This window comes from Magnetospirillum fulvum MGU-K5 (assembly GCF_000442515.1).
In the GTDB taxonomy this organism is placed as follows: Bacteria; Pseudomonadota; Alphaproteobacteria; order Rhodospirillales; family Magnetospirillaceae; genus Phaeospirillum; species Phaeospirillum fulvum_B.
In genome coordinates, this window is record NZ_AQPH01000023.1 from 1 (window position 1) to 45,682 (window position 45,682).

The 45,682-nt window shown below is 65.2% G+C and carries 45 protein-coding genes and 1 tRNA gene; 26 read left to right on the plus strand and 20 right to left on the minus strand.

Going from position 1 to position 45,682, the window contains the following annotated elements:
- Window positions 1-106: 106 nt before the first annotated feature.
- Window positions 107-1,237, minus strand: a complete 1,131-nt coding sequence (locus K678_RS07830; protein ID WP_021131922.1) for a patatin-like phospholipase family protein — start codon at window positions 1,235-1,237, stop codon at window positions 107-109.
- Window positions 1,238-1,504: 267 nt separating this feature from the next.
- Here K678_RS07830 and fabI point away from each other — a divergent pair, with 267 nt between their 5' ends.
- Window positions 1,505-2,323, plus strand: coding sequence for an enoyl-ACP reductase FabI (gene fabI, locus K678_RS07835; RefSeq protein ID WP_021131923.1), 819 nt, complete (start codon window positions 1,505-1,507; stop codon window positions 2,321-2,323).
- A gap of 5 nt (window positions 2,324-2,328) precedes the next feature.
- A complete protein-coding gene (gene aroC, locus K678_RS07840; RefSeq protein WP_021131924.1) occupies window positions 2,329-3,414 on the plus strand; it encodes a chorismate synthase in 1,086 nt (361 codons plus the stop codon).
- Between the two features lie 77 nt (window positions 3,415-3,491).
- Here the strand turns inward: aroC and K678_RS07845 are convergent, their stop codons facing one another.
- The 4 genes from K678_RS07845 to K678_RS07860 form a co-directional block, all read right to left on the minus strand.
- Window positions 3,492-5,135 carry an AMP-binding protein gene (locus tag K678_RS07845; protein WP_021131925.1) on the minus strand — a complete coding sequence of 548 codons (1,644 nt, stop codon included), beginning with the start codon at window positions 5,133-5,135 and terminating at the stop codon, window positions 3,492-3,494.
- A gap of 24 nt (window positions 5,136-5,159) precedes the next feature.
- The gene (locus tag K678_RS07850) at window positions 5,160-5,867 is read right to left on the minus strand and encodes a DUF3800 domain-containing protein (protein ID WP_021131926.1); all 708 of its coding nucleotides are present in this window, start codon (window positions 5,865-5,867) and stop codon (window positions 5,160-5,162) included.
- 134 nt (window positions 5,868-6,001) lie between these two features.
- Entirely contained in the window at window positions 6,002-7,231 is a 1,230-nt protein-coding gene (locus tag K678_RS07855; RefSeq protein WP_021131927.1) for a hypothetical protein, read from the minus strand.
- Complete coding sequence (locus tag K678_RS07860; protein WP_021131928.1) at window positions 7,228-8,337, minus strand: NAD(P)/FAD-dependent oxidoreductase; 1,110 nt, start codon at window positions 8,335-8,337, stop codon at window positions 7,228-7,230. The genes K678_RS07855 and K678_RS07860 overlap by 4 nt, the downstream gene beginning before the upstream one ends.
- Window positions 8,338-8,520: 183 nt before the next feature.
- Between K678_RS07860 and K678_RS07865 the strand changes: the two genes are divergently transcribed.
- The 12 genes from K678_RS07865 to K678_RS17670 all read left to right on the plus strand — a co-directional run bounded on the left by K678_RS07865 (window position 8,521) and on the right by K678_RS17670 (window position 21,118).
- Window positions 8,521-9,342, plus strand: a complete 822-nt coding sequence (locus tag K678_RS07865) for a division plane positioning ATPase MipZ (protein ID WP_021131929.1) — start codon at window positions 8,521-8,523, stop codon at window positions 9,340-9,342.
- 102 nt (window positions 9,343-9,444) lie between these two features.
- Window positions 9,445-9,849, plus strand: a complete 405-nt coding sequence (locus K678_RS07870) for a DUF6481 family protein (RefSeq protein WP_021131930.1) — start codon at window positions 9,445-9,447, stop codon at window positions 9,847-9,849.
- Between the two features lie 179 nt (window positions 9,850-10,028).
- A complete protein-coding gene (gene hyfB / locus K678_RS07875; protein WP_021131931.1) occupies window positions 10,029-12,044 on the plus strand; it encodes a hydrogenase 4 subunit B in 2,016 nt (671 codons plus the stop codon).
- Entirely contained in the window at window positions 12,041-13,012 is a 972-nt protein-coding gene (locus K678_RS07880) for a respiratory chain complex I subunit 1 family protein (protein ID WP_021131932.1), read from the plus strand. The genes hyfB and K678_RS07880 overlap by 4 nt, the downstream gene beginning before the upstream one ends.
- Complete coding sequence (locus K678_RS07885; protein ID WP_021131933.1) at window positions 12,987-13,655, plus strand: hydrogenase-4 component E; 669 nt, start codon at window positions 12,987-12,989, stop codon at window positions 13,653-13,655. The genes K678_RS07880 and K678_RS07885 overlap by 26 nt, the downstream gene beginning before the upstream one ends.
- Complete coding sequence (locus K678_RS07890; protein WP_021131934.1) at window positions 13,652-15,142, plus strand: hydrogenase 4 subunit F; 1,491 nt, start codon at window positions 13,652-13,654, stop codon at window positions 15,140-15,142. Before K678_RS07885 ends, K678_RS07890 begins: the two co-directional genes overlap by 4 nt.
- Window positions 15,139-16,659, plus strand: a complete 1,521-nt coding sequence (locus K678_RS07895) for a hydrogenase large subunit (RefSeq protein ID WP_021131935.1) — start codon at window positions 15,139-15,141, stop codon at window positions 16,657-16,659. The genes K678_RS07890 and K678_RS07895 overlap by 4 nt, the downstream gene beginning before the upstream one ends.
- Complete coding sequence (locus K678_RS07900; RefSeq protein WP_021131936.1) at window positions 16,656-17,192, plus strand: NADH-quinone oxidoreductase subunit B family protein; 537 nt, start codon at window positions 16,656-16,658, stop codon at window positions 17,190-17,192. The genes K678_RS07895 and K678_RS07900 overlap by 4 nt, the downstream gene beginning before the upstream one ends.
- A gap of 141 nt (window positions 17,193-17,333) precedes the next feature.
- Window positions 17,334-17,795, plus strand: coding sequence for a CreA family protein (locus tag K678_RS07905; protein ID WP_021131937.1), 462 nt, complete (start codon window positions 17,334-17,336; stop codon window positions 17,793-17,795).
- 1 nt (window position 17,796) lies between these two features.
- Window positions 17,797-19,410, plus strand: a complete 1,614-nt coding sequence (locus K678_RS07910) for a hypothetical protein (RefSeq protein ID WP_021131938.1) — start codon at window positions 17,797-17,799, stop codon at window positions 19,408-19,410.
- Window positions 19,410-20,360, plus strand: a complete 951-nt coding sequence (locus K678_RS07915) for a glycosyltransferase family 9 protein (protein WP_021131939.1) — start codon at window positions 19,410-19,412, stop codon at window positions 20,358-20,360. The genes K678_RS07910 and K678_RS07915 overlap by 1 nt, the downstream gene beginning before the upstream one ends.
- Window positions 20,357-21,118, plus strand: a complete 762-nt coding sequence (locus K678_RS17670; RefSeq protein ID WP_155804497.1) for an energy transducer TonB — start codon at window positions 20,357-20,359, stop codon at window positions 21,116-21,118. The genes K678_RS07915 and K678_RS17670 overlap by 4 nt, the downstream gene beginning before the upstream one ends.
- A 140-nt stretch (window positions 21,119-21,258) precedes the next feature.
- Here the strand turns inward: K678_RS17670 and K678_RS07925 are convergent, their stop codons facing one another.
- The 5 genes from K678_RS07925 to K678_RS07940 form a co-directional block, all read right to left on the minus strand.
- Window positions 21,259-21,894, minus strand: a complete 636-nt coding sequence (locus K678_RS07925; RefSeq protein WP_021131941.1) for a ChrR family anti-sigma-E factor — start codon at window positions 21,892-21,894, stop codon at window positions 21,259-21,261.
- Complete coding sequence (locus K678_RS07930; RefSeq protein WP_021131942.1) at window positions 21,891-22,475, minus strand: sigma-70 family RNA polymerase sigma factor; 585 nt, start codon at window positions 22,473-22,475, stop codon at window positions 21,891-21,893. Before K678_RS07930 ends, K678_RS07925 begins: the two co-directional genes overlap by 4 nt.
- Window positions 22,476-22,568: 93 nt before the next feature.
- Window positions 22,569-22,724, minus strand: coding sequence for a hypothetical protein (locus tag K678_RS18600; protein WP_155804498.1), 156 nt, complete (start codon window positions 22,722-22,724; stop codon window positions 22,569-22,571).
- 80 nt (window positions 22,725-22,804) lie between these two features.
- Window positions 22,805-23,233, minus strand: coding sequence for a hypothetical protein (locus tag K678_RS07935; RefSeq protein WP_021131943.1), 429 nt, complete (start codon window positions 23,231-23,233; stop codon window positions 22,805-22,807).
- Window positions 23,230-23,553 carry a hypothetical protein gene (locus K678_RS07940; protein WP_021131944.1) on the minus strand — a complete coding sequence of 108 codons (324 nt, stop codon included), beginning with the start codon at window positions 23,551-23,553 and terminating at the stop codon, window positions 23,230-23,232. The genes K678_RS07935 and K678_RS07940 overlap by 4 nt, the downstream gene beginning before the upstream one ends.
- Window positions 23,554-23,709: 156 nt before the next feature.
- On the opposite strand from K678_RS07940, the gene K678_RS07945 reads away from it, so the two are divergent.
- Window positions 23,710-24,231, plus strand: coding sequence for an SH3 domain-containing protein (locus tag K678_RS07945; protein ID WP_039852459.1), 522 nt, complete (start codon window positions 23,710-23,712; stop codon window positions 24,229-24,231).
- 23 nt (window positions 24,232-24,254) lie between these two features.
- Here the strand turns inward: K678_RS07945 and K678_RS07950 are convergent, their stop codons facing one another.
- On the minus strand, window positions 24,255-25,205 hold the full coding sequence (locus tag K678_RS07950) for a diacylglycerol/lipid kinase family protein (protein WP_021131946.1): 951 nt from the start codon (window positions 25,203-25,205) through the stop codon (window positions 24,255-24,257).
- A gap of 175 nt (window positions 25,206-25,380) precedes the next feature.
- Here K678_RS07950 and K678_RS07955 point away from each other — a divergent pair, with 175 nt between their 5' ends.
- Together K678_RS07955 and K678_RS07960 are read left to right on the plus strand one after the other, a co-directional pair.
- Window positions 25,381-26,214, plus strand: a complete 834-nt coding sequence (locus tag K678_RS07955; protein WP_021131947.1) for a UDP-2,3-diacylglucosamine diphosphatase — start codon at window positions 25,381-25,383, stop codon at window positions 26,212-26,214.
- 20 nt (window positions 26,215-26,234) lie between these two features.
- Window positions 26,235-27,281, plus strand: coding sequence for a glycosyltransferase family 4 protein (locus tag K678_RS07960; RefSeq protein WP_021131948.1), 1,047 nt, complete (start codon window positions 26,235-26,237; stop codon window positions 27,279-27,281).
- Between the two features lie 34 nt (window positions 27,282-27,315).
- Here the strand turns inward: K678_RS07960 and K678_RS07965 are convergent, their stop codons facing one another.
- The 3 genes from K678_RS07965 to K678_RS07975 form a co-directional block, all read right to left on the minus strand.
- On the minus strand, window positions 27,316-28,419 hold the full coding sequence (locus K678_RS07965; protein ID WP_021131949.1) for a hypothetical protein: 1,104 nt from the start codon (window positions 28,417-28,419) through the stop codon (window positions 27,316-27,318).
- Between the two features lie 143 nt (window positions 28,420-28,562).
- Window positions 28,563-29,108, minus strand: coding sequence for an inorganic diphosphatase (ppa, locus tag K678_RS07970; protein WP_002729697.1), 546 nt, complete (start codon window positions 29,106-29,108; stop codon window positions 28,563-28,565).
- Complete coding sequence (locus K678_RS07975; RefSeq protein WP_021131950.1) at window positions 29,080-30,627, minus strand: AmpG family muropeptide MFS transporter; 1,548 nt, start codon at window positions 30,625-30,627, stop codon at window positions 29,080-29,082. Before K678_RS07975 ends, ppa begins: the two co-directional genes overlap by 29 nt.
- A gap of 304 nt (window positions 30,628-30,931) precedes the next feature.
- Between K678_RS07975 and dnaK the strand changes: the two genes are divergently transcribed.
- The 3 genes from dnaK (at window position 30,932) to K678_RS07990 (ending at window position 34,989) form a co-directional block, all read left to right on the plus strand.
- Window positions 30,932-32,842, plus strand: a complete 1,911-nt coding sequence (gene dnaK, locus K678_RS07980; RefSeq protein ID WP_021131952.1) for a molecular chaperone DnaK — start codon at window positions 30,932-30,934, stop codon at window positions 32,840-32,842.
- Window positions 32,843-32,974: 132 nt separating this feature from the next.
- Complete coding sequence (gene dnaJ / locus K678_RS07985; protein WP_021131953.1) at window positions 32,975-34,117, plus strand: molecular chaperone DnaJ; 1,143 nt, start codon at window positions 32,975-32,977, stop codon at window positions 34,115-34,117.
- Window positions 34,118-34,128: 11 nt separating this feature from the next.
- Window positions 34,129-34,989: a response regulator transcription factor gene (locus K678_RS07990; RefSeq protein ID WP_021131954.1), complete on the plus strand. Its 861-nt coding sequence runs from the start codon at window positions 34,129-34,131 to the stop codon at window positions 34,987-34,989.
- On the opposite strand, the gene K678_RS07995 is transcribed toward K678_RS07990, so the two are convergent.
- On the minus strand, window positions 34,929-35,942 hold the full coding sequence (locus tag K678_RS07995) for an NAD(P)/FAD-dependent oxidoreductase (RefSeq protein WP_021131955.1): 1,014 nt from the start codon (window positions 35,940-35,942) through the stop codon (window positions 34,929-34,931). The two genes, K678_RS07990 and K678_RS07995, sit on opposite strands and share 61 nt — an antisense overlap.
- Window positions 35,943-36,082: 140 nt before the next feature.
- Here K678_RS07995 and K678_RS08000 point away from each other — a divergent pair.
- Window positions 36,083-36,159: transfer RNA gene (locus K678_RS08000), tRNA-Arg, on the plus strand.
- A 121-nt stretch (window positions 36,160-36,280) separates the two neighbouring features.
- Here the strand turns inward: K678_RS08000 and K678_RS08005 are convergent.
- Window positions 36,281-38,395: a bacteriohemerythrin gene (locus tag K678_RS08005; RefSeq protein WP_021131956.1), complete on the minus strand. Its 2,115-nt coding sequence runs from the start codon at window positions 38,393-38,395 to the stop codon at window positions 36,281-36,283.
- Between the two features lie 259 nt (window positions 38,396-38,654).
- Window positions 38,655-39,680 carry an SH3 domain-containing protein gene (locus tag K678_RS17675; RefSeq protein ID WP_021131957.1) on the minus strand — a complete coding sequence of 342 codons (1,026 nt, stop codon included), beginning with the start codon at window positions 39,678-39,680 and terminating at the stop codon, window positions 38,655-38,657.
- A 324-nt stretch (window positions 39,681-40,004) separates the two neighbouring features.
- On the opposite strand from K678_RS17675, the gene pufB reads away from it, so the two are divergent.
- A complete protein-coding gene (pufB, locus tag K678_RS08020; protein ID WP_021131958.1) occupies window positions 40,005-40,145 on the plus strand; it encodes a light-harvesting antenna LH1, beta subunit in 141 nt (46 codons plus the stop codon).
- 34 nt (window positions 40,146-40,179) lie between these two features.
- On the plus strand, window positions 40,180-40,353 hold the full coding sequence (gene pufA / locus K678_RS08025; protein WP_021131959.1) for a light-harvesting antenna LH1, alpha subunit: 174 nt from the start codon (window positions 40,180-40,182) through the stop codon (window positions 40,351-40,353).
- A 104-nt stretch (window positions 40,354-40,457) separates the two neighbouring features.
- On the opposite strand, the gene K678_RS08030 is transcribed toward pufA, so the two are convergent.
- Window positions 40,458-41,078 carry a metal-dependent hydrolase gene (locus tag K678_RS08030; protein ID WP_021131960.1) on the minus strand — a complete coding sequence of 207 codons (621 nt, stop codon included), beginning with the start codon at window positions 41,076-41,078 and terminating at the stop codon, window positions 40,458-40,460.
- 448 nt (window positions 41,079-41,526) lie between these two features.
- On the opposite strand from K678_RS08030, the gene K678_RS08035 reads away from it, so the two are divergent.
- Window positions 41,527-42,036: a phosphate-starvation-inducible PsiE family protein gene (locus tag K678_RS08035; protein ID WP_021131961.1), complete on the plus strand. Its 510-nt coding sequence runs from the start codon at window positions 41,527-41,529 to the stop codon at window positions 42,034-42,036.
- Window positions 42,037-42,099: 63 nt separating this feature from the next.
- On the opposite strand, the gene hemN is transcribed toward K678_RS08035, so the two are convergent.
- Window positions 42,100-43,452 carry an oxygen-independent coproporphyrinogen III oxidase gene (gene hemN / locus K678_RS08040; RefSeq protein ID WP_021131962.1) on the minus strand — a complete coding sequence of 451 codons (1,353 nt, stop codon included), beginning with the start codon at window positions 43,450-43,452 and terminating at the stop codon, window positions 42,100-42,102.
- Window positions 43,453-43,625: 173 nt separating this feature from the next.
- Here hemN and K678_RS08045 point away from each other — a divergent pair, with 173 nt between their 5' ends.
- Complete coding sequence (locus tag K678_RS08045; protein ID WP_021131963.1) at window positions 43,626-44,321, plus strand: Crp/Fnr family transcriptional regulator; 696 nt, start codon at window positions 43,626-43,628, stop codon at window positions 44,319-44,321.
- Window positions 44,322-44,393: 72 nt separating this feature from the next.
- Window positions 44,394-44,762: a NifB/NifX family molybdenum-iron cluster-binding protein gene (locus K678_RS08050; RefSeq protein WP_021131964.1), complete on the plus strand. Its 369-nt coding sequence runs from the start codon at window positions 44,394-44,396 to the stop codon at window positions 44,760-44,762.
- Window positions 44,763-44,831: 69 nt separating this feature from the next.
- Here K678_RS08050 and K678_RS08055 read toward each other — a convergent pair.
- The coding region (locus K678_RS08055; protein WP_021131965.1) for a class 1 fructose-bisphosphatase at window positions 44,832-45,682 on the minus strand (851 nt) is incomplete at its 5' end.

Genomic DNA, 45,682 nt, shown 5'->3' on the forward strand with positions numbered 1-45,682 from the left:
GCCACGGCGTTTTGCGCCGTGGCCTTTTTCGTTGGTGCTATCGCCGCTTGGCTCCGCGCCACGAGCCGCGCGGCCCCTTGGGCCTAACCAAACAGCCTGTTTGGTATTACGGCGGCAGGATCGCCTTGCGGGCGAGGATGTGATCGCAGACCGACGTGGTATCCCAGGTCGAGGCCTTGCCCAAGGCGGGGGCAATCGTCGGCCACGCCTGTTCAAACGCCCGGCGGCCCATGTCGCGCAGGTGAACCAGGAAATCCCAGGCCGGGGCTTCCTTGGAATAGACGCCAAGCGCGGCGATCTCGGCATCAGCCTCGATCCGGTGCAGGTTGATGTGGCGGAACGGATGCTGACCCGGTGGCGGGTCGGCGATCATCTTGGCATCGACCAGCCGGTTGACGGTTTCAATCGTGTTGATCTCGTGGATCAGCGCGGCGTTGAAGGTCAGTTCATTGAGGCGGTCGGCGACATGACGGGCGCTGCGCGGCGGCGGACCGTCGCGTCGCAGCGGGTTGATCGTGACCAGGACAAGGTCGTTGGCCTCGGTCTCGCGCAGCCGTTCGGCCAGACAGGTCAGCGGCGGATTACCGAGATAACCGCCGTCCCAATAAAGATGTCCGTCGATTTCGACCGCCGAGAACGGAGCGGGCTTGCAGTTCGAAGCGCGTAGCGCATCGGGCGAGACCGCGCCATCGACGAACAGCTTGCGACGCCCCTCGCCGATATCGGTGGCGGCGATCACCAGAGACGGGGTTCCCGGTTGAGGCAGGGCGAAGATCGCCGGGATTTCCGGCATCACCTCGCGCAGTACCGCTGATAGCGAGCCGCCCAGCCCGGTTTCCGCCACTGGCGACGTCGATCCGGCGACGTCGGCCCAGCGGGCGGCGGTGCTGTCGTCGATATTCCAGCCCGAGCCGAGAGTGACGGCAGCGACAAACGGGTTGCCGCTCCAAAAGGCGACGCGGGCGATCGTCTCCCACAATTCGCGGATTTTATCCCGTCCCGCTTCGGCGATGCGGCGGGTTCGGGCGGTGGCGGGTCCGGGCTGCCCCGCTCCTTGATGGCAGCCATAGGCGAAGGCGGTGGCGGTCAAAGCCCCCGACGATGCCCCGCTGATTCCGACGATTTCGACGTTTCCGGCGACGACCTGATCAAGCAGGCCGTCTAATACCCCCCAGGCAAAGGCACCGTGGGTCCCGCCGCCTTGCAAAGCCAAGGCGATTCTGTGTGGTTTTTCCATGTTTCGCGCCTCCCGCAACCTGTTCAGCCGCCGCGCACTTTTTTGTTTAGGGTACGCTGAACCGTGGGGCAGGGCAACCAATGGTGTTGAGACTGGTCAGGCCGGATCGTCGTGCGGTCGGGGGATTCTGGCACGCCATGCGTGGGGATCGGGGGAGGGGGCGTCAACCGCCTTTGCCGTCTGCGGTGTTTCGTGTATGTAGAAACCTCCGTCGCCGCCGCCTTTGCTCGCGTCCGGCTTCTCCCCCCTTCCTCGGAAAGGACCCGCATGACCGCTCCTGCACCCCTGATGGCCGGAAAGAGAGGCCTCGTCATGGGCGTCGCCAACGACCGCTCCATCGCCTGGGGCATTGCCCAGGCCGCGCGTGCCCAAGGGGCGGAGCTCGCCTTCACGTACCAGGGCGAAGCTCTGGAAAAGCGGGTTCGTCCGTTGGCGGAAACCGTCGGCTCGTCGTTGGTACTGCCCTGTGATGTCTCGGACGAGGCGTCGATCGATGCCGTGTTCGATACCCTTGCCAAGACCTGGGGCAAGATCGACTTCCTGGTCCACGCGATCGGGTTCTCGGACAAGGAAGAGCTGCGCGGCCGGTATGCCGACACCTCGCTCCAGAACTTCCAGAACACGATGCACATCTCGGTGTTCTCCTTCACCTCGGTCGCCCGTCGCGCCGCGGCGTTGATGCCCGATGGTGGATCGCTGCTGACCCTGACCTATTACGGGGCCGAGCGGGTGATGCCGCATTACAACGTGATGGGCGTGGCCAAGGCCGCTCTGGAAGCCAGCGTGCGCTATCTCGCCGTCGATCTCGGCCGCGACAATATCCGCGTCAACGCGCTGTCGGCCGGTCCGATGAAGACCCTGGCCGCCTCGGGGATCGGCGATTTCCGCTATATCCTGAAGTGGAACCAGTACAACAGCCCGCTGAAGCGCAACGTCACCCTCGAAGATATCGGCGGTGCCGGTCTGTACCTGCTGTCCGATTTGTCGAGCGGCGTTACCGGCGAAACCCATCATGTCGATTCCGGCTATCACGTCGTCGGCATGAAGGCGGTGGACGCTCCCGACATCAACGTCGCGAAGGACTAGAGTCCGTGTCGGGCAACGCCTTCGGCCATCTGTTCCGCTTCACCACCTTTGGCGAAAGTCACGGTCCGGCGATCGGATGTGTGGTCGATGGCGTTCCGGCGCGTATTCCGCTGGCCGAGTCGGACCTTCAGGTCTGGCTCGACCGCCGCCGTCCTGGACAGAACCGCTTCACCACCCAGCGGCGCGAGCCGGATACGGTGAAGATTCTCTCCGGAATCTATCAGGGCCAGACCACCGGCACCCCGATCGGCCTGCTGATCGAGAATACCGATCAGCGTTCGAAGGATTACGGCGAGATCGCCGATCGCTTCCGCCCCGGTCATGCCGATTGGGTCTATCAGCAGAAATATGGCATCCGCGACCCGCGCGGCGGCGGACGCTCCAGCGCCCGCGAGACCGCGATGCGGGTTGCCGCCGGGGGCATCGCCCGCAAGGTGCTTGACGCTTTGGTGCCGGGCGGCCTGTCCATTCGTGGCGCGATGGTCCAGATGGGGCCGCACGCGATCGATCCCGCCCGCTGGGATTGGGACGCGATCGAGGCCAATCCGTTTTGGTGCCCCGACGCTACCGCCGCTCAAGAGTGGGAAGGCTATCTCGACGGGATTCGCAAGTCCGGCTCGTCGATCGGCGGCATCGTCGAAGTGGTGGCCAAAGGCGCTCCGGTCGGCCTCGGTGCGCCGGTCTATGACAAGCTTGATGCCGACCTTGCCAAGGCGATGATGAGTATCAACGCGGTCAAGGGGGTCGAGATCGGGGCCGGGTTCGCCGCCGCCGCCTTGTCCGGCGAAGACAATGCCGACGAGATGCGGATCGGCCCCGACGGTCAGCCCTGCTTCCTCTCCAACCGCGCGGGCGGCATCCTCGGCGGCATTTCGACCGGGCAGGACATCGTTGTCCGTCTGGCCGTCAAGCCGACCAGTTCGATCCTGACGCCGCGCCGCAGCATCGATATCACTGGGGCCGAGGTCGATGTCTCGACCAAGGGCCGCCATGACCCCTGCGTCGCGATCCGCGCCGTGCCGGTGGCCGAGGCGATGATGGCCTGCACCCTGGCCGACCATCTGCTCCGCGCCCGCGCCGTCGCGCGCTGAGCTAAGAAAACAGGGGAGGTTTGGAGGCGGATGCCCCCAAGCGGGGATCGGGGCGGCAGCCCCGCATCGCTCCTAACTTATTTCCGCAACAGCCAGCGATCTTCGGCCGCGGGGGCGTCGATCCGTAACGGCAGCGCCCGCAATTCGTCGTAGAGGACGCTGCCATCGACGGCAAGCGGCAGCGCGTCGATCACCTCGATCCGACGCGGCACTTCGGCCTCGCCGCGCCGCAGCCGGACCCAGGCGCGTAACGCGTCCGGGTCGGGCGTGGCTCCGGGGCGGGCGACGACGAAGGCCCGCAGGCTGCCGTTCTCGAGATCGACCAGACCGGCGGCGGCGATGGTGGGGTGGTCGGCCAGCGTTGCCTCGATCTCGTCCAGCCGGACCCGGTGGCCGGCGACCAACGCCACGCCCTCCTCGCGGGCCAGCGGCTCGGGCCACAGGTAATTGTCGAGGTCGCGCATCCCCAGCCGTCCGGTCAGCAGCCAGCCCCGGACCCGTCGCGCCGGTCCACTGGTCTCGCCCCAATAGCCGAGGATGTTGCCCGGAGCGTCGGCCGACACCGCCAGGATGCCACGGTCTCCGGCGCGGACGGGGCGGCCGTGCTCGTCCACCGCTTCGACGGTCAGGCCCGGTGCGGCACGGCCGGGCGAGGGCGGGCGTAATTCCATCATTCCAGCCAGATTGGCGGTCACCGCGCCGGTCTCGGTCACCCCCCAGGCTTCGTTGACATGAACGCCGAAGGCCCGCAGCGCGGTTTCGTGCAAATCGAGCGACAGCGGGTCTGGGCCGCTGGCGATGGCGCGGGGACGGGCAAAGGGACGCGTCGCCGCCTCGACCAACGGGGCGACCTGTGCCGACGGTAGCCACAGCGCCCGCACCCCGTGACGGCCGATCAGGTCGAGGCTGCGGCCCGGATCGAACCGCCCCGGCGCGGCCAGCACCGCGACGCCGTGATGCCAGGCGGGCAGCACCAGCCGGAACAGGGCTTCGGCATTCATCCAGTCGGCCGGGGTCCAGGCGATGTCGCCGAACTGGGGGAACAGACCCATCGCCAGTTCGACTGCCGGAAGCCCGCCCGCCATCGCGCGATGGGCATGGACCAGCCCCGGCGGCCGCCCGGCTCCGTCGGTGGGATAGAACACGAAGGCGGGGGTGTCAGGCTGGGTCACCAGTGGAGCAAAGCTGTCCGAGGCGATCTCCAGCGCGGGCCACAGCGCCGGAGCGGCGGGACCATCGGCTTCGCCCGCGATCAGGACGGTCAGCAGATCGGGCAGCAGCGGCCGTGCGATCTCGATCACCGGCAGCAGCGCCGGGTCGGCGATCAGGGCGACCGCGCCGGAATTGCCCAGCCGCCAGACCAGCGGCTCGGCCCCCAACTCCAACGGCAGCGGCACCGCCAACGCTCCCATCCGGGGAATCGCCAGCAGGGCGATGGCCGCATCCAATCCGGGCGGCAGCGCCAGCGCGACCCGGTCGCCGGGGCGCACCCCCCGCGCGGTCAGGACGTTCGCCAGCCGGTTGGCGAGCAGACGCAGGATGTGAAAGGTATAGCGCTCGGTGGTGCCGTCTTGCTGTTCGACGATCAGCGCGGTGCGGTGCCCATCGGCTCCGCCCAGGGTCTGGCGGTCACAGACGTCGAAGGACAGGTTGTAAAGCTCGGGGATTCGCCAGCGGAAGGTGCGGCAAGCTTCCTCGTAAGAGCGGGGATTGTTCAGCACGGCGCGTCGGTCCGGGGGAGGGAATTAGGGCGTGGCTGGGCGGTCATAGACGTGTAGCCCATGGATGATTCCGCCGGAGGAATCGAAACGTGATGCGAAGATATCAAACAGGAAGCTTTGATCTCGCTCAAATTTTTGAAAAATGGCATAGGCGATCAGATCGGCAAGTTGGACCAGCCTGGAATTTCTTGAATCGAGAAAGACCGGAACCTCAGCCATGTTGCGAAGTTTTCCGAATGAGTGCCCATTGTTTTTGAAGTCGATGGCTAAATTCTGAATTGCCGCCTCGCGCGTCGATTTGTCGAGGATCATCAGCCCTCTTTGCGGATTTCCGCTTTTGAACAGGCGCATCAGATAATGGTCAAAGCGGCTGCTGATCTGTTCAAAGGCATAATCGACCGCGTCACGGGGCGAAATCGCCTCTTTTTGGACGGCGACGCCAAAGGCACGGTTGTCGCGGTGTGAAACGGCAAAGACGCCCAGGGCATCGCGGATCGCCTGGATACGGTCGGAGCGCGGCACGGAACGCCAGAACTTCGAGCCGGTCAGCATCGGCGAACCGTGCAGTTCGACACTGCTTGGATCGGCGGGATTGAACCGGGCCGCGATTGCATCGAGCTGTTCCGACAGCCAGTGCCCTTGTCGTTCGAACACGGAGAGCCCGGCGAGGACGAAATAGCGCTGGCTTGCGTCGTTGGAATTGCCCGAATCATCAAGGTAAAGCAGGTACACTGCCGGTCCCTCCCTGGGCACAAAAAAGGTGGACGGGGGAGAACCATGTCTCGACGGTCCGCATAGGGCGAACCTCCCGGCCACGCTGAATCTTCGCTCCCGCCCGACAGCGCTGTCAATAAATATTGTTTCCTTTAGCGGTCGATCGGCATCAGCTCTTCAAGCCACAGATAGGTCTCGACATCGTCGAACATTACCCCGTCGAAGCCAAGGTCCATCACGCCCGCGATATACTTGCCGAGCAGGGTTTTCCACTCGGCGCTGCCGACGTCGGCGATATAGGTTCCCGGCTGGTCGTCATGGGCGAACAGGAAAGCGGGGGCACCGACCTCCCAGCCTTTTTGCCAGTACCAGCGCCAGTCATAGGCCCGTCCGATCGGCATCACCGCGAGTACCTGACGGCGCGGCCCCAGCTTCTTGAACTTCATCTGGGCGACATCGGCCTTGACCAGGAAATCGACGCCGCGATGGGCGACGTCGATCACCACCATGTCGTAATTGCTGTTCGAGATCGCCTCGACAAAGCGGCCCTTGCTGCCGAACCCGTCCGAGCGCAGCAGCGGCAGCCAATTGTGAATGACGTTCAGCGAGAGGATTTCGCTCGCATTCTCGCCGGGCGGATGCAAGCGGGGCGGCTGGTCGAGCCGGGCCGTGCCGATCATGGGATAGGAGGTGACGTGGTCGCGGGCGGCGCCGCGTAACGCGGCTTCGGCCGCCGCCGGGGCGGGGCAGGCATCGACCGACAGCAACGCCCGCCCCTCGGCCCGGATCGCGTCGGCGGCATAGACGATGCGGCGGACCCGCTCGGCCTTGTCCAGCTTCTCCTTGATCTCGGCGGCGCGGCGCAGTTCGACCGCCGGATCGTTGCTGAACGGCCCCATCTCGACCGGAATCGGCGGGCGCTGGATGCCGATCTTTTTTTCGCTGTCGATGAGGGCATCGTCGGCCTTGCGTTCCTTGATCGCGTCGGCCAGCGGCTTGTCGAGGACGTTGGCCCCGCAATACAGCCCGTCGATGACCAGTCCGTCGAGCAGCTTGACCAGCGGCCGGAACACCGAGCGTTCGGGCAGACGGCGATAGAACCCGCTGCTGGAGGGATCGTGCAGCGCTTCCCACTGGACTTCCCAATCGCCCTTGACCAGCAATTCGACGCCGCCGCGCATCAGTACCTGGAAATTGGGATCGCGTTTCTTGGCATAACTGGCCAGTTCGATCAGCACCGCGCGGGTCTGTTCGCGGACGTTGGGGACCTGCTCGGGCGGCGGGGGCACGAAGTCGCGCGGCTTGTCGAGCGCCAGCGCGGGCGAGGCCAGCAAGGCGAGTGCCAGCGCCAGAGTCCGTCCCGTCCGTCCGCCCCTTCTCATGACAGCAAATCCCGGACGTGATCGGCGATGGCGAGGCTGGCGGTCAGGCCGGGGCTTTCGATCCCGTACAACGCCACCATTCCCGGCGCGCCGGTCTCGGCCGGGCCGTGGATCAGGAAATCGCGTCCCGGCTGGTCGGGGGCGTGAATCTTGGGGCGGATGCCGCAATAGGCCGGGGCCAGCGCGCCATCGGGCAGGCCTGGCCAATACCGGCGAATTGCTTCGTAGAACACGTCGCCCCGGTGGGGATCGACGGTATATTCCTCGCGCTCGATCCATTCAACGTCGGGACCGAAGCGCCCGGCGCCGCCGAGATCGAGGGTGAAATGAACCCCCAGCCCGGCCGCGACCGGGACCGGATAGACCAGCCGCGAAAACGGCGTCCGTCCGGTCAGGCTGAAATAATTGCCCCGGCACAGGTAAGCGGGCGGCACGTCGGCCAGTCCCAGCGCCGCCCCGATTCGCGGCGCGGACAGACCGGCGGCCAGCACCACCGAGCGGGCGCGTAACCGCATCGGTTCGGCTCCGCCGGTTTCGATCAGCATCGCATCGCCGTCGGCGTGGCCGCCGGTGACCGGAGCGTGAAAAGCGATCATCGCGCCCGCAGCCTCAGCCTCGCCTTGCAGCGACAGCATCAAAGCGTGGCTGTCGATGATGCCAGTGAAGGGCGACAGCAACGCGGCGGTGCAGACGAGATTGGGCTCCAGCGCGCGGGCCTCGGCGGCATTCAGCATCCGCAGCCCCTCGGCTCCGTTGGCCTGACCACGGGCGAAGATCGCGGCCAGGGCGGCTTCCTCGCTTTCATCGGTGGCGACGACCAGCTTGCCGGGCAGGGAATGGGGGATCCCGCAGCGGACGGCATGGGCGCGCATCAAGCGGCTGCCCGCGACGCACAGCCGCGCCTTCAACGAGCCGGGCGCGTAATACAGACCGGCGTGGATCACCTCGCTGTTGCGGGACGAAATCCCGGTGCCGATCGCGCCCTCGGCTTCCAGCACGATCACGTCGCGTCCAGCCTGGGCCAGCGCGCGGGCAGCGGCCAGCCCGACCACGCCTGCGCCGATCACGACGCAATCGACCGGCTCGGCATCCTGCTCCGTCAACACTTTGTCTTTCCCCCGGAAGTAATCCTCTACATCTCGCGAAGCATACCACCGGGGCCAGACCTGCGGAAGGCGCATGGTCATTGCGTGCCAACGCGGCTAACGGTAGAATCCGTCACCGATCATCACGCGGCCTCCCTGTCTCGACCCAACCGACGCACGCCCCCGCTTCTTTGCGAGGTTTTCATGACCAAGCGCGCTCATGTCATCGTCGTCGGCAATGAAAAGGGGGGGAACCGCAAATCGACCATCTCGATGCATCTGATCGTCAGCCTGCTCGAACGCGGCCTGTCGGTCGGCAGCATCGACCTTGACGCCCGTCAGGCAACGCTGACCCGCTATCTCAAGAACCGCGAGGCCCGCGCCGACCGCGCCCAACTGGGGCTGGCGATGCCCGATCATATCGCGGTGCCGCCGACCCACGATCCCAAGGAGGACGAGGCGCGGTTGCTCGACACCTTCAACCAGTTCGCCAACGCCCATGACGTCATCGTGATCGACACTCCGGGCAGCGACCATGCCCTGTCGCGGATGGGACATTCCTTCGCCGACACCCTGGTGACGCCGTTGAATGACAGTCTGGTCGATCTCGACGTGCTGGGGCGGGTCGATCCGGCGACGATGAAAATCCTTCGTCCCAGCCATTACGCCGAAATGGTGTGGGAGACCAAGAAGGCGCGGGCGATGCGCGGCGAACGGGCGGTGGTCGATTGGATCGTGCTGAGAAACCGGCTGTCCAATCTCGACGCCCGCAACAAGCGCGAGATGGAAAAGCTGCTGGCCGATCTGGCCCGCCGGGTCGGATTCCGCGTCATTCCCGGCCTGGGCGAGCGGGTGATCTATCGTTCGATGTTTCTCGAAGGGCTGACCCTGCTCGACCTGCGCCGCAAAATCGAAGGCTTCGATCTGTCGATGAGCCATGTCGCCGCCCGTCAGGAATTGCGCACTCTGGTCGACGCAATCGCCCTGCCGAAGCTGGGCGGAGCCGGGCCGGGGCAGGGGGGATGATACGCGGTTGGCGTTTTTCCGATTGCCTCTGCCCCCCGGTATAACCATATGCTGTGAGATGAAGTGCGCAGCTCGATCTGACGTGCTAATCTCGGAGAACATATGCAAAACATCGATAAACAGGCCAAGTCCAAGGCCAAAGCTGGCTTTGGCGAGCGTCTGAACACGGCCGCCGCCGCCAAGAAGGCGATGGTTGAGAAGTGGCGCGCCAACAAGATCGATACCACCGATCCGGTCTATCTGGAGAAGCAGGCGGCCCTTCAGGTCGCCGCTGCCGCCCGTGCCGAACGCGACGCCCAGCGCAAGGCGGAGAAAGAGGCGGCCAAACTTCAGGCCATCGCCGACCGCAAGGCGGAAAAGGACGCCGCCGCCGCTAAGATCATCGCCGATCAGGCCGCCGCCGAGGCCGCCCGGATCGAGGCGATCGCCGCTGAGGCCGCGCTGGAAGAGCAGCGCAAGGCCGCCCGCGACGCCCGTTATGCCGCCCGCAAGGCGCGCAGCAAGTAAAGTGCCGGGTCTCCGCTTCCGCCGGTCGGACGATCGGGGGAAGCGGGGTACTTGTCGGCCCCCCCGTTTGTCGTGATAAGCTCCTGAAAAGGACCGGGAACAGACCGGCCGTCCGGGAGCGCTTTCTTGACTTCTCATCCGTCGTTCTGCCGTCCTGGTCCATCCGGGCTGCTGTACCCATGCTGATCGCCGCCTCTTTGTCGGCGTTGGTGCTGCTGTCGCTGCTCGCCGTTGTCGCCGGTGGTCGTGAGATCACCCATCGGTTGGTCCATGCCGGGTGCGCCGCCGCCAGTCTGGGGCTGCTGATCGGCGGCCTGACCCATCTCGGCACCGGCCCGGGCGGGTCGCCCTCGATCGTCCTGCCGCTCGGTCTGCCGTGGATGGCGGCCCATTTCCGCCTCGATAATCTGTCCGCCTTGTTCATGGTGGTGGTCGATCTCGCCGCCGTCGCCGCCTCGGTCTATGGCATCGGCTATTGCCGCCATCTGCCCGAAGTGCGGCGGGTGACCCCGTTCTTCCCGCTGTTCCTGTTCGGAATGAACGCGGTGTTGCTGGCCGACGACGCCTTCATGTTCCTGGTGGCGTGGGAATTCATGTCGCTGGCGTCGTGGCTGATGGTGCTGGCCGACCATAAATCTGCGGAAAACCGCCATGCCGGGATGGTCTATCTGGTGATGGCGGCGTTTGGCACCTTTTGCCTGCTGACCAGTTTCGGTCTGATGGCCGGGGCGGGCGGGGCCTATACCTTCACCGCGATGCGTCAGGCCGAACTGGCGGCGGTTCCTGCCTTTCTGGTGGTGCTGACGGCGGTGCTGGGCGCTGGGTCGAAGGCCGGTCTGGTGCCGCTCCATGTCTGGCTGCCGCTGGCCCATCCCGCCGCCCCCAGCCATGTCTCGGCGCTGATGAGCGGGGTGATGACCAAGGTCGCGCTGTACGGCCTGATCCGCATCCTGTTCGACCTCCACGGCGAGGTGCCGTGGGAATGGGGCGCGGCGCTGATGGTGATCGGCGGGGTCAGCGCGGTGCTGGGCGTGCTCTATGCGCTGTTCCAGGACGATCTGAAGCGGCTTTTGGCCTATTCCACCGTCGAGAATGTCGGCGTCGCGGTGATCGGGCTGGGGCTCGGCATCGCCTTCAAGGATGCGGGCGAACCGGCGCTGGCGGCGCTGGCTTTGGTCGGCGGGCTCTATCACATCGTCAATCACTCAATCTTCAAGACCTTGCTGTTCTTTGCCGCCGGGGCGGTGATCAGCGCCACCGGCGAACGCCGTTTGAGCGGCCTGGGCGGGTTGCTGAACCGGATGCCGTGGACCGGCACCGCGGCCCTGGTCGGTGCCGGGGCGATTTCGGCGCTGCCGCCGCTGAACGGCTTCGTGTCGGAATGGCTGATCCTTCAGGCCCTGTTCAAGGGGCCGGGCCTGCCGCATTGGGCGATGAAGTTCGGCGTGCCGGTGGTCGGCGCGATGCTGGCCCTGGCCGGGGCGCTGGCCGCGACCTGTTTCGTCCGCGCCTATGGCATCGTCTTTCTGGGCCGTCCCCGTTCGTTGGCGGCGGCGCGGGCCGATCTGCATCCGACCCCGGCCAGTATGCGCTGGACGATGGCGGTGCTGGCGCTGCTGTGCATCCTGCTCGGCGCGATCCCGGTGACGGTGACGGATGCCTTGTCGGCGGTGGTCCAGCCGATGACCGGGCTGCATTTCGCGGTGTCGGCCGATCTGGGCTGGCCGTGGCTGTCGCCGGTCAGTTCGACCCGGGGCTCTTATTCCGGCACGATGCTGGTGATGGTCGGGGCCGTGCTGTTCGCCGTCGCGGTGGTGCTGGCCCATGGGCTGGGCACCCGAGGCGTTCGCCGCGCCGATGCCTGGGATTGCGGCCACCGCGAGGATATCCCCGAAACCCAATATACCGGCCAGAGCTTTTCCCAGCCGCTGCGCCGGGTGTTCGGCACCTCGATCTTCCTGGCGCGCGAAACGGTCGAGATGCCTGAACCGGGCGAGCGCAGTCCGGCCCGGCTTTCGGTGCGGATGATCGATCCGGTGTGGGTCTGGCTCTATGACCCGATCTCGCGGGCGATCAATTTCATCGCCGACCGGGTCAACCGGATGCAGTTCCTGACGGTGCGGGGCTATCTGCTGATGATGTTCTCCACCCTGGTCTTCATGCTGCTGGTGGTGGCGTGGAGGCAGCAGCCATGACCGAATTTCTGATTCAACTGGCGCAAATCTTCCTGGTGGTGGCGCTGGCCCCGTTGGTCACCGGCTGGGTCCGGCTGGTCAAGGCGCGGTTGCAGGGTCGGGTCGGAGCGTCGGCGTTGCAGCCCTATCGCGACCTTTACCGCCTGCTGCAACAAGAGGCGGTGGTGGCCCATTCCGCCTCGTGGCTGTTCCGTGTCGCGCCCTATGTCACCTTCAGCGCGGTGTGGCTGGCCGCCGTGCTGATCCCGACCTTCACCACCGATCTGATCCTGGCCCCGGCCGCCGATCTGATCGCCCTGGTGGCGCTGTTGGGGGTGGCGCGGTTCTGGACCGCCCTGGCCGGACTGGATGTCGGCACCGCGTTCGGCGGGCTGGGGGCATCGCGCGAGATGATGATCGCCTCGCTGGCCGAACCGGCGATGCTGATGGTGACCTTCTCGCTGTCACTGGTGTCGGGCAGCACCGCGCCGTCGCAGATCATCGCCTTCGTGCTGTCGGGCAGCGTCGGGATCGAGGTGTCGATGGGGCTGGCGCTGGCGGCGCTGGTGATCGTCGCGGTGGCGGAAAACGGACGGATTCCGATTGATAACCCCTCGACCCATCTGGAACTGACGATGGTGCACGAGGCGATGGTGCTGGAATATTCCGGCCGTCACCTCGCTTTGATGGAAGCGGCGGGGATGGTGCGGTTGACCCTGTTCCTCGCCCTGATCGGCGGTCTGTTCGCGCCGTGGGGCATCGCCCAGGCCGGAGCGGGCTGGGGGGAATGGCGGTGGGGCTGGGAGCATTCTTTGCCAAAAGCTTTGCCCTGGCCTCGGCCTTGGCGGTGTTCGAGACCGGGATCGCCAAGATGCGGGTGTTCCGCTATGCCGATTTCCTGGGCGGCGCGCTGCTGCTGGGGCTGCTGGCGACGATCTTCCTCTACGTGTCGGAGGCGGTGTGATGGGAGCCGGGCAGATCTCCTATGACGTCGCCCACCTGATCGGGGCCACCGTGCTGATGGCCGGGCTGCAATTGCTGTATCAGCGTCGTCTGTTCGCGGTGATCAACACCTTCGCCTTCCAGGCCCTGGCCTTGGCCGCCGCCGCCGGGTGGCAGGCCCATGTCCAGAATGCGCCGCATCTCTACGTCACCGCCGGGATCGCCCTGGTGTTCAAGGCAATGATCGTCCCCTTCGCCCTGCATTGGCTGATCGAAAAGCTGGGGATTCACCGCAGCGTCGAAACCGCGATGTCGATCGGCTGGACGATGATGGCCGGGGTGGCGCTGGTGGCGCTGTCGATTCTGCTGGTGCTGCCGGTCACCGCCAACGCGGCGGCGCTGACCCGCGAGAGTCTGGCCCTGGCGATGAGCGTGGTGCTGATCGGCCTCTTGATGATGATCACGAGGCGTAATGCGGTAACTCAGGTGGTCGGCTTCATGGCGCTGGAAAACGGGCTGATCCTGGCGGCGGTGTCGGCCAAGGGAATGCCGCTGGTGGTGGAAATTTCGGTGGCGTTTTCGGTTCTGGTGGCGATGACCCTGTTCGGCATCTTCTTTTTCCGCATCCGCGAGCGCTTTGACACCCTCGACATCAACGATGTCGAAACCTATCGCGGGGACCGGCAATGATCGACCGGCTGACGGGCTTGCCCGGGCTTGAAAACCCGCTGCTGTGGATTCTGGCGGTGCCGCTGGGGGCGGCTGGCTTCCTCGCGGTCTTGCGGGACTGGCGGGTGGCGTCGTGGGTCAATGTCGCGGCGTCGGCCTTGACCTTCATCGCCTCGCTGGTGCTGCTGCGAGTGCGTCCGGCCCCGACCAAGTTGTTCTTCATCGACGATTTCAACGTCTATCTGGTGGTGCTGACCGCCTTTGTCGGCCTGACCACCTCGGTGTTCTCGGCTGCCTATATCGCCCGCGAAAGCGAGGGTAACCGCCTGTCCGACCTGCATCTGCGCTTTTATCACGCGATGTATCAGGCCTTTCTGTTCACGATGCTGCTGGCGCTGTCGGCCAACAATACCGGGGTGATGTGGGTCGCGGTCGAGGCGGCGACCCTGACCACCGTGCTGATGGTCAGCCTGTACCGCACCCGCGAGGCGATCGAGGCGGCGTGGAAATATTTCATCCTCTGCTCGGTCGGCATCGGGCTGGCGTTGTTCGGGACGATCCTGGTCTATCTGGCGGCCCAGCCGGTGATGGGCGACGGAGCGGATTCGATGGCCTGGACCGAGATGATGCGCCGGGCGGCGGAGTTCCAACCCGATCTCTTGAACCTCGCCTTCGTCTTCGTGCTGGTCGGCTATGGCACCAAGGTCGGTCTGGCCCCGCTCCATGCCTGGTTGCCCGACGCCCATGCCGAGGGGCCGACCCCGATTTCGGCGGTGCTGTCGGGGCTGTTGCTGAACGTCGCGTTGTACGCCCTGCTGCGCTTTAAGATGCTGCTGTCGGCCAATGGCCAGACCCTGTCGCCCGGTCCGTTGCTGGTGGTGATGGGGCTGTCGTCATTGTTCCTGTCGGCCTTCATGCTGTACCGGCGCGGCGACATCAAACGGCTGTTCGCCTATTCCTCGATCGAGCATATGGGGCTGATCACCTTTGCCTTTGGGATGGGCGGGCCGCTGGCCAATTTCGCCGGTCTGCTCCACATGACGATGCATTCGTTGACCAAGTCGGCGATCTTTTTCGCGGTGGGCATCATCTCGCAGAACGAGGGAACCAAGCGGATCGCCGATATCCGGGGCCTGACAATGTCGCATCCGGTGCTGGGCTGGGGCTTTGTCCTGGCGGTGCTGGCGATTGCCGGTCTGCCGCCGATGGGTGTGTTCATGAGCGAGTTCCTGGTGCTGGGATCGACCTTCTCGCGCCAGCCGCTGTTGGCGCTGCCGCTGGCGATCGCGCTGTTGCTGGCGTTCGGCGCGCTGATCAGCCGGTTACAGATGATGGCGTTCGGCGAGCCGCCGCCGCGTTCGGCGGTTCAGAGCCATGCCGGGCGGGCGTCGAGTATCCTGGCGCTGACCCCGCTGTGGCTACACATGGCGCTGGTGCTGATGGCCGGGCTGTATCTGCCCGCGCCGTTGGTGGCGTGGTTCCACACGGTGGCGAGGATGCTGGGATGATCGGGCAGGAAACGCTGGCGGAGTTTCTGGCCGGAGCCGAGACGGTGGCGGGCAGCCATCCCTATCCCCGAACCCGGCTGGACCGGGTCGGCTGGCAGGCGCTGGTGGCGCGGCTGGCCGGATCGGATTGGGGCCTGATGGCCGAATGGGGCGAACCGGACGAGGTCTATGTCGCCCTGCGCGACGAAAGCGACGGCGAGATCCGCATCGTCTCGCACCGCTGTTTCGACCGCCGCTTTGCCGCGATCGGTGCGGTCAGACCGGCGGCGATCCGGCTGGAGCGGGCGATCCGCGATCTGTGGGGGCTGGAGCCCGAGGGGCTGGACGACCGCCGTCCCTGGCTTGATCATGGCCGCTGGCCGGTGCGCCAGCCGCTGGCGGCGCGGCCGCGCGATCCCTCGCCGACGCCGTTCGCTTATCCCTTCCTGACCGCCGAAGGCGAGGGGCTGCACCAGATTCCGGTCGGGCCGGTCCATGCCGGGGTGATCGAGCCGGGCCATTTCCGCTTTCACGCCCAGGGCGAGACGGTGGTGCGGCTGGAAGCGCGGCTGGGCTATACCCATAAGGGGATCGCCGGGCTGGCGACCGGCCGGACAATCAAAGAGGTGGCGCGACTGGCCGGGCGGGTCTCGGGGGATTCCACCGTCGCCTATGCCCTGGCCTATGCCCGTGCCGTCGAGGCCGCGACCGGGGCCGATGTGCCGCGCCGGGCCAACTGGCTGCGCGCCCTGATGGCCGAGCTGGAGCGGCTGGCCAATCACCTTGCCGATATCGGCGGTATCTGCAACGACGCCGCCTTTGCGGTGATGCTGGCCCATATGTCGGTGCTGCGCGAACGCATCCTGGGGGTCAATCGGGCGCTGTTCGGCCATCGCCTGCTGATGGATCAGGTGGTGCCGGGCGGTGTTGCCGCCGATCTGCCGCCCGAAGGGTCCGAGACGATCAAGCAATTGCTGTACGGGCTGCACAAGGAAATCGACCGCGCCCGCCAATTGTACGAAAACACTCCCTCGCTGTCCGACCGGACCCAGGGCACCGGCATCCTGCCCTCGGCCCTGGCCAATCGGTTCGGTGCGGGCGGATTCGTCGGCCGCGCCTCGGGGCGGGGGCATGACGCCCGCCGTGTGCCGGGCTATCCGCCCTACGAGATGCTGGATCTCTCGGTGCCGATGCTGCTCGAAGGCGACGTCAACGCCCGGGTGATGATCCGCTTTGCCGAGGCGGCGGAAAGCCTGCGCCTGATCAACCGCATCCTGCTCGAACTGCCCGACGGGCCGGTGCGGACCGACCTGCCGCTGCGGGCGGGCGAGGGGATGGCGGTGACCGAAAGCTTTCGCGGCGAGGTGCTGGTGTGGGTCCGGGTCGATGAGTCCGGGCGGGTGGTCCGCTTCCACGCCCACGACCCGTCCTGGTTCCAGTGGCCGTTGCTGGAAGCGACGATCAAAGGCAACATCGTTGCCGACTTCCCGCTGTGCAACAAATCGTTCAATTGTTCCTATTCGGGGCATGACCAATGATTCCCCCGATTTCGAAATTACTGTTCCGTGCCCTGACCCGGGGACCGCAGACAAGGCGCGGGCCGGTCGCGCCCGATCCCGACGGCGCGCTGGAACTGGCGGCGGCGCTGGGCGAGCGGGCGCGGGCCAAGCTGGGCCGTTCGCTGGCGATCCGCGAGGTCGATGCCGGATCGTGCAATGGCTGCGAGTTGGAGATTCACGCCGTCAACGGTCCCGTCTATGACCTGGAACGGTTCGGCATCCGCTTTGTCGCCAGCCCACGCCATGCCGACGTGCTGATGGTGACCGGCCCGGTCACCGCCAACATGGCCGAGGCGCTGCGGCGGACCTACGAGGCGGTGCCGTCGCCGAAATGGGTGGTGGCGCTGGGCGATTGCGCGCGTGATGGCGGCTGCTTCGCCGGGTCCTATGCGGTGGTGGGCGGAGCCGCCTCGGTGGTGCCGGTTGATCTCCACATTCCCGGCTGCCCGCCCGAACCGGCGCGGATTCTATCCGGTCTGCTCGAAGTGATGGAGCGGGCGGTGAAAGGGTGATCTTTTCGCGTCCGCGTTAAGAAGACCCGTGCACCCGCGGTCACCCTCGGCTAAGACAGTACCGGATAGACTAAATGGGGTTTGCCTCCGCCCGGACGGAGGATGGCCCCGGTCAAGGAAGGTATGAGGATGACACAGCGGATGAAGTCTCTGGTTCCTGCGCTGCTTCTCGCGGCGGCGATGGCGACCCCAGCGGCGGCCGAGGAAGTCGGCAGCGTCTCGACCGTGTTCAAGGCGCTTGGCCCCAACGACAAAATCGTGATCGAAGCGTTCGACGATCCCCAGGTTATCGGCGTCACCTGCTATCTGTCGCGGGCCAAGACCGGCGGGATCAAGGGCGGGATCGGCATTGCCGAGGATACCGCCGACGCCGCGATTGCCTGCCGTCAGGTCGGTCCGATCCAGTTCGTCGAGCAGATCAAGGACGGCGACACCGTGTTCAAGAAGGACACCTCGCTGCTGTTCAAGACGATGCAGGTGGTCCGATTCCTCGACCGCAAGCGCAACGTGCTGGTCTATCTGGTCTATAGCGACCGGATCATTGAAGGCTCGCCGAAGAATTCGGTGTCGGCGGTGCCGATCCAGAAGAACTGGATTCCGTAAGGTGACGACTGACCTGCCCGCCGATCAACGGCTGTTGCTCGACGGGTTGCTGGCTCGGCTGGACGGCATCCGCGATTCGGCGGCGCTGTCCCAATTTATGTCCGACGTGCTGCGCAGCCTGCTGCGCCGCCAGGGCGACGCCGAGTTCCGCGAGACGATCCAGGCCGCCTTTGCCGAGGGTCTGGTCGCCCATACCTGGGACGAGCAAAAGGTGCTGGCCGCCGAAGTGATCCGGGTCGTGATCGACAAACGGCCCGAGATCGCGCTCGCCTGGCAAATGGCCAATGCCGGGTCGTCCCCGGTCGGGACCCGCCGCGCCGCCGATGCGCCGCCGTCCCCGCCGCCAGTCGCGTCCGCGCCGCCGCCGACCTCGGAATATCTCTATGCCGAGGCCGAGGCTGGTCTTGGCCGCTATGTCGCCGATATCGCGGTGCGGCGGCTGGCCCAATTTCAGGTCCCGCCTGCGACGTTGCCTTCGGCCGCCTATCATTCCGGTCGGCCATTCTTTCTGTTCGATCCGGCGCTGGGCCAGGTGCTGGGCGATTTCGTCGCCGGGCCGCTGCTGCGCCATTGCCGCGACGGGATGGAACGGCGGGTCTATCGCCCCTGCGAGGGGGGCGTGCCAGTCGGCGACGAGGCCTGGGCCGCCTATATGGCCGACAAGCGCGACCATGTGTGGGCGATTTTGCTCGACCGGCTGACCCGGCTGGCCGTCGATCACCAATCGGCCGAAGCCAAGCAGAACGGGGTTCATGAGGGTGGCGATCCCGGCTACCGGATTGTCGAGGTTCCGGTTACCAAGCCGCGTCATTTCTCGATCCTGGGGGTCGAGTTCACCCTGGGCCACGTCACCACCACCCGCAGGGTCAGGGTCAAGACCCCGCCCGCCAACGCGCTGGAGTCCAACGAGCAAGAGGCGCTCGATCTGCTGGCCGAACTGCGCCTCTTGGCCGAGCGGGCGCGGATCGAGCTGCCCGACAGTGCCGACTTCCAGTTCCTGCGCACTTTGTTCGAGTTCAACGTTCGCCAGTTCGTCGCGCTCCGCGACGAATTGATGGCGCTGTTTGCCAATGCCGGGACCAGCGGGCCGTTCCTGCTGGAACGGCTCCACGCGATCGACGATGTGCTGAGCAGCATTCTGGCCGACATTCTGGGGCTGATGCTGTTCACCCGTCACGGGGACGGGCGGTTCGGCCTGTCCGATTTTTATTATTTCTGCCAGGGAGCCGCCCGCGATTTCAGCGCGGTCAGCGAGACAAGGCCGTTCAGCGTGATCGAGATCGCCTCGCGCCCGCGCGAACTGGTGCTGCAACTGCGCGAGGGGCTCCGGCGGCGGGTCCATCCCGACAAGCTGTTGTCGGCGGTCGAGAAGCTGCTGGAATGCTGGACGGTGATCGGCCGCACCCGCTTTGGCACCGAGCTTGATCAGGGGTTGGCGGTATTTGACTCGTTTGCGCCGTTGTTCGCCGACGATCCCGATTGCGAGGTGATCGCGGAAATCACCCGGATGGTTCGCGGCCAATTGGTGACCGGCGGGGCCAGCCGCGAGTCGCTGTTGCTGGCGCTGGGGCGGGCCTATGAACCGATTGGACGGCGGACGGCGGGACGATATTGATGCGTATTCTGTTTATCACCGCGAGCCGGATCGGCGATGCCGTCTTATCAACCGGGCTGTTGAATCATCTGGCCGAACGCTATCCCGACGCCCGCTTCACCGTTGCCTGCGGGGCTCCGGCTGCCCCGTTGTTCGCCGCCGCTCCGTTCGTTGACGAGGTGATCCCGATGATCAAGCGCCGCCGCGCCGGTCATTGGATCGATCTGTGGCGACGCACCGTGACACGGCGCTGGAATCTGGTAGTCGATCTGCGCGGCTCGGCGATCGGTTGGCTGCTGCCCGCGTGGCGGCGGCGGGTGCTGAAATCCTCGTGGGAGCCGCGTCACCGGCTGGCCCATCTCGCCACCGTGCTGCGGCTTGATCACGTTCCGCTGCCCCGCTTGTGGGCCGGGACGGCCGAGCGGGCGGCGGCGGAACGGCTGATCCCGTCCGGCGGGCCGGTTCTGGCGGTCGGTCCCACCGCCAATTGGGGGGGCAAGCAATGGCCCGCCGACCGCTTCGTCGCGGTGATCGCGCGTCTGACCGCGCCGGGTGGGGTTCTGGCCGAGGCCCGGGTCGCGGTGATCAGTTCGCCGACCGAGCGGGAGGCCGCCGCCCCGGTGCTGGCATCGGTGCCGCCCGAGCGCCGGATCGATCTGACCGACGGCGCGCACGATCTCGCCACAATCTATGCCTGCCTGGAACGCTGCGCTTTTTACCTGGGCAACGATTCCGGGCTGATGCACATGGCGGCGGCGGCGGGAGTGCCGACGCTGGGGCTGTTCGGGCCGTCGTCCGAGATCTTCTATGGTCCGGCGGGGCCACGGGCGGCCAGCGTGCGCGGGCCGCGCTCGTTCGAAGATATCTGCCATGCCCCCGATTTCGATCACCGCCGTCAGGACAGCCTGATGCATGATCTCGATCCCGAGACGGTGGTCGCGGCGGCTGAACGGCTGTGGGCCAGCCTGTGACCCGCAGGCGCCTGCGTCTGCGCCTTTCGACCGCCGTTTGGGCTTTGCTGATTTCGCTGGCGTTGCATCTGGTGGCGTTCGTCGGCGTGTGGCGGCTCCAGATCGATCTGCCGCCCGATCCGGTTGCCGAGCGGGTGACGATTGTCGATCTCGCGCCGCTGCCGCCGTCTCCTCCCCCGCCGCCCCCAGCCCCTCCGCCCCCTCCACCATCACCGCCTCCGCCGCCACCGTCACAGAAAGCGGACCCGAGGCCGAAGGAGCCGCCGCCGCCTCCGCCGCAATTGACCCGCGCCCCGATCGCCAAGCACTCCTCGGGGGTCAAGTCCGGTAATGAGTCCGTCCGCCCCGCCCCTTCGGCCGCAGCGGTGCTGAGCGTCGAGACCGCCGGAAGCCGCAAGCCTCAGGCTCCGGCACGCGGCGGACTCAGCCAAAGCGCCCAGGATTTCATCCTGGCCCAGATTCTGAAGATGTGGCGGTTCGATACCGCGCCGATGAAAGGGAAGGGGGTGGTGATCTCGGCGATGATCGAGATCAATGCCGACGGCACCCTGGCCGGGGCGATGAACCGCACGGTTCCATGGAATCCCGGCGCGGTGATCTCGGGCTATGACCGCCTGCCGCCCGACAGCCCGCTGCGCCGGGCGCTGGAAGCCTATCTGCTGGCGCTGCGGCTGGCCCAGCCGCTGACCCTGCCGCCCGACGACGGCAAGGGCTGGCCGCGCCGGATGACCCTCCGCTTCGCGATCGACGATCTGTAAGAAGAGCTTATACCAAGCTGCATCATGCAGCTTGTAGGCCCAAGGGGCCGCGCGCCCCATGGCGCGGAGCCAAGCGAACGGAGTGAGCGCCCGGCGAATGAGGGCCTGCGCGGATCGATTTCGATCAGCGCAGCTTGGTATTACCCCGCGAACGGAGCGAACAGACGGCTAAGCAATCCGCTTGGGCGGATCGGGTCGTCGCCGACGCACAGGCACAGACAGGCTTGATCGGTATCGGCGACCGGGCGATAGAAGCGGTTGGCGGCCTCGACCGCGAAATCGCCGGGGCGGTAATGCCCGACCGCATCGCGATAGGCTCCCTGCAACACCACGTTAACTTCGGCGGCGGCGTGGCGGTGACGGGGCGAGACCACGCCAGCCTGCATCCGGATCAAGCGGGCCTGGGCGCGGTCGGAGCTGACCAGGATTGCCTGATCGATTCCGGGCGAGACGGGGTGCCAGGACAGACGGGCCGAATCGCCGCCGCAATAGGCTCCGATCGGGCCGGGCAAGGCGGAGCCACGGGCGGGCAAGCGGGGCGCGGGCGGGGTCCGGTCGAGCCGGGCCAGGGTGCGGGCCAGCGCGTCGTCGGCCATCGCGCAAATGGGAAGGGATTCGAACGTCGCTCCGGCCAGGGCTTCAAGCCGGGTCACTTCGGCCCGACAGCGTGGGCAGAAGGCGAGGTGGGTGGCGACGGCCAGCGCCGTCGCTTCGTCCATCGCTCCGGCGGCATAGGCCGCCAGCAACGCGTCGGAGGGGTGGAAGGAGGCGCTCATCGGCTTTCTCCCAACAGGGCCTTGATCCGCCCCATCGCCAGTCTCATGCGGGATTTAACGGTTCCCAGCGGCACATCGAGCCGGGAGGCGATCTCGGCGTGGGGCATGTCCTCGAAGAAGGACAGGGCCACCACCCGCGCCTGATCCGGCGGTAAGTGGGTCAAAGCCGTGCGCACCCGCTGTTCGCGGCGCCCGGTCTCCAATGCCTCGTCGGCGGGCGGGGCCGGATCGACGACCAGATCGGGGTCGTCCGGGTCGATCTCGGGCCGCCGTTCGTGGCGCAGCCGGTCGATCCGCAGATTGCGGGCGATGGCAAAAATCCAGGTGCTCGCGCTGGCCCGTTCGGGATCGAACGCCGCCGCTTTGCTCCACACCGTCAGCATCGCGTCCTGCGCCAGTTCCTCGGCCACCGCATCCTCGGCCCCCAGGCGACGCAGATAGGATTTGATCCGGGGCGCGTAATACAGGAACAGCGCGGAAAAGGCGGCCTGATCGCGGGATTGGGCGACCGCCCGCAAGCGAGCGTTCATCGTCTGGGCGTGCGGGTCCGGGTCTGCCGGGGTGTCGTCGCGGGCGATCATGATCCTCCCGTCGTGTTATCGGCGGGCCGACCAGAGACAGCTCTGGCACGGCCTCGGACCGATCATCGTCGCGACGGGAGGAAAAAGCCAGCATCAGCCCGCCCCGGCCGCCATCCGCTCGTAGCTGATCGCCAGCGAGCGCAGCACCGGCCCGGCTCCGTCATGGCCATTGGCGATGTCGCGCAGAGCGCGGGCCAGGGCGATCAAGGTGGTCTTGTCAGCGGTGCGGGAAGTCGTCGAAGCCATCATCGGTCTCCTTGGAGAGCGTCGGTTATGATGGTTCTACGCAGCCCCGGCCGGGTTGGATCACCGGCCGCAGCAAAAAAAGATCAGGGGAAGCCGCCGCCGTCGGCATGGGACGTCCGGCCGTCGGTGAGGTGAAGATCAATCTCGGTCACTGGACAGGGGGCGATTCCGGTGCTGCGCCCGCCCAGCGGTCGGACCACCGTCTCGACCATGCATTGCTGCGAGCAGACTTCGGAGCAGACTTCGATGCGGTTTTCCCACATTTCGGTGGCGGCCTGGACGACATAGCCGTGCATCGCCCGCGCATCCTCGTCGGAATAACGGCCGCCCAGCGCCTTGGTATACTCGGCGATCATCCTGTCAGGCGAGATGTCGGAACAGCCGCAATTGGCGACCAGACCGAGAAAGCGGCCCATCCGGCCGTACCAGGCCGGTTGTTCTGGCGGCGGCAGACAGCCGGGGAGCAGGAGCGGCAGCCCCAGCGCCAGCACGAATGCCGCGCGGGCTGTCATGCCGCGATCCTGTCGAGATGGTCGGCCAGACGCCCCAGCGCGGCCGAGAGCAGGCGATGATCGTTGGCGTCGAGTACGGCGGCCATGATTGCGGCACCTTCGTCGCTCAACAGGTCAAGGGTCTGGAGCGCGGGAAGCACGCCATCTTCGGCCAAGAGGTCGAGCGCGGTGCGGAAGATGCGGTGTCGACCGCCGCGCGATTCCTCGCCCAATAATTCGGCCAATGCATCAGGACAGGGTTGCTTGCGGTGGACCCGAAAAGCAAGACCTCGCAGTAAGCGAGCTTTTTCAACTGGGTCGAGAGAATCGTTGCGGGCCATGATGGACGCTCCTGCTCCGGCGAGATCCGGGCTCGCAACTTTCGCTCTCTGGCTGGGGGTGCGTCAACCTTTTCACGATATTGATCGACCGGCTCTCGAAATTGGGTGCCTTGACCATAGGGTCGGCCTCCCGCCTATAATGCCCGGGGAGGATACATGCTGGCCTGCGGACCTAGAGCTTTGACGGGGATATTGCGGCTTTCGGCGGCGCTGGTGCTGCTGATGCTGCTGTCGGTCCCGGCCCCAGCATCCGAAGGCAGCGGACTGCCGTTGCCTCGCTTTGTCTCGTTGCGCTCGGACGAGGTCAATCTGCGCACCGGCCCCGGCGTCCGCTATCCCATCGACTGGATCTATGCCCGCAAGGATTTGCCGGTCGAAGTGGTGGCCGAGTTCGAATCCTGGCGCAAAATCCGCGACTGGCAAGGGTCCGAGGGCTGGGTCCATCAAAGCATGTTGTCCAGTCGGCGGATGATGGTGGTGATCGGGGCCCAGCGCCCGTTGCGGGCGTCGGATTCGGACTCCGCCGATCCGGTGGCGATGTTGGAACCGGGCGTGCTGGGCCGCCTGCTGCAATGTCCGCGCAACCGCGATTATTGCCGCGCCGAGATCGGCCGCAGCCAGGGTTGGCTGCGGCGCGACGAAATCTGGGGCGTCTATAAAGGCGAGTGGATCGAGTAAGGCGGACGGGGCGTGCCCCCGCTTTAATCGGCGGCGGGCGGCTCTTCCGGGCAGATCAGATCAACGGTTTCGTCGGCAATCGCGATTTCGGCGGGCAGGCGGGCGACGATGTCGCCGTCTCCCTGCACCGGAGCCCCGCGCGGCCCGGTGATGATGATCGACTTCGCCTTGATCACCTGAACCTCGGGCAGTTCGGTCAGCTTGCCCAGCGGCAAGGCAATCCCATAGCGCAGCATCCCGGTGACCCCGGCGGCGGGCAGGATGCAGATTTCCAGCATCGGGTCTTCCAGGTTGGCGTCGGGGGCGGCGACGAACGGCCCGCCATAGAAGCGGCCCTTGCACGCCACCACCATCCGCCCTTCATAGGTCACGCCGTCGGCGCGGATGGTCAGAATCGGGAAGTCATAGCCGACCGCCTGCTTCAATCCCTCGACGACATAGGCCAGCTTGCCCGCATGGCGTTTCAGGGTGACGTTGAGCCCGGCGACGACTTCGGCGTCAAGCCCGGCCCCGGCCATCAGCAAAAAGCGGCGGCGATTGGCGGTGCCGAGATGGACTCGCCGCGCCGGGCCAAAGGCGATGGCGCGGGCGACCTGTTCGCCGTCGCGGGGATCGAGCCCGATTTCGCAGGCGAGCACGTTGGCGGTGCCAAGGGGCAGCACCCCCAGCGCCAGCCCGCCCCCGGCCAAAGCCAATCCGTTCAGGACTTCATTGACGGTACCGTCGCCTCCGGCGGCGATCACCGCATCGAACAGGGCCGGATCGACGCTGGCGGCAAAATCCTCCGCATCGCCGCGTTTGGCGGTTTCGCGGACCGTGACGGCGCACCCAAGCTGTTCGAGCCGGTCGACGACACCGATCAGGCGGCGACGTTTGTGACGACCGGCGGTGGGGTTGTGAACGATCAGAACCCGGCGCGGCCGGGTCGGGATCGGCGAGGCTTCGATCGACGGGATCAGGCTATTTTCCAACATGACGCGTTCTATATCGCGGCTTGTTGACGAATCATCAGTGAAATAATTGTTACGAACATTATTCAGTTCGATGAATTTTGGCAAAACTAAGGCAATGAGTATGTACAAGCCGACCTATGCGCACTAGAACCGCGACACCTGAAGCGTCCGGAACTGAGATTGGATAGGTGGATGCATGAACGCCAGTACTGATATAAAGCGGCGTTACCGGACCATCTGGATTTCGGACATCCATCTCGGCACACGCGGCAGCAAGGCCGACGATCTGCTCGATTTTCTGAAAAGCACCGAATCCGATACGCTTTATCTGGTCGGCGACATCATCGACGGCTGGCGGCTGCGTAAATCCTGGTTCTGGCCGCAATCCCATAACGACGTCGTGCAAAAATTGCTGCGCAAGGCGCGCAAGGGAACCCGGGTGGTGTTCGTGCCGGGCAATCACGACGAGTTCGCCCGCGATTATCACGGCATTCTGTTCGGTGACATCCGCGTCGCCACCAGTGCGATTCACCAGACCGCCGACGGGCGGCGTCTGCTGATCGTCCATGGCGATGCATTCGACGGCGTGGTCAAGCACGCCAAGTGGCTGGCTCATCTCGGCGACGGGGCCTACACCCTGGCGCTGTCGCTCAATCACTGGCTGAACGTGGCGCGCCGCAGCCTGGGCTTTCCCTATTGGTCGCTGTCGGCCTACCTGAAGCTCAAGGTCAAAAACGCGGTTCAGTACATGGCCAATTTCGAAGAGGCGATGGCCGACGAAGCGCGCCGCTGTCAGGCCGATGGCGTTGTTTGCGGTCACATCCATCACGCCCAGATGCGCGATATGGACGGCATCCTCTACTGCAATGACGGCGATTGGGTCGAAAGCTGCACCGCCCTGGTCGAGAATTTCGACGGCAGCCTGGAAATCGTGCACTGGCTGCGGGCGCCGGGGATGTATCTCGCCTCGGCGGCGTCGGCCCACGACGACAAATCCGGGGAAGCCGCCCCGCAGCTCAGTCGGGTGTGACGCCGGTTTAAGGAGAAGGAATGCGTATTCTTGTCGTCTCGGATGCCTGGCTGCCCCAGGTCAATGGTGTCGTCCGCACCCTCGATACGCTGAGAAGCGAATTGGAGCGCACCGGCCACGAGGTGGTGATGCTCACCCCCGAGCGGTTCCGCACCATTCCCTGTCCGACATATCCAGAGATCCGGTTGGCGGTGCGCCCCGGTCCGCGGATCGCCCGGCTGATCGAGGCGGCGCAGCCCTGCGCGATCCATATCGCCACCGAAGGCCCGTTGGGCTGGGCGGCGCGGCGCTATTGTCTGCGGCGGCGTCTGCCCTTTACCACCGCCTATCACACCCGCTTCCCCGAATATATCAAGGCCCGGTTCCGGGTGCCGCTGCCGCTGTCCTATGCGGTGATGCGGCGGTTCCATGCCGCCTCGTCGCGGGTGATGGTGGCGACCCAGGGGATCGAGACCGAGCTGGAACAGCGCGGCTTTCACCGGATCGGCCGCTGGTCGCGCGGGGTCGATACCGACCTGTTCCGCCCCCGCCCCGAAGCCAGGGGCGATGACGGTCCCTTTGCCGGTCTGCCCCGGCCGATCTTTTTGTATGTCGGGCGGGTCGCGGTCGAAAAGAACATCGCCGCCTTCCTGGCCCTCGACTTGCCCGGGAGCAAGGTGGTGGTCGGCGACGGGCCGCAGCTTGACGATCTGCGCCGCCGTCATCCCGAAATCCACTTTGCCGGTGCCCAGTTCGGCGAGGCTCTCGCCCGCCATTATGCCGCCGGAGACGTGTTCGTTTTCCCCAGCCGGACCGACACCTTCGGCCTGGTCCTGCTCGAAGCGCTGGCGTCGGGCTTGCCGGTGGCGGCCTATCCGGTGCCGGGTCCGCTGGACGTGATCGGGGCTTCGCCGGTCGGGCGGCTCGATACCGATCTGGGCAAGGCGGCGTTGGGGGCGATTGGGATCGATCCGGCGCTGTGCCGCGCCCATGCCCTTGATTTCTCGTGGGCGGCATCGACCCGCCAGTTCGTCGAGAATCTGGCTCCGTTCGAAATCACCTGCTGGAAAGAACCGGCGCCGGTGTAACGGCAAGGCGCGCGTCTTGCGCCGTTGGTTCCGATCAGGGAGCGGCGGCCTCGGCGGCGCGCGCGTTCGAGCGCTGATACTTGTTGAGACCCTCGGCCATCGCCGCGGCGAACCAATCGTTCGCCGGGGAGGATGGCGCTGCGGCCGAGGCTGCCGTTGCGGCGGCATTGGAGGCAGGCGGCACGGACGTAGCCGCCGCCGTACCTTCGGCCTGGGCGGCGACGACCGGGGCGGCGTTGGCGGGGGCGATCAAGCCCGATTGCGGCCGTGCCCCGGTGACGGGCAGGGGGGATCGTCCGCTATTGCCGGAAACCGAGGTGGCCACCACCGGAGGAGTCCGGGTGGCGAGGTCCGTCGTCCGCGACGGCATGGTCAGCACCCGTCCGGGCTTGGTGTTCCATAACCGCGTCGGGGCCGCGTCGGCGGTGGCGGCGACGCTGACGGCGGCGGGGGCATTGTCGGCGCTGGCGGTTCGGGCCGTCTCGGCCGGGGGCACGCTGGCGCTGGTGCTGACCTGGGGACGCGGCGCGGCGGCCGGGGCGGCGGGCTCGTCGCCGATCAGGTCGGTCAACAGAATCGGCCGGGCGTCGGTCGGTTTCGTCTCGGTCTTGGGCTCGCTCGTGGCGCTGCTGGCGACGGCGGCGGCTTTCGGTTGGGTATTATCGCTCGCCGTTGCATCGCTGGGCGGAGGCTGGGCGGCTGGCGTGGCTTGGGCGAGGGCGGTGCCGCTGTCTCCCGGAGCCGGATCGTCGCGGAACAGGGCCAGCATGTGTCCCCCCGCCGTGGCGCCGGTGCTTTCCTCCAGCACGCCGTTGACCGCCGCGCCGATCAGTCCGATCACGCCACCGAACAGCGCGCCCCCGGTCAGGCGGGCGGCTATGCCGATCTTGTCGCCGGACACGTCGCGATAGATGTCGTTGACCAGCGGGATGTGTTGCAGCGGATTGATGACGTCGACCAGATCCCAGAACGAGGGTTCATCGTCGTCGGCGCCGAACATGCCGACATGGCTGTGCTTCGACCCGGCCTTGTCGGTCGATTGCGTCGCCGCGGTCTCGGCATTTTCCGACGGCAGAGTCGGAATCAGGGAATCGATCGGATTCGAAGGCCTGACGGAAGACGTGGCGGAGACCGACATTGCGTCACCTCGGGGACTGGGGCGACGAGGTTATCTGCAAGAGCAATGCCAGTTTGAAGAAGGGCGGAAAGGCTGTGTTTGTCGTCCGCCGCTTCACGCCCCCGACGGCCGGATGCCGCCGGGGGGAAGATTCTGCCCGGTCGTTATTTCTTCTTGGGCTTGTTGGCCAGGGCGCGCTCGATCCCCTGCTGGATGATCTCGCCGGCCTTTTCCGGGCCGCCCCAACCCTTCAACTGGACCCACTTGCCGACTTCCAGGTCCTTGTAATGGACGAAGAAGTGCTCGATCTGCTGAACCAGAATCTTGGGCAGGTCTTCATAGCTGTTCACGCCGTCATAGAACGGGTGCAGCTTGGAATGGGGCACGGCCAGGATCTTTTCGTCCATGCCGCCTTCGTCTTCCATCAGCAGCACGCCGATCGGGCGCGAGCGCATCACCGCGCCGACGGCAACCGGGGTGCGTCCGACCACCATGATATCGACGGGATCGCCGTCTTCGGACAGGGTGTGGGGAACGAAGCCGTAATTGACCGGATAGTACATCGCGGTGTTGAGGAAGCGGTCGACGTACATCGCACCGGATTCCTTGTCGATCTCGTATTTGACCGGATCGCCATTCAACGGGATCTCGACGATCACGTTGACGTCGCGCGGCGGGTTCTTACCGATCGGAATCTTCTTGAGGTCCATGGGATTGGTCAGTCCTGTCAGAGAAGTACGTGAGGCCGCCGCGCCAAAGCGGGGCCTCGGACAGTGCGCCGGTCCGGCCCGTGACGGCCTTGACCTGCGCAAAAGAAAAAACCTTGGCGGGCATTGCTTTGCTCCTGGTCAAAAGAGCGTCGCCAAGGATGAGCCTGCCGACAGCACGTTTCAACCATGCTGGGCCGGCTCGGTTCGGTAATGGCGGGCCAACCAGGGCAAAAGCAACAAAGCGGGCAGCGTCACCACCGTGGTCATCAAGAAAAAAATCGACCCAGCCGAACCGATCGGCCAGCCAGCCGCTGGTCGAGGCGAACAGGGTCCGCCCCACCGCCGTCAAAGACGAGAGTAGGGCGTATTGGGTGGCAGTATAGGCCACATTGCACAATCCGGACAGATAGGCCACCAACGCCGATCCGGCCATTCCGGCGGTCAGGTTCTCGGCGAAGACACACACCGCCAATGCGGCGACATTGTGCCCGGCCATCGCCTGGACGACATAAAACAGATTGCCGACCGATTGCAGCACGCCGAACAGCAGCAACGCCCGCATCACCCCCATCCGGGCGATCAGGGCGCCGCCGATCAGGGTTCCGGCGATGGTCGCGCCAAAGCCGAAAATCTTGCTGACCCAGGCGATCTCTTCCAGCGCGAAGCCGCTTTCGATGTACAGGGTGTTGGCCATCGCCCCGGCCATCGCCTCGCCGGTCTTGTAGCCGACGACGAACAGCAGCACCGCCCACCACACCGGGCGGGACATGAATTCGGCGAACGGGCAGACCACCGCGCCATACAGCCAACCGGCCAGCCGGGCGGTGCCGCCGTGCAGATCAGGGCGGCGGGCCAGGAAGGCGGCGGCGCGCTCCTCGCGCTCGCGGGTGGCGGGGGAAACGACGACCGCCGGTTCGGGGCCGAACAGGAACACGGCCAGCCCAACCGCCACCAGCGCCGCCATCGTGGCATAGGCGGCGAACCAGCCCCAGGCCGAGGCGACGAACAGCGCGCCCGCGCCCGAAGCCAGCATCGCGAGGCGATAGCCGGTCTGAACCGCGCCCGCGCCCGGTCCCTGCGAGGCGGGATCAAGGATTTCGACGCGGTAGGCATCGATCACGATGTCCTGGCTGGCCGATAAAAAAGCGACCCCCAGGGCAAGACATCCGGTCACCCACAGATTATGGGCGGGATCGGTGGCCCCCAGCGCCAGAATCGCGACGATCAGAAGGCACTGGATGGTGACGCCCCAACTGCGCCGCCGCCCCATGCGCCGGGTCAGAACCGGCAGGCTCAGGCGGTCGATCAATGGCGACCACAAAAATTTGAGCGCATAAGGAGTCCCGACCAGAGCGAAGGCTCCGATCGCGCTGCGGCTGATTCCCTCGCTTTTCAGCCAGGCCGACAGGGTGGAGAAGGTCAACAACAGCGGCAGGCCGCTGGAAAACCCCAGCAGAAGTACCAGCATCACCCGCCGGTCGAGATAGGCGGCGAAGGCGGCGGACCAGCTTCGTTTCATCGGGGGGAGGGGACCAGGCAGAGTGGGGGGAAAAGGCAAGTCCCTTGCTATGCCAAAGCGGTCGGGCGGCTGGCAAGACAATTCGCCAAACGGCTTTCACGCCGCTCTTTGCACGCCCGATCCGCTTCGCCATCTTTTTGCCATGGTTGCACGCTCTGGCCCCCTCCCTATATAAGGCGCGGGGGATAACCGAATTGATGGTCGATCCCCGGTCAATTTCAGCGATTCAACCCGGAAGGGGGTCGCGGGGCGGCTGCGCAGACAGCAGAGCCCCGGGGATCTGCCGAGCAGGAATGAGGATGACATGAGCAAAGTTATCGGCATCGACCTGGGCACCACGAATTCGTGCGTTGCCGTCATGGAAGGCAAGACTGCCAAGGTCATTGAAAACGCCGAGGGCATGCGCACGACCCCGTCGATGGTGGCTTTCGCCGAATCCGGGGAACGACTGGTGGGTCAGCCGGCGAAGCGCCAGGCGGTCACCAATCCCGCCAACACCCTGTTTGCGATCAAGCGTCTGATCGGTCGTCGCTATGAAGACCCGATCACCAAGAAAGACGCCAACCTCGTTCCCTACCACATCGTGTCGGGTGACAATGGCGACGCCTGGGTCGAAGCCCGCGACGCCAAGTACAGCCCCAGCCAGGTGTCGGCCTTCATCCTGCAGAAGATGAAGGAAACCGCCGAAGGCTATCTGGGCGAGACCGTCACCCAGGCGGTGATCACCGTTCCGGCCTACTTCAACGACGCCCAGCGTCAGGCGACCAAGGACGCCGGTCGTATCGCCGGTCTTGAAGTGCTGCGCATCATCAACGAGCCGACCGCCGCTGCTCTGGCCTATGGGCTGGAAAAGAAGGGCGCCGGTATCGTCGCGGTCTATGACCTTGGCGGCGGCACCTTCGACGTGTCGGTGCTGGAAATCGGCGACGGCGTGTTCGAGGTCAAATCGACCAACGGCGACACCTTCCTGGGCGGTGAAGATTTCGACGCCCGGATCATCGATTACCTCGCCGACGAGTTCAAGAAAGAGCAGGGCATCGACCTGCGCAAGGACCGGCTGGCGCTCCAGCGTCTGAAGGAAGCGGCGGAAAAGGCCAAGATCGAGCTGTCGTCCTCGATGCAGACCGAAGTCAACCTGCCCTTCATCACCGCCGACGCCTCGGGCCCGAAGCACCTCAACATCAAGTTGACCCGTGCCAAGCTCGAAGCCCTGGTCGAGGATCTGGTCGCCCGCACCATCGAGCCGTGCAAGGCCGCCCTGAAGGACGCTGGCGTCAAGGCCAGCGAGATCGACGAAGTGATCCTGGTCGGCGGCATGACCCGCATGCCCAAGATTCAGGAAGTGGTGAAGGAATTCTTTGGCCGCGAGCCGCACAAGGGCGTCAACCCGGATGAAGTCGTCGCTATCGGCGCCGCGATCCAGGGCGGCGTGCTGAAGGGCGAGGTCAAGGACGTCCTGCTGCTCGACGTCACCCCGCTGTCGCTCGGCATCGAAACCCTGGGCGGTGTGTTCACCCGTCTGATCGACCGCAACACCACCATCCCGACCCGCAAGAGCCAGGTGTTCTCGACCGCCGAGGACAACCAGACCGCCGTCACCATCCGCGTCTTCCAGGGCGAGCGCGAGATGGCTGCCGACAACAAGATGCTGGGTCAGTTCGATCTGGTCGGTATTCCCGCCGCGCCGCGCGGCGTGCCGCAGGTCGAGGTCACCTTCGACATCGACGCCAACGGCATCGTCAACGTCCAGGCCAAGGACAAGGCCACCGGCAAGGAACAGCAGATCCGCATCCAGGCTTCGGGCGGTCTGTCCGATTCCGACATCGAAAAGATGGTCAAGGATGCCGAGGCGCACGCTGCCGACGACAAGAAGCGCAAGGAACTGATCGAAGCCCGTAATCAGGCCGACTCGCTTGCTCACTCGACCGAGAAGAGCCTGAAGGAATTCGGCGACAAGGTTCCCGCCGATCTGAAGGCCGAGGTCGAGCGCGACATCGCCGCGGTTCGCTCCGAGATGGAGAGCGAGGATTCCGCCGCGATCAAGGCTCGCACCGAGACTCTGATGCAGAGCTCGATGAAGCTGGGCGAGATCATGTACAAGCAGGCTGGCGAGGCCGAAGCGGCCCAGGGCGGTGCTCAGGGTGCGGCTGGCCACGATGAGAAAGTCGTCGATGCCGATTTCGAGGAAGTCGACGGCGACAAAAAGGGCCACTGATCCGGCCCGATCGTCTTCACGGCCGACGGGCGATCCCGTCGGCCGTTCGTTCGCCCCGGCGCCGCCGTCTCCCGTCGCTTGAAACGGGGGGGCGCGGCCGTCTGGGCCAGTACCGGATAGCAAGCGAAGCGCATGAGCAAGCAGGATTACTACGACCTTCTCGGTGTCGGGCGTGGTGCCTCGGCCGACGAGATCAAAAAGGCCTATCGCAAGATGGCCATGCAATTTCATCCCGATCGTAATCCGGGCGATGCCGCGGCAGAGCAGAAATTCAAGGAAATCAACGAAGCCTATGACGTCCTGAAGGACGATCAGAAGCGTTCGGCCTATGACCGCTTTGGCCATGCCGCCTTTGAACAGGGCGGTGGACGTGGCGGCGGGGCGGGCGATTTCGGCTTCGGCGGCGGCTTCGCCGATATCTTCGACGAAATGTTCGGCGAGATGATGGGCGGCGGACGGCGCGGTCAGGCCTCGGGCCGGGGTGCCGATCTGCGCTACGACATGGAAATCTCGCTCGAAGATGCCTTTGCGGGCAAGACGGCGACGATCCGGGTGCCGACCTCGGCGGTGTGCGAGGAATGCAAGGGCACCGGCGGTCGCGACGGCGCCCAGCCGGTGACCTGCTCGACCTGCCACGGTCACGGCAAGGTCCGCAGCCAGCAGGGCTTCTTCACCATCGAACGCACCTGCCCGACCTGCCAGGGGATGGGCCGGATCATCAAAGACCCCTGCCGCGCGTGCAGCGGCACCGGCCGGGTCCGCAAGGAAAAGCAGCTGTCGGTGACGATTCCCGCCGGTGTCGAGGACGGCACCCGGATTCGTCTCGCCGGAGAGGGCGAGGCCGGGATGCGCGGAGCCCCGGCGGGCGATTTGTACATCTTCCTGTCGCTGAAGGCGCATCGTCTGTTCCAGCGTGAAGGCGCCAATATCTATTGTCGGGTGCCGATCCCGATGGTGACGGCGACGCTGGGCGGGACGATCGAGGTTCCCACCATCGACGGCGGCAAGGCCAAGGTGGTGATCCCCGAAGGCACCCAGACCGGGCACCAGTTCCGTCTGCGTGGCAAGGGGATGAGCGTCCTGCGCAGCCCGTCGCGCGGCGACATGTTCATCCAGGCGACGATCGAGACTCCGGTCAATCTGACTCCGCGCCAGATCGAGCTTCTGCGCGAGTTCGAAACCGCCGGAGAGGACAAAAAGGGCGGCAATTCCCCGGAAAGCCATGGCTTCTTCGCTCGGGTCAAGGAATTCTGGGAAGACCTCAAGGAGGGCTGACCCTGACCCTGATGCCCCGTCTGCTGCTGGTCATCGCCGATCCCCTGCTGGCCGAGACCGTTGCCGGTCATCTCGGCCGGGCGATGGCGGTGACCCGCGCCGACGATCCCGCTTCGGCCCTGGCGGCGGTCGTTGACCAGGATTTGATCCTGGTCGACGAGGCGGCCTGGAGCGGGGATGAGGCTCCGTGCCGGGCGTTGCGGGCAGCCGGGGTGACCCTGCCGCTGGTCCTGCTCGCCACCGGAGGGGCAGGCGATCCCGATGCCGATCTGGTGATCGCCAAGCCGTTGCGCCTGTCGGCCTTATCGGCGCGTTTGAGTGATGTTCTGTCCCGTCGTGCCGCCACGGCCGGGATCGCTCTCGGGCCTTGGCGGCTGGAATACGACCGGCGGCTTCTAACCGCCATCGCCGATGAGCGGGCGGTGCGGCTGACTGACAAGGAAGTCGCGATCCTGCGCCGTCTGGCCGAGGCGGCGGGGGCGGTGGTCAGCCGCGAAAACCTGCTCGCCGATGTGTGGGGCTATTCCGCCGACCTCGATACCCACACGCTCGAAACCCACATCTATCGCCTGCGCCGCAAGATCGGGGAGGGGGCGACGACGATTCGCCCGGCCTGTTGCGGACCGAACCCGGCGGCTATCGTCTCGCCCTTGAGGGGTAATACCAAGCTGCGCAGATCGGAACCGATCCGCGCAAGCCCTCATTCGCCGGGCGCGGCCCCTCCGGGCCGCTTGGCTCCGCGCCACGAGGCGCGCGGCCCTTCAGGCCTAACCAACCCGCATGAGTTTCACTCATTGCGGGTTGGTATAACTCAGCTCCCCGGCACACCGGCGGTGGTGGAATGGACGAAATGCAGCGCCGCGCCGGGGTGAACGACGTCGTGGGCCGAATGGGCGGCGCGGGCCGCTTCGGCAAAGCCGGTCAGGATCAGGCGCAGCTTGCCCGGATAGGTGCAGATATCGCCGCAGGCGAAGATGCCGGGGCGGCTGGCGGCACCGCTGGCGGGGTCGATGGTGACGGCATGACCGTCCATATCGAGGCCCCATCCGGCGACCGGGCCGACATCGCCCGATAGTCCGAAAAAGGCCAGCAGGGCGTCGGCGGGTATCCGCCGCGTCTCACCCTCCAGCGTGGACACGATCACCGCCTCCAGGTGGCCGTTATCGCCTTCCAGGGCATGAAGCTGGGTCGGGATCACCAGATCGATCCGACCCTGCTCGGCCAGCCGCAGCAACTCCGCCTCGGCTCCCGGAGCGGCGCGAAAGCGCGGGCGGCGATGGACCACGCTGACCTTCGCCGCGATCTCGGACAGCGAGATCGCCCAATCCACCGCCGAATCTCCTCCGCCCGCGATCACAATCCTCTTGTCGCGGAAGGCTTCGCGGCGGGGCACGCTATAGAACACGCCGCGGCCTTCATATTGCTCCAGCCCGTCAAGCGGGGGCCGCTTGGGGGCAAAGGCTCCGCCGCCCGAGGCCAGGATCACCGCGCGGGCCAGGATTTCCTCGTCGCCGCCCAATCCCATCCGCCAGCGTCCGTCCGGCTCGGGAGTCAGGGTGGTGGCGGTAACTCCCAGATGGTAGACCGGATCGAACGGCGCGGCCTGTGCGCTCAATCGCTCGACCAGTTCCGAGGCCAGGATGCGGGGATGGCCGGGTACGTCATAGATCGGCTTTTCCGGGTACAGCGCCGAAAGTTGCCCGCCGACATGGCCCAGCGCATCGACGACATGGCAGCGGACCTTGACCATCCCGCATTGAAAGACCGTGAACAACCCGACCGGTCCCGCTCCCACCACCACCGCGTCGGTTTCATGAACGCGCATTGTCTTTGGCCTCTTCGTCATTTCCGTCCGTTCCAGATGGCCCCGAGGCGGCAAACCGACAAGAGTGAGCGGGGCGTGTCATTTTGACCGTTGCATCCGGCCCAACCCTGACATACAGTGTCGCCCCTTGCTTCTGCGTAGCACCCGTAGCTCAGCTGGATAGAGTACCGCCCTCCGAAGGCGGGGGTCACAGGTTCGAATCCTGTCGGGTGCGCCAAAGCTTCTCCCTTATTTTAAGACGATCATCCCAGCCTCACCCAGGCTGCGGACGCGATTCGGCACGCGGGCGGCGCAAAGGCCGCCCGGCTTTTTCTTTTGCTGAACATGTCTGGACCCGGTCAGGCGGCCCGCGCCGTTTTCAGATAAGTGGCAAAGGCCGTATCTTCGCCCCGAATGTGATCGGTCAGCCAGGAGGCGAGGTAATCGAACAGCTTGCCGGTCGCCTCGGGACGATTCGCCTCGATGTCGCGGCGCAGATCGGCGGCGCGTTTCAGGAACGTTTCGTGGTTCTGATGATGGGCCGCTGCGCCCGGATAGCCCAACTGGGACATCTGCGCTTCTTCTTCGGCGAAATGGCGCTGGAGTGCTCCCGACAGCTTCTCCAGCATCCGCGCCGAAGCGACCGCACCCTGGCCCGACATCATCAGTTTGTAGGAATCGTTGATCATCCGGAACATCTCCTTATGGTGGAGATCGATCGAGGCAACGCCGAAGGTCTGGCTGTCGTCCCACAGCAACAGGTCACCTTCTCCGCCATCTGCCCGGACCTGAACCAGGAAGCGGCCGACCTCATCGCGCAGAATTTCCGCCTGCCGGGACAGATTGCCCGATGCGGTGTTGATCTGTACTGCGGCGGTTCCGGTCTCCTTGGCCGCTTTCTCGACGCAGACAATGTTGACCGAGACGTCCGATGTGCCGGCGGAAGCCTGTTCAATATTGCGGGCGATTTCTCCGGTCGCGGCGGTCTGCTGCTGCACCGCCGCCGAAACGGCGGCGCTGATTTCGCTCATTTCCGAGATCACGGCCGCGATACCGTTGATCGCCAGCACTGCCGAGCTGGTTCCCTTCTGAACCGCCTGGATCTGGGCGGCGATCTCGCTGGTCGCCCGGGCGGTCTGGTTGGCGAGGTTCTTGACCTCGCCCGCGACCACGGAAAAGCCCTTGCCGGCATCGCCTGCGCGCGCGGCCTCGATCGTCGCATTGAGCGCGAGCAGATTCGTCTGTGAGGCGATGTCATTGATGAGGGTGACGATGTCGCCGATTTTAGAGACCTGATCCGACAGTTCCTGCACATGGGAGGTGGTGTCGGTTGCCTCGGTCCTGGCCCGGACCGACACCGACTGGGATCGTTCGACCTGATGGGCGATCTCCTGGATCGAGCAGGCCAGTTGCTCGGTCGCGGACGCCACCGTCTGCACATTGACCGAAGCCTGTTGGGCGGCCGAGGCGACGGCGGTTGCCTGGGAACTGGTCCGGGTCGCCGTCCCGGACATCTGTTCGGACGCCGACTGCAACTCTCCCGCCGCGGCGGTGACGGTTCCGACGATCGCCCCGACGCTGCCTTCGAACAGATCGGCCATCTTGCGCATTGCCGCCAGCCGGTCGGCATCGGCCCGCCGTTTCTGTTCCTTCTGTTCGGTTTCCATTTCCCGGGTGCGGATCAGGGTTTCTTTGAACACCTGCATCGTCTTGGCGATCAGGCCGATTTCGTCCTTGCGCCCCACGCCGTAAATCTCGACGCCGGTATTGCCATCCGACAGGGCCTTGAGCCCCTGTACCGCCCGGCCGATTGGCTTCGAGATGCCGAAATTGCCAATCAGATAGCCGATGATCACTCCCGCGATCACGCCGACCAGCGAGGCGAGTATCATGAAAAATATCTTCTCTTTCGACGTCTCCAGCCCTTGTTGCGCTATTTTTGTTCCGGCAACATCAAAATAATTGTCAAGATTAGTTACAGATTCCTGGAGCTTATCGATAATGGCTCGGCTGGAGGCGACGGCGTTAGTTATCTCGCGTTGCGACTGATCGATCTGGGTGGTGCTGCCATATTTCTGTATTTTTAAAAGATTGTCCTGAAGTCTGTCGGAGTATTCCTTGTATTGACTCTCGACCTTATTCAAAAGCTCGAGACCCTGCCCGTCGGCCCCGGATTTCAGCTCCTTGATCGTCGCCTCGACAAAAATCCGTCGCTCTTGGTTCGCCTTGGTGATGATCGCGATGGTTTCCGGGGTTGGGTCCATTGCTGCCCGATATTCGGTGCGGTTGAAGGCGACGATCGCTTGATTGAGCCGGGCCGCCTTCAGCGCCAAGCCGTCGGCATTGTCGATTTGCTGTCCGGCCATCGCCAAGTAATTGGCATTGGAGACGCCGAGATAGCCGACGATCCCCGTGATAATGGCCATCACCGTGACCAGCGTCATGATCTTGAGCAAGATCGAGATGTTCTGCATTGTCTTCTCCTCCTCGAGTTGAGTTGACAAGCCATCCCTCTTTCCCTGTCGATGACAGGGCCGTATCGTGCAAAATCTCGATCTTGTCCGCGTGATCGATGAGACGTGTCCTTATTGGGCTGCTGCGCGGCTAGAGGGTATTTGCCGACGACACACAAACGTCATGGTAGATTGAATTGGGGTGGACCTAAAGAGATATTTCGCCCATGACCATCGTCCTGCCCTGGTTGTCAGCCCCCCCCTCGACCGTCTCCCGGGCTTACCCTCCATCGAGCAGGGCGTCTGGAATCTCGAACCGTTCTTGATCGCCGATCCGCAGGATCGTCCAGTCTTCATGACGGTCTGCGTGGATCGGGTCGGTCCCGTCGGCAACAATCGGCGTGCCGTGGACGAACAAGACCCGACGCATCCGGGCCACGGTGTTTTGCTCCCAACGGATTTCCACCGTGGCGGTGCGGTCATGCCCCCGGCGGATCACGCCAGCCTGGCAGGTGAGCGGGGACGGTGCGAAGGCGACAGTGCAGGGCACTTCGGCGACGGCGTGGTAGGGCGTGCCCGGGACCAGCGCGTCTTCCGCCGCTGACAACGGAGGCAATGGCTGGCCCGTCCGGGTCACGGCGAGGCGGAAGTCGCTCTGTTCGTTTCGCCGCGCCGCCGGGCGCATCAGGTAGACGCGGACAAGGTAAGCGCCGTCGGTGGGGGCCACGCCGTCGAAGCTGTCTCCGGACTGGGAGCCGACAAAGCGTGCCTCGTCGCTGCCGGGAGGAAGGACGTTGAAATAGGTCTGGGGGTTGCTTGCCGTCATCCTTACCCGCAGCCTTTGACCCGCCAGAAGGGGAACCCGGTAATCGGCATCGGCCCGTCCGCGCAGATGGCCGCGAATCTCCCCCGTGTCGCGGCCCGGAGGAAACGGATCGCGCGCGGCGGGGCAGGATTCTTCGGTCAGCCATGTTCCGTCGAGCCAGCCCACCCGCCCCTGGTGTTCAACCCGGCACCACCGAGGATTGGCCTGGGCGCGATCGTGTTTTTCCGTCTCGGACAGGGTGGTGGCCTCGTCGAGGGTCAGCCCGCCCCGGCAGCCGAGGCTGCGCAGACAGCGGGCACCGACGGGAAGCTGGGTGATCGGAGCGGCGTTGAAGCCCGGCTGGGCGCGCAGGATCAGGCTTGGGGCGGGAGCGCCGTCGCGGAGACGGTAATGGTCCGGCCCGTCGGCGGTGGCCCTCGCTTCGCCTGTCGCGACCAGAACCAGGGTTGCCGCCAGTACCGTGACGCTTCGGATGCTCATTCCCGCCTATCCTCCCGTCCAGATCGTTGGATATAGCCTAGCCGATTCGAGGCGCGTTGCCGAGACGGAGCCGGAGGCTGAAATGCTGGATTGTGATGTGCGCCCAATGCTTTGGCTGGCGGGGTGATCCGGACGGCAAAAACGAGGACGTTGCCCCTTTGGGCGCCGTCTCTGTCGCGATGATGAGAATTGCATCGTTATCGCGCTTCGGATGAAAAATCCCGTTGACTCGGGGCGGGGGTGATGTCAGATTACCGAAAGTTAATGACAAGTCAGTAATCGGTTGTCGGTTACTGTGTCCCAACTAAATAAATGGAGATAACCATGGCTGAGAGAAGCCTTTCGGGTCTGACCGTTGAAGAAGCCGTCGAAGTGCACGAGCAGTTCAAGACGACTTTCAGCGCCTTCATCCTCATCGCCGCCGTCGCGCACGTGCTGGTGTGGGTTTGGAAGCCCTGGTTCTGAGTCTGATCTGAATTTTATTTAGGGGATTTTTGTTATGAGCAATCCGAAAGACGACTACAAGATTTGGCTGGTCATCAATCCGTCGACCTGGCTGCCCGTGATCTGGGTTGTGGCCGTTGTCGTGGCGATCTCCGTCCACGCCGCCGTCCTGGCTGCCCCGGGCTTCAACTGGATCGCCCTCGGCGCGGCTAAGTCTGCGACGAAGTAATTCGCTCACAGCCAGCGTTTTACGCTCCGTAAGCGGGCGGATCCGGGGAAACCCGGGTCCGTCCGTTTTCGTTTGTGCGGGCCGTTTCGCTGCCTGCCCGGTCTCTAGGGCCGCAGCAGGGGCAGGGTCGCCAGAGCGAGGCACAGCACGGTCACAATGGTTTCCGGCGCGCCGCCGGTGGTGATCAGGCGGAACCCGACGCGACGATCAACCCAGGGCCACAGCAGCGGGATCCCCTGACGGGTCAATGAATCCAGCAGCAGGTGCGAGCCATAGGCGGCGGCGAAGACCAGCCCGGCTGCATCGACACCATGAAACCATCCCCGTTCGCGTTGCAGCCACGGCACCAGCAGGGTCAGGCCGATGCTGCCGCCCAGCCAGGGCCAGAGCGAATGGGTCCAGGGGCTGCGATGACCGCCGAGCACGGCGGCAAGGTAGTAGCTGAGGAAGGTCAGCAGCACCGCCACCTGATCCAACGGCAGGCGCGGCCCCAAGACCACCATTGCTACCGCGATCCCGATCAGCAGCAGCACGGCCAGCCATTTGGCCCGTCGTCCCATCGTCGAGCTGAGATGGTCGATATCGGGCAGCAGGGCCGACGCCATCCCCAGGGTGTAGTACAGGGGCAGCGCGGACGGGGTAAGGGGATACCCGATTTGTTCTCCCCAAACGGAAACGAGAGAGACGGCCGCCATGCCGGCGGCGAGATGAGCGATGGCTTGCACGATGTGTCCCGATTGGTCCGAGCGCTACCCAGCCGGGACCGGCCAATGAGGGGGGAGGCTCATAGCACGCCTGCGTGCCGCCGACAATCCGATCTCGCTTCGTTCCGGGCGGGTCTGTGTCGTTCTGTGCTTGGTCGAGGTGAGGCGTGGCCGTGGGAGACTTGTCCCCACCCGATGCTCGATCCTGCCGGTTATCCTCTGATTCTGTGGATAGATCTGTGGGCCGGTTGAGGGTAAGGCCGGGGAATCCTGGCGAACCGGGGGTGTTGTGGGATGTGCCGATTTTTAAGGCAATCACGGCACCTGGGCACGGTAAAGCGGCAGGGGACGTTGCCTCGGAACCGGGCGATGCCCAGCGGCCCGGCTTTCCGCTACACTGTCGGGCCGAAACCGGGCGTCAGGGCACGTCCCACCGACCAAAAAAGATTGATCCACCATTGGGGGCCAAATGAGCGAAAGCGATCATTCCGACAAAGAAACTTCCCGCATCAGCCAGCTTGCCACGCGCGGCTTCCTCAAGATCGAGGTGTTCGCTTACATCGTCCTGGGCGCGATGTTGGCTCTGACCGCGCTGATCGGCATTGCCAATGCCGGAGCCTCGCTGTGGGGGGCAGTCCACGATATCGGCAGCACCGAGAAGATCATTCTCACCATCGACCGGCTGCTGTTCGTGCTGATGTTGGTCGAAATCCTGCACACCGTGCGCGATTCGTTTCGTACCGGTACCCTGGTGTGCGAGCCGTTTTTGATCGTCGGCCTGATCGCATCGATCCGGCGGATTCTCAGCATTACCCTGCAATCGTCGCAAGCGAGCCATCCCGGCGGCTGGACGCCGGAATCCGAGGCGATCCTGCATTCGGCGATGCTGGAACTGGCCGTGCTGGGGGGTCTGATTTTGGTGATGGTGGTATCGATCTGCCTGTTGCGGATCACCAAGCATCGCATCGCCGATAAATAGGCGGCGACACGCCAAAACTCCGCCCCCCTGCGGAAACACAGGGGGGCGGTTGGCGTAACGGAATTAAACCGCCTTCGAGTGGCGCTGCTCGCCCGCCTTCAGATAGCGGTCAAAGGCGGCGCAGACGGCGCGGACCAGGGTCCGGCCCTCTTCGGTGACGGTGAGGCGGCGGCCATCGACAGTGACCAGGCCGTCGGCCTGGAGCGGGCCAAGCGTATCGATCTCGGCGTCGAACTGGGCGGGATCGACCTTGTGCGATCCGGCAACCGCGTCGATATCGACCTCAAGGTCGCACATCAGCCGCTCGATGATCTCGCGGCGCAGACGGTCGTCGTCGCTGATCGCGATCCCGCGCGAGGTGGCCAGCACCCCGTCCGAGATCAGACGCTGATAGGCGTGGACCTCGCCTTCGTTGACGACATAGCCCTGGGGCAGCGAGCCGATACCCGACGCGCCGAACCCGATCAGGGTCGAGGCGGTATCGGTGGTGTAGCCCTGGAAGTTACGGTTCAGGGTCTTGGTCTTCAACGCGATCGCCATCGCGTCGTCGGGGGCGGCGAAATGGTCAAGACCGATCTGGACGAAGCCGTGATCGGCCAGCATCTTGCAGCCCTGTTCGTACATCTGCCAGCGGGTGTCGGTATCGGGCAGCGCCGCCTCGGGGATCAGGCGCTGGTGCTTCTTCATCCACGGCACGTGGGCATAGCCGAACAGAGCGACACGGCGCGGCTTGAAGCCGGTCAGGGCGGTGTCAATCGTCTTCAGCAGGCCGTCGAGAGTCTGGTGGGGCAGGCCGTAGACCAGATCGACATTGACCTCGGACACGCCGTACTGACGCAACCAGCCGACGACGCGCTCGCTGACCTCATAGGGCTGAATGCGGTTGATCGCCTTCTGCACCTCGGGATCGAGATCCTGGACGCCGATCGAAGCGCGGGTAACGCCGACGCTGCCCAGAGCCTTGATATAGGTCTCGTCGGCAGTGCGGGGATCGAGCTCGACCGCGATCTCGGACTGATCCTTCAGGAGGAACTTGCTCTTCAGCAGTTCGACGGTCTTGACGAAATCGGTCGGCGTCAAAATCGTCGGGCTGCCGCCACCGAAATGGATGTGCCGGGCCAGCATCCGCTGCGGCAGAGCCTCGGCCACCATTTCGATTTCGCGCCACACCGCTTCCATGTAGGTGGCGACCGGAGCATAGCGGCGGGTCACCTTGGTGTGGCAGCCACAGAACCAGCACATATCGGCGCAGAACGCGACATGGAGGTACAGCGACAGCTCAAGCGCGGGATCAAGCCCGCCCAGCCACTTGCGGTAGGTTTCGCCGGTTACGCCGGGATGAAAATGCGGCGCGGTGGGGTACGAGGTGTAGCGGGGAACGCGAAGATCGTATTTTGCCGCAAGGTCGGGGCGCATGGCGATTATCCTGAAGCAAGGGACCTGTGAATTATCGGAGGGAAAACCTACTCCGGGCGATGGCGACTTGGCAACCGTCCGCGCCGCTATCCTGGTTTCAGATCGCGCTTCCGGCTATCGTCGTTGCGGACGGCGAGCCCCCCGGTGCCGCGTTCGCCCCATAGAGGACAGGGATGAAGAGTATCGAAATCGAAGCCGCATGGCATGGACTGGCCTCGTGCGATTGTTGTCCGATCCAGGATCTCGTCCTGTTCGCCGACCTGGAGTCCGCCGATTTCACCGCGATTCATCAGCCGATCGACGATCTGTGGCTGCCCCCCGGCGCGACCCTCTACCGTGCCGAACAGGCGGCACCGGCGCTGTTCACCCTGCGCGAGGGGCTGGTCAAGCTCGAACAATATTTATCCGACGGGACCAAGCGGATCGTCAGCCTGGCCGGGCCGGGCGACGTGCTGGGGCTCGAGGCGATGCTGGCCGACAGCTATGAACACGCCGCCATCGCCCTGCAACCGTCGAAGGTCTGCCGCATCCCTAAGGCGGTGATCGGGGCGCTGTCGCCCAAGATCAACAATCAGTTGATGCGGAAATGGCACGAATCCGTGCGGAAGGCCCATGCCTGCACCCGCGATCTCTCGACCGGCAACGCCCGCCAGCGGGTGGCGCGGCTGTTCCTGCTGCTGGCCCCGTCCGAGGCGCGGCGCTGCCGCCTGTTCGGGCGCGAGGATGTCGGCGCGCTGCTGGGAGTCACCACCGAAACCGCCAGCAAGACCGTTGCCGAGTTCAAGCGTCAGGGATTGGTGCGGGAAATCGCCGTCAATCTGTTCGAGCGCGATATCGCCGCGCTGGAACGGATTGCCGATGGCGATTGACTGACTTCAATGACGCCGGGGCTAAGATCGCCTTAAGTCCAGAGCGTTGCTTCTCTTGGGAGACATGTCGTTATGATCGTTGCCGTCGCCAGTCAGAACTTCACCACGGTTACCCAGCATGCGGGCAAGACCCGCCGCTTCCTGCTGTTCGACGCCACCGCCGGTCAGCCGGTGCGCGAGGTCGGGCGGCTGGATCTAGCCGAGGGGATGGCGATTCACGATTTCGCCGGTGACGGGCCGCATCCGCTCGATCAGGCCAAGGTGGTAATGGCGGGCAGCGCCGGGGAAGGCTTCATCCGGCGGATGGATGCGCGCGGGATTGTCACCGTCCTGACCGAGGAAACCGACCCGGTCGCGGCGATCCGCCAGTATGTCGAAGGCGCACTGGCCCCGACCGCCGCCGAGTCCGCCGGTCCCTGCGGCTGTCACGGCGACCATTGATAAAAAACAAACGCCCCCTGACGCGGTGACGTGCCAGGGGGCGGTGAGGACCGGCCTTTAACGCGGGGATTAGCCGCGGCCCGCGTCGTACTCGGCGTGATACCCGGCGATGCGGGTCACTTCGTTGCGCGAGCCCAGGATCACCGGCACCCGCTGGTGCAACTTGGTGGGCGCGATGTCGAGGATGCGGCCGCGTCCGGTGCTGGCGGCACCGCCCGCCTGCTCGATGATGAACGCCATCGGGTTGGCTTCGTACATCAGCCGCAGCTTGCCGCCCTTGGCCTGATTCTCGGCGTCGGCGGGATACATGAACACGCCGCCCCGGCACAGGATGCGATGGACTTCGGCGACCATCGAGGCAACCCAGCGCATGTTGAAATTCTTGCCGCGCGGGCCTTCGGTGCCAGCCAGACATTCGTCGACATAGCGCCGCACCGGCGGTTCCCAATGGCGCGAGCGCGAGGCGTTGATCGCGAATTCCTGGGTATCGGCGGGAATGGTCATGTTGGGATGGGTCAGCATGAACATCCCGATCGACTGATCGAGGGTAAAGCCGTTGACGCCGCTGCCGGTGGTCAGAACCAGCATCGTCGACGAGCCATAAATGGCATATCCGGCGGCGATCTGCTTGACGCCCTTTTGCAGGAAGGCTGCTTCGGCAATGCTCGAAGCCCCCTCGGGCAGGCGCAGGATCGAGAAGATCGTGCCGACCGAGATATTGACGTCGATGTTCGACGACCCGTCCAGCGGATCGAACAGCAGCAGGTATTTGCCATCGACGGCGCTGTGGACGGGACGGACATCTTCCATCTCTTCCGAGGCCATGCCGGCATAGGCGCCGCCCACCGCGTTCATGTGCATGAAGATTTCGTTGGAGAGGATGTCCAACGTCTTCTGTTCCTCGCCCTGGACGTTCTCGG

Excerpts from the sequence above, each read along its gene's own strand:
- K678_RS07830 (WP_021131922.1), bottom strand. The coding sequence starts at position 1,237 with ATGGAAAAACCACACAGAATCGCCTTGGCTTTGCAAGGCGGCGGGACC.
- fabI (WP_021131923.1), top strand. The coding sequence starts at position 1,505 with ATGACCGCTCCTGCACCCCTGATGGCCGGAAAGAGAGGCCTCGTCATG.
- K678_RS07855 (WP_021131927.1), bottom strand. The coding sequence starts at position 7,231 with ATGAGAAGGGGCGGACGGACGGGACGGACTCTGGCGCTGGCACTCGCC.
- K678_RS07865 (WP_021131929.1), top strand. The coding sequence starts at position 8,521 with ATGACCAAGCGCGCTCATGTCATCGTCGTCGGCAATGAAAAGGGGGGG.
- K678_RS07870 (WP_021131930.1), top strand. The coding sequence starts at position 9,445 with ATGCAAAACATCGATAAACAGGCCAAGTCCAAGGCCAAAGCTGGCTTT.
- hyfB (WP_021131931.1), top strand. The coding sequence starts at position 10,029 with ATGCTGATCGCCGCCTCTTTGTCGGCGTTGGTGCTGCTGTCGCTGCTC.
- K678_RS07880 (WP_021131932.1), top strand. The coding sequence starts at position 12,041 with ATGACCGAATTTCTGATTCAACTGGCGCAAATCTTCCTGGTGGTGGCG.
- K678_RS07885 (WP_021131933.1), top strand. The coding sequence starts at position 12,987 with ATGGGAGCCGGGCAGATCTCCTATGACGTCGCCCACCTGATCGGGGCC.
- K678_RS07890 (WP_021131934.1), top strand. The coding sequence starts at position 13,652 with ATGATCGACCGGCTGACGGGCTTGCCCGGGCTTGAAAACCCGCTGCTG.
- K678_RS07895 (WP_021131935.1), top strand. The coding sequence starts at position 15,139 with ATGATCGGGCAGGAAACGCTGGCGGAGTTTCTGGCCGGAGCCGAGACG.
- K678_RS07900 (WP_021131936.1), top strand. The coding sequence starts at position 16,656 with ATGATTCCCCCGATTTCGAAATTACTGTTCCGTGCCCTGACCCGGGGA.
- K678_RS07905 (WP_021131937.1), top strand. The coding sequence starts at position 17,334 with ATGAAGTCTCTGGTTCCTGCGCTGCTTCTCGCGGCGGCGATGGCGACC.
- K678_RS07915 (WP_021131939.1), top strand. The coding sequence starts at position 19,410 with ATGCGTATTCTGTTTATCACCGCGAGCCGGATCGGCGATGCCGTCTTA.
- K678_RS07925 (WP_021131941.1), bottom strand. The coding sequence starts at position 21,894 with ATGAGCGCCTCCTTCCACCCCTCCGACGCGTTGCTGGCGGCCTATGCC.
- K678_RS07930 (WP_021131942.1), bottom strand. The coding sequence starts at position 22,475 with ATGATCGCCCGCGACGACACCCCGGCAGACCCGGACCCGCACGCCCAG.
- K678_RS18600 (WP_155804498.1), bottom strand. The coding sequence starts at position 22,724 with ATGATGGCTTCGACGACTTCCCGCACCGCTGACAAGACCACCTTGATC.
- K678_RS07935 (WP_021131943.1), bottom strand. The coding sequence starts at position 23,233 with ATGACAGCCCGCGCGGCATTCGTGCTGGCGCTGGGGCTGCCGCTCCTG.
- K678_RS07940 (WP_021131944.1), bottom strand. The coding sequence starts at position 23,553 with ATGGCCCGCAACGATTCTCTCGACCCAGTTGAAAAAGCTCGCTTACTG.
- K678_RS07945 (WP_039852459.1), top strand. The coding sequence starts at position 23,710 with ATGCTGGCCTGCGGACCTAGAGCTTTGACGGGGATATTGCGGCTTTCG.
- K678_RS07950 (WP_021131946.1), bottom strand. The coding sequence starts at position 25,205 with ATGTTGGAAAATAGCCTGATCCCGTCGATCGAAGCCTCGCCGATCCCG.
- K678_RS07955 (WP_021131947.1), top strand. The coding sequence starts at position 25,381 with ATGAACGCCAGTACTGATATAAAGCGGCGTTACCGGACCATCTGGATT.
- K678_RS07960 (WP_021131948.1), top strand. The coding sequence starts at position 26,235 with ATGCGTATTCTTGTCGTCTCGGATGCCTGGCTGCCCCAGGTCAATGGT.
- K678_RS07965 (WP_021131949.1), bottom strand. The coding sequence starts at position 28,419 with ATGTCGGTCTCCGCCACGTCTTCCGTCAGGCCTTCGAATCCGATCGAT.
- ppa (WP_002729697.1), bottom strand. The coding sequence starts at position 29,108 with ATGGACCTCAAGAAGATTCCGATCGGTAAGAACCCGCCGCGCGACGTC.
- K678_RS07975 (WP_021131950.1), bottom strand. The coding sequence starts at position 30,627 with ATGAAACGAAGCTGGTCCGCCGCCTTCGCCGCCTATCTCGACCGGCGG.
- dnaK (WP_021131952.1), top strand. The coding sequence starts at position 30,932 with ATGAGCAAAGTTATCGGCATCGACCTGGGCACCACGAATTCGTGCGTT.
- dnaJ (WP_021131953.1), top strand. The coding sequence starts at position 32,975 with ATGAGCAAGCAGGATTACTACGACCTTCTCGGTGTCGGGCGTGGTGCC.
- K678_RS07990 (WP_021131954.1), top strand. The coding sequence starts at position 34,129 with ATGCCCCGTCTGCTGCTGGTCATCGCCGATCCCCTGCTGGCCGAGACC.
- K678_RS07995 (WP_021131955.1), bottom strand. The coding sequence starts at position 35,942 with ATGCGCGTTCATGAAACCGACGCGGTGGTGGTGGGAGCGGGACCGGTC.
- K678_RS08005 (WP_021131956.1), bottom strand. The coding sequence starts at position 38,395 with ATGCAGAACATCTCGATCTTGCTCAAGATCATGACGCTGGTCACGGTG.
- K678_RS17675 (WP_021131957.1), bottom strand. The coding sequence starts at position 39,680 with ATGAGCATCCGAAGCGTCACGGTACTGGCGGCAACCCTGGTTCTGGTC.
- pufB (WP_021131958.1), top strand. The coding sequence starts at position 40,005 with ATGGCTGAGAGAAGCCTTTCGGGTCTGACCGTTGAAGAAGCCGTCGAA.
- pufA (WP_021131959.1), top strand. The coding sequence starts at position 40,180 with ATGAGCAATCCGAAAGACGACTACAAGATTTGGCTGGTCATCAATCCG.
- K678_RS08035 (WP_021131961.1), top strand. The coding sequence starts at position 41,527 with ATGAGCGAAAGCGATCATTCCGACAAAGAAACTTCCCGCATCAGCCAG.
- hemN (WP_021131962.1), bottom strand. The coding sequence starts at position 43,452 with ATGCGCCCCGACCTTGCGGCAAAATACGATCTTCGCGTTCCCCGCTAC.
- K678_RS08045 (WP_021131963.1), top strand. The coding sequence starts at position 43,626 with ATGAAGAGTATCGAAATCGAAGCCGCATGGCATGGACTGGCCTCGTGC.
- K678_RS08050 (WP_021131964.1), top strand. The coding sequence starts at position 44,394 with ATGATCGTTGCCGTCGCCAGTCAGAACTTCACCACGGTTACCCAGCAT.